The 54,743-nt window shown below is 49.8% G+C and carries 76 protein-coding genes and 1 tRNA gene (1 of these 77 running past the window's edge); 16 read left to right on the top strand and 61 right to left on the bottom strand.

Translation table 11 applies throughout. The features are described 5' to 3' along the window. Positions 1-845, bottom strand: partial view of a radical SAM family heme chaperone HemW gene (gene hemW / locus OEY64_03360; GenBank protein ID MDH5541984.1) — the 5' portion only. The gene continues 289 nt to the left of window position 1, outside the view; only the first 845 of its 1,134 coding nucleotides appear in the window; the start codon lies at positions 843-845; its stop codon lies off the left edge, out of view. A gap of 106 nt (positions 846-951) precedes the next feature. Here hemW and OEY64_03355 point away from each other — a divergent pair, with 106 nt between their 5' ends. The 4 genes from OEY64_03355 (at position 952) to OEY64_03340 (ending at position 3,846) form a co-directional block, all read left to right on the top strand. Then, positions 952-1,689, top strand: a complete 738-nt coding sequence (locus OEY64_03355) for a hypothetical protein (GenBank protein MDH5541983.1) — start codon at positions 952-954, stop codon at positions 1,687-1,689. Between the two features lie 81 nt (positions 1,690-1,770). Continuing rightward, positions 1,771-1,848 (top strand) — tRNA-Pro (locus OEY64_03350). A 460-nt stretch (positions 1,849-2,308) separates the two neighbouring features. Continuing rightward, on the top strand, positions 2,309-3,085 hold the full coding sequence (locus OEY64_03345) for a type I restriction enzyme HsdR N-terminal domain-containing protein (GenBank protein ID MDH5541982.1): 777 nt from the start codon (positions 2,309-2,311) through the stop codon (positions 3,083-3,085). 104 nt (positions 3,086-3,189) lie between these two features. After that, entirely contained in the window at positions 3,190-3,846 is a 657-nt protein-coding gene (locus OEY64_03340; protein ID MDH5541981.1) for a DUF1566 domain-containing protein, read from the top strand. Here the strand turns inward: OEY64_03340 and OEY64_03335 are convergent. From OEY64_03335 to OEY64_03050, 58 genes are all read right to left on the bottom strand, one after another. Next, positions 3,843-6,350, bottom strand: a complete 2,508-nt coding sequence (locus tag OEY64_03335; protein MDH5541980.1) for a phage tail protein — start codon at positions 6,348-6,350, stop codon at positions 3,843-3,845. The genes OEY64_03340 and OEY64_03335 overlap by 4 nt on opposite strands. Then, the gene (locus OEY64_03330) at positions 6,350-6,907 is read right to left on the bottom strand and encodes a hypothetical protein (protein ID MDH5541979.1); all 558 of its coding nucleotides are present in this window, start codon (positions 6,905-6,907) and stop codon (positions 6,350-6,352) included. Before OEY64_03330 ends, OEY64_03335 begins: the two co-directional genes overlap by 1 nt. Before the next feature lie 4 nt (positions 6,908-6,911). Then, positions 6,912-7,217, bottom strand: a complete 306-nt coding sequence (locus OEY64_03325) for a hypothetical protein (GenBank protein MDH5541978.1) — start codon at positions 7,215-7,217, stop codon at positions 6,912-6,914. Then, the gene (locus OEY64_03320; protein MDH5541977.1) at positions 7,218-7,802 is read right to left on the bottom strand and encodes a hypothetical protein; all 585 of its coding nucleotides are present in this window, start codon (positions 7,800-7,802) and stop codon (positions 7,218-7,220) included. It lies immediately after the preceding gene. 12 nt (positions 7,803-7,814) lie between these two features. After that, the gene (locus OEY64_03315) at positions 7,815-8,483 is read right to left on the bottom strand and encodes a hypothetical protein (protein MDH5541976.1); all 669 of its coding nucleotides are present in this window, start codon (positions 8,481-8,483) and stop codon (positions 7,815-7,817) included. Then, on the bottom strand, positions 8,483-10,162 hold the full coding sequence (locus OEY64_03310) for a hypothetical protein (GenBank protein ID MDH5541975.1): 1,680 nt from the start codon (positions 10,160-10,162) through the stop codon (positions 8,483-8,485). Before OEY64_03310 ends, OEY64_03315 begins: the two co-directional genes overlap by 1 nt. Continuing rightward, positions 10,144-10,410, bottom strand: coding sequence for a hypothetical protein (locus OEY64_03305; GenBank protein ID MDH5541974.1), 267 nt, complete (start codon positions 10,408-10,410; stop codon positions 10,144-10,146). Before OEY64_03305 ends, OEY64_03310 begins: the two co-directional genes overlap by 19 nt. A gap of 44 nt (positions 10,411-10,454) precedes the next feature. Continuing rightward, positions 10,455-10,808, bottom strand: a complete 354-nt coding sequence (locus tag OEY64_03300; protein ID MDH5541973.1) for a hypothetical protein — start codon at positions 10,806-10,808, stop codon at positions 10,455-10,457. 12 nt (positions 10,809-10,820) lie between these two features. Then, the gene (locus tag OEY64_03295) at positions 10,821-11,753 is read right to left on the bottom strand and encodes a phage tail tube protein (protein MDH5541972.1); all 933 of its coding nucleotides are present in this window, start codon (positions 11,751-11,753) and stop codon (positions 10,821-10,823) included. Further along, positions 11,737-11,862: a hypothetical protein gene (locus tag OEY64_03290; protein MDH5541971.1), complete on the bottom strand. Its 126-nt coding sequence runs from the start codon at positions 11,860-11,862 to the stop codon at positions 11,737-11,739. Before OEY64_03290 ends, OEY64_03295 begins: the two co-directional genes overlap by 17 nt. A gap of 11 nt (positions 11,863-11,873) precedes the next feature. Then, positions 11,874-12,308: a hypothetical protein gene (locus OEY64_03285; protein MDH5541970.1), complete on the bottom strand. Its 435-nt coding sequence runs from the start codon at positions 12,306-12,308 to the stop codon at positions 11,874-11,876. Next, positions 12,308-12,601 carry a hypothetical protein gene (locus OEY64_03280; protein ID MDH5541969.1) on the bottom strand — a complete coding sequence of 98 codons (294 nt, stop codon included), beginning with the start codon at positions 12,599-12,601 and terminating at the stop codon, positions 12,308-12,310. Before OEY64_03280 ends, OEY64_03285 begins: the two co-directional genes overlap by 1 nt. Next, on the bottom strand, positions 12,601-13,203 hold the full coding sequence (locus OEY64_03275) for a hypothetical protein (GenBank protein MDH5541968.1): 603 nt from the start codon (positions 13,201-13,203) through the stop codon (positions 12,601-12,603). Before OEY64_03275 ends, OEY64_03280 begins: the two co-directional genes overlap by 1 nt. A gap of 60 nt (positions 13,204-13,263) precedes the next feature. Beyond that, a complete protein-coding gene (locus OEY64_03270; protein MDH5541967.1) occupies positions 13,264-14,310 on the bottom strand; it encodes a Mu-like prophage major head subunit gpT family protein in 1,047 nt (348 codons plus the stop codon). A gap of 11 nt (positions 14,311-14,321) precedes the next feature. Continuing rightward, on the bottom strand, positions 14,322-14,873 hold the full coding sequence (locus OEY64_03265; protein MDH5541966.1) for a cytoplasmic protein: 552 nt from the start codon (positions 14,871-14,873) through the stop codon (positions 14,322-14,324). After that, complete coding sequence (locus tag OEY64_03260; protein ID MDH5541965.1) at positions 14,873-16,309, bottom strand: S49 family peptidase; 1,437 nt, start codon at positions 16,307-16,309, stop codon at positions 14,873-14,875. Before OEY64_03260 ends, OEY64_03265 begins: the two co-directional genes overlap by 1 nt. Continuing rightward, positions 16,306-17,937 (bottom strand): phage portal protein, encoded by a 1,632-nt coding sequence (locus tag OEY64_03255; GenBank protein ID MDH5541964.1) that lies wholly within the window; start codon positions 17,935-17,937, stop codon positions 16,306-16,308. The genes OEY64_03260 and OEY64_03255 overlap by 4 nt, the downstream gene beginning before the upstream one ends. Next, the gene (locus OEY64_03250; GenBank protein MDH5541963.1) at positions 17,934-18,155 is read right to left on the bottom strand and encodes a DUF6148 family protein; all 222 of its coding nucleotides are present in this window, start codon (positions 18,153-18,155) and stop codon (positions 17,934-17,936) included. The genes OEY64_03255 and OEY64_03250 overlap by 4 nt, the downstream gene beginning before the upstream one ends. A 65-nt stretch (positions 18,156-18,220) precedes the next feature. Continuing rightward, a complete protein-coding gene (locus OEY64_03245; protein MDH5541962.1) occupies positions 18,221-18,421 on the bottom strand; it encodes a hypothetical protein in 201 nt (66 codons plus the stop codon). Then, positions 18,418-20,319 carry a phage terminase large subunit family protein gene (locus tag OEY64_03240; GenBank protein ID MDH5541961.1) on the bottom strand — a complete coding sequence of 634 codons (1,902 nt, stop codon included), beginning with the start codon at positions 20,317-20,319 and terminating at the stop codon, positions 18,418-18,420. Before OEY64_03240 ends, OEY64_03245 begins: the two co-directional genes overlap by 4 nt. Continuing rightward, the gene (locus tag OEY64_03235) at positions 20,207-20,737 is read right to left on the bottom strand and encodes a hypothetical protein (GenBank protein MDH5541960.1); all 531 of its coding nucleotides are present in this window, start codon (positions 20,735-20,737) and stop codon (positions 20,207-20,209) included. Before OEY64_03235 ends, OEY64_03240 begins: the two co-directional genes overlap by 113 nt. A 170-nt stretch (positions 20,738-20,907) precedes the next feature. Next, complete coding sequence (locus OEY64_03230; protein ID MDH5541959.1) at positions 20,908-21,525, bottom strand: hypothetical protein; 618 nt, start codon at positions 21,523-21,525, stop codon at positions 20,908-20,910. A 5-nt stretch (positions 21,526-21,530) separates the two neighbouring features. After that, the gene (locus tag OEY64_03225) at positions 21,531-22,079 is read right to left on the bottom strand and encodes a hypothetical protein (protein MDH5541958.1); all 549 of its coding nucleotides are present in this window, start codon (positions 22,077-22,079) and stop codon (positions 21,531-21,533) included. A 3-nt stretch (positions 22,080-22,082) separates the two neighbouring features. Beyond that, complete coding sequence (locus OEY64_03220; GenBank protein MDH5541957.1) at positions 22,083-22,604, bottom strand: transglycosylase SLT domain-containing protein; 522 nt, start codon at positions 22,602-22,604, stop codon at positions 22,083-22,085. After that, positions 22,604-22,927, bottom strand: a complete 324-nt coding sequence (locus OEY64_03215) for a hypothetical protein (protein ID MDH5541956.1) — start codon at positions 22,925-22,927, stop codon at positions 22,604-22,606. Before OEY64_03215 ends, OEY64_03220 begins: the two co-directional genes overlap by 1 nt. A 39-nt stretch (positions 22,928-22,966) precedes the next feature. Then, on the bottom strand, positions 22,967-23,509 hold the full coding sequence (locus OEY64_03210; protein MDH5541955.1) for an N-acetylmuramoyl-L-alanine amidase: 543 nt from the start codon (positions 23,507-23,509) through the stop codon (positions 22,967-22,969). 10 nt (positions 23,510-23,519) lie between these two features. Next, positions 23,520-24,368 carry a DHHA1 domain-containing protein gene (locus OEY64_03205; GenBank protein ID MDH5541954.1) on the bottom strand — a complete coding sequence of 283 codons (849 nt, stop codon included), beginning with the start codon at positions 24,366-24,368 and terminating at the stop codon, positions 23,520-23,522. Further along, positions 24,368-24,613, bottom strand: coding sequence for a hypothetical protein (locus OEY64_03200; GenBank protein MDH5541953.1), 246 nt, complete (start codon positions 24,611-24,613; stop codon positions 24,368-24,370). The genes OEY64_03205 and OEY64_03200 overlap by 1 nt, the downstream gene beginning before the upstream one ends. Positions 24,614-24,778: 165 nt before the next feature. Then, on the bottom strand, positions 24,779-24,991 hold the full coding sequence (locus tag OEY64_03195) for an excisionase family DNA-binding protein (GenBank protein MDH5541952.1): 213 nt from the start codon (positions 24,989-24,991) through the stop codon (positions 24,779-24,781). Further along, positions 24,975-25,403 (bottom strand): hypothetical protein, encoded by a 429-nt coding sequence (locus OEY64_03190; GenBank protein ID MDH5541951.1) that lies wholly within the window; start codon positions 25,401-25,403, stop codon positions 24,975-24,977. Before OEY64_03190 ends, OEY64_03195 begins: the two co-directional genes overlap by 17 nt. After that, entirely contained in the window at positions 25,400-25,621 is a 222-nt protein-coding gene (locus OEY64_03185) for a hypothetical protein (GenBank protein MDH5541950.1), read from the bottom strand. Before OEY64_03185 ends, OEY64_03190 begins: the two co-directional genes overlap by 4 nt. Continuing rightward, on the bottom strand, positions 25,614-25,910 hold the full coding sequence (locus tag OEY64_03180) for a hypothetical protein (GenBank protein MDH5541949.1): 297 nt from the start codon (positions 25,908-25,910) through the stop codon (positions 25,614-25,616). The genes OEY64_03185 and OEY64_03180 overlap by 8 nt, the downstream gene beginning before the upstream one ends. 186 nt (positions 25,911-26,096) lie before the next feature. Beyond that, on the bottom strand, positions 26,097-26,663 hold the full coding sequence (locus OEY64_03175) for a hypothetical protein (protein MDH5541948.1): 567 nt from the start codon (positions 26,661-26,663) through the stop codon (positions 26,097-26,099). A 286-nt stretch (positions 26,664-26,949) separates the two neighbouring features. Continuing rightward, positions 26,950-27,615, bottom strand: a complete 666-nt coding sequence (locus OEY64_03170; protein ID MDH5541947.1) for a hypothetical protein — start codon at positions 27,613-27,615, stop codon at positions 26,950-26,952. Next, positions 27,615-28,412, bottom strand: a complete 798-nt coding sequence (locus OEY64_03165) for a hypothetical protein (GenBank protein ID MDH5541946.1) — start codon at positions 28,410-28,412, stop codon at positions 27,615-27,617. The genes OEY64_03170 and OEY64_03165 overlap by 1 nt, the downstream gene beginning before the upstream one ends. Further along, positions 28,409-29,233 (bottom strand): YdaU family protein, encoded by an 825-nt coding sequence (locus OEY64_03160; protein ID MDH5541945.1) that lies wholly within the window; start codon positions 29,231-29,233, stop codon positions 28,409-28,411. Before OEY64_03160 ends, OEY64_03165 begins: the two co-directional genes overlap by 4 nt. A 28-nt stretch (positions 29,234-29,261) precedes the next feature. Continuing rightward, positions 29,262-29,504 carry a hypothetical protein gene (locus OEY64_03155; GenBank protein ID MDH5541944.1) on the bottom strand — a complete coding sequence of 81 codons (243 nt, stop codon included), beginning with the start codon at positions 29,502-29,504 and terminating at the stop codon, positions 29,262-29,264. Between the two features lie 55 nt (positions 29,505-29,559). Further along, complete coding sequence (locus tag OEY64_03150; protein ID MDH5541943.1) at positions 29,560-29,769, bottom strand: hypothetical protein; 210 nt, start codon at positions 29,767-29,769, stop codon at positions 29,560-29,562. A gap of 51 nt (positions 29,770-29,820) precedes the next feature. Next, entirely contained in the window at positions 29,821-30,546 is a 726-nt protein-coding gene (locus OEY64_03145; GenBank protein ID MDH5541942.1) for a hypothetical protein, read from the bottom strand. Next, on the bottom strand, positions 30,539-30,904 hold the full coding sequence (locus OEY64_03140; GenBank protein MDH5541941.1) for a hypothetical protein: 366 nt from the start codon (positions 30,902-30,904) through the stop codon (positions 30,539-30,541). Before OEY64_03140 ends, OEY64_03145 begins: the two co-directional genes overlap by 8 nt. Positions 30,905-30,952: 48 nt before the next feature. Next, entirely contained in the window at positions 30,953-31,135 is a 183-nt protein-coding gene (locus tag OEY64_03135) for a hypothetical protein (protein MDH5541940.1), read from the bottom strand. Continuing rightward, on the bottom strand, positions 31,136-32,380 hold the full coding sequence (locus OEY64_03130) for a DNA cytosine methyltransferase (GenBank protein MDH5541939.1): 1,245 nt from the start codon (positions 32,378-32,380) through the stop codon (positions 31,136-31,138). After that, complete coding sequence (locus OEY64_03125) at positions 32,377-32,550, bottom strand: hypothetical protein (protein ID MDH5541938.1); 174 nt, start codon at positions 32,548-32,550, stop codon at positions 32,377-32,379. Before OEY64_03125 ends, OEY64_03130 begins: the two co-directional genes overlap by 4 nt. Then, positions 32,547-32,675, bottom strand: coding sequence for a hypothetical protein (locus OEY64_03120; protein MDH5541937.1), 129 nt, complete (start codon positions 32,673-32,675; stop codon positions 32,547-32,549). The genes OEY64_03125 and OEY64_03120 overlap by 4 nt, the downstream gene beginning before the upstream one ends. Then, complete coding sequence (locus tag OEY64_03115; protein ID MDH5541936.1) at positions 32,676-32,888, bottom strand: hypothetical protein; 213 nt, start codon at positions 32,886-32,888, stop codon at positions 32,676-32,678. Further along, positions 32,885-33,979, bottom strand: coding sequence for a phage Gp37/Gp68 family protein (locus OEY64_03110; GenBank protein ID MDH5541935.1), 1,095 nt, complete (start codon positions 33,977-33,979; stop codon positions 32,885-32,887). The genes OEY64_03115 and OEY64_03110 overlap by 4 nt, the downstream gene beginning before the upstream one ends. Continuing rightward, entirely contained in the window at positions 33,979-34,500 is a 522-nt protein-coding gene (locus OEY64_03105; GenBank protein MDH5541934.1) for a hypothetical protein, read from the bottom strand. Before OEY64_03105 ends, OEY64_03110 begins: the two co-directional genes overlap by 1 nt. A 10-nt stretch (positions 34,501-34,510) precedes the next feature. Beyond that, the gene (locus OEY64_03100) at positions 34,511-34,642 is read right to left on the bottom strand and encodes a hypothetical protein (protein MDH5541933.1); all 132 of its coding nucleotides are present in this window, start codon (positions 34,640-34,642) and stop codon (positions 34,511-34,513) included. 8 nt (positions 34,643-34,650) lie between these two features. Beyond that, positions 34,651-35,355 (bottom strand): FAD-dependent thymidylate synthase, encoded by a 705-nt coding sequence (thyX, locus tag OEY64_03095; protein ID MDH5541932.1) that lies wholly within the window; start codon positions 35,353-35,355, stop codon positions 34,651-34,653. After that, positions 35,352-35,576 carry a DUF3310 domain-containing protein gene (locus OEY64_03090; protein MDH5541931.1) on the bottom strand — a complete coding sequence of 75 codons (225 nt, stop codon included), beginning with the start codon at positions 35,574-35,576 and terminating at the stop codon, positions 35,352-35,354. The genes thyX and OEY64_03090 overlap by 4 nt, the downstream gene beginning before the upstream one ends. Continuing rightward, complete coding sequence (locus tag OEY64_03085) at positions 35,576-35,734, bottom strand: hypothetical protein (protein MDH5541930.1); 159 nt, start codon at positions 35,732-35,734, stop codon at positions 35,576-35,578. The genes OEY64_03090 and OEY64_03085 overlap by 1 nt, the downstream gene beginning before the upstream one ends. Before the next feature lie 91 nt (positions 35,735-35,825). Continuing rightward, the gene (locus OEY64_03080; GenBank protein ID MDH5541929.1) at positions 35,826-35,984 is read right to left on the bottom strand and encodes a hypothetical protein; all 159 of its coding nucleotides are present in this window, start codon (positions 35,982-35,984) and stop codon (positions 35,826-35,828) included. A 147-nt stretch (positions 35,985-36,131) separates the two neighbouring features. Then, the gene (locus OEY64_03075) at positions 36,132-36,443 is read right to left on the bottom strand and encodes a hypothetical protein (protein MDH5541928.1); all 312 of its coding nucleotides are present in this window, start codon (positions 36,441-36,443) and stop codon (positions 36,132-36,134) included. Continuing rightward, entirely contained in the window at positions 36,440-36,685 is a 246-nt protein-coding gene (locus OEY64_03070; GenBank protein ID MDH5541927.1) for a hypothetical protein, read from the bottom strand. Before OEY64_03070 ends, OEY64_03075 begins: the two co-directional genes overlap by 4 nt. Further along, entirely contained in the window at positions 36,682-37,014 is a 333-nt protein-coding gene (locus OEY64_03065; GenBank protein ID MDH5541926.1) for a hypothetical protein, read from the bottom strand. Before OEY64_03065 ends, OEY64_03070 begins: the two co-directional genes overlap by 4 nt. Next, the gene (locus OEY64_03060) at positions 37,011-37,397 is read right to left on the bottom strand and encodes a VRR-NUC domain-containing protein (GenBank protein ID MDH5541925.1); all 387 of its coding nucleotides are present in this window, start codon (positions 37,395-37,397) and stop codon (positions 37,011-37,013) included. The genes OEY64_03065 and OEY64_03060 overlap by 4 nt, the downstream gene beginning before the upstream one ends. Positions 37,398-37,791: 394 nt before the next feature. Next, positions 37,792-38,496 carry a pentapeptide repeat-containing protein gene (locus OEY64_03055; GenBank protein MDH5541924.1) on the bottom strand — a complete coding sequence of 235 codons (705 nt, stop codon included), beginning with the start codon at positions 38,494-38,496 and terminating at the stop codon, positions 37,792-37,794. Between the two features lie 2 nt (positions 38,497-38,498). Beyond that, a complete protein-coding gene (locus tag OEY64_03050; GenBank protein MDH5541923.1) occupies positions 38,499-39,182 on the bottom strand; it encodes a hypothetical protein in 684 nt (227 codons plus the stop codon). A gap of 375 nt (positions 39,183-39,557) precedes the next feature. Here OEY64_03050 and OEY64_03045 point away from each other — a divergent pair, with 375 nt between their 5' ends. Continuing rightward, entirely contained in the window at positions 39,558-39,884 is a 327-nt protein-coding gene (locus tag OEY64_03045) for a helix-turn-helix transcriptional regulator (GenBank protein ID MDH5541922.1), read from the top strand. Between the two features lie 306 nt (positions 39,885-40,190). Here the strand turns inward: OEY64_03045 and OEY64_03040 are convergent, their stop codons facing one another. Continuing rightward, positions 40,191-40,532 carry a hypothetical protein gene (locus OEY64_03040; GenBank protein ID MDH5541921.1) on the bottom strand — a complete coding sequence of 114 codons (342 nt, stop codon included), beginning with the start codon at positions 40,530-40,532 and terminating at the stop codon, positions 40,191-40,193. Positions 40,533-41,122: 590 nt separating this feature from the next. On the opposite strand from OEY64_03040, the gene OEY64_03035 reads away from it, so the two are divergent. Genes OEY64_03035 through OEY64_03025 form a run of 3 tightly spaced genes read left to right on the top strand, consistent with a single transcriptional unit; the run spans position 41,123 to position 42,027 of the window. Further along, positions 41,123-41,464, top strand: a complete 342-nt coding sequence (locus tag OEY64_03035) for a hypothetical protein (GenBank protein MDH5541920.1) — start codon at positions 41,123-41,125, stop codon at positions 41,462-41,464. A gap of 33 nt (positions 41,465-41,497) precedes the next feature. Further along, entirely contained in the window at positions 41,498-41,779 is a 282-nt protein-coding gene (locus OEY64_03030; GenBank protein MDH5541919.1) for a hypothetical protein, read from the top strand. Positions 41,780-41,817: 38 nt separating this feature from the next. After that, positions 41,818-42,027 (top strand): helix-turn-helix transcriptional regulator, encoded by a 210-nt coding sequence (locus tag OEY64_03025; GenBank protein ID MDH5541918.1) that lies wholly within the window; start codon positions 41,818-41,820, stop codon positions 42,025-42,027. Here the strand turns inward: OEY64_03025 and OEY64_03020 are convergent. Then, positions 42,020-42,589, bottom strand: a complete 570-nt coding sequence (locus tag OEY64_03020) for a response regulator (protein MDH5541917.1) — start codon at positions 42,587-42,589, stop codon at positions 42,020-42,022. The genes OEY64_03025 and OEY64_03020 overlap by 8 nt on opposite strands. Positions 42,590-42,735: 146 nt before the next feature. On the opposite strand from OEY64_03020, the gene OEY64_03015 reads away from it, so the two are divergent. The 8 genes from OEY64_03015 to OEY64_02980 all read left to right on the top strand — a co-directional run. Beyond that, positions 42,736-43,695 carry a hypothetical protein gene (locus OEY64_03015; GenBank protein MDH5541916.1) on the top strand — a complete coding sequence of 320 codons (960 nt, stop codon included), beginning with the start codon at positions 42,736-42,738 and terminating at the stop codon, positions 43,693-43,695. A gap of 3 nt (positions 43,696-43,698) precedes the next feature. Further along, complete coding sequence (locus OEY64_03010) at positions 43,699-44,916, top strand: site-specific integrase (GenBank protein ID MDH5541915.1); 1,218 nt, start codon at positions 43,699-43,701, stop codon at positions 44,914-44,916. Between the two features lie 372 nt (positions 44,917-45,288). Further along, positions 45,289-47,049 carry a tetratricopeptide repeat protein gene (locus tag OEY64_03005; protein ID MDH5541914.1) on the top strand — a complete coding sequence of 587 codons (1,761 nt, stop codon included), beginning with the start codon at positions 45,289-45,291 and terminating at the stop codon, positions 47,047-47,049. Between the two features lie 406 nt (positions 47,050-47,455). After that, entirely contained in the window at positions 47,456-49,216 is a 1,761-nt protein-coding gene (bamD, locus tag OEY64_03000) for an outer membrane protein assembly factor BamD (GenBank protein MDH5541913.1), read from the top strand. A 133-nt stretch (positions 49,217-49,349) separates the two neighbouring features. Continuing rightward, a complete protein-coding gene (locus tag OEY64_02995; GenBank protein ID MDH5541912.1) occupies positions 49,350-50,933 on the top strand; it encodes a UUP1 family membrane protein in 1,584 nt (527 codons plus the stop codon). Continuing rightward, positions 50,930-51,808, top strand: a complete 879-nt coding sequence (locus OEY64_02990; GenBank protein ID MDH5541911.1) for an alpha-L-glutamate ligase-like protein — start codon at positions 50,930-50,932, stop codon at positions 51,806-51,808. The genes OEY64_02995 and OEY64_02990 overlap by 4 nt, the downstream gene beginning before the upstream one ends. Continuing rightward, positions 51,805-54,012, top strand: a complete 2,208-nt coding sequence (locus OEY64_02985; protein ID MDH5541910.1) for a tetratricopeptide repeat protein — start codon at positions 51,805-51,807, stop codon at positions 54,010-54,012. The genes OEY64_02990 and OEY64_02985 overlap by 4 nt, the downstream gene beginning before the upstream one ends. Before the next feature lie 26 nt (positions 54,013-54,038). After that, on the top strand, positions 54,039-54,743 hold a 705-nt coding region (locus OEY64_02980; protein ID MDH5541909.1), incomplete at its 3' end, for a hypothetical protein.

Below are 54,743 nucleotides of genomic sequence, written 5' to 3'. Positions count from 1 at the left end.
TAGGTTTCAGGCTTTGCGATATTCTCGAATCTCTCACCTCCTATAAAGGAGTGTGCCGAGCTTCCAAATCCGCGGTAGTCATCCCCCATCCAGTATCCGGTGTTGTGTAAAGATTCCATCCCGGCCTTCGAGTAATTTGATATCTCATAATGCCGGTAACCTTTGGATATCAGTAACCGGGAAACCTCACCATAGATATCGGCTTCTCCCTCTTCATCGATTGGTGAAATCTCCCCTCTCCTTTTCGCTTCGTAGATTGGCGTCCCCTCTGTATAAGTGAGCTGATAGGCGGAAATATGTTCGGGATTCAACTCAACAACTTTTTCGATGTCGGACAAGACTTCCCCCATCCCCTCCCCTGGCGCTCCGTAGATGATATCCGCTGAAATATTTTCAAATCCGGCGCTTCTTGCGTTATCAAAAGAAGTGTATGCGTCTGACGGGTCGGCATCCCTACCAATTTTTTTCAACTTTTCGCTACTGAAACTCTGCACCCCTATGCTCAGCCTGTTTATACCGAGCCTTCGCAACTCCTTCAGATACTCTGCGCTCCCGCCTGCCGGATTCATTTCGAGGGTGATCTCCATTTCCGGGGCGATGCTGTACTTTTTTTGCAGTGAATTGAATATTCTTTCCAGTAGATTTGCAGGAAGAAAAGATGGGGTACCTCCCCCTATATAGATCGTCGAAGGGGTGAAATCTTGTGCTGCGGAGATCTCCTTTATAACCGAGTCCGCATACGGTTCCATAAGCGGCTCCTTTTGCGCGAAAGATGAAAAGTCGCAGTAGGCGCACTTCGAACGGCAGAATGGAACGTGAAGATAAATTCCTGGAAAACCTTTCATGCTAGAATTCTATTGAACGCCAGAGGAGAAAGGGGATTATTTTTATATTTCCAAATATTGGCGAAATAACAGGTAGTAACGTATTGGGATCTTAATGGAAGATATATTGAAGATATTGGGAAACATCGGGATAATCCTCGACCGGACGCGCCACTCTGGGAATATCGGCTCCGCAGGACGTCTGATGAAGAACCTGGGATTTACCCGGTTGCATCTGGTAAATCCGACGGAGTACATGCACATTTCGGCCATCAGGATGGCCCACGGCACTGAAGAGATGATTGAATCGGCAGATATCCATGAATCTATAACCGATGCGATATCCTCATATCACCTGACATTCGCCACTTCCCACCGCATGAAGCAGGAAACAGCATTAAGCCTGGTTGAAGGGGCGAGGAGAATCGTCTCGACTGCAAAAACCAACAGGGTAGCTATACTCTTCGGTTCCGAAAAATACGGGCTCTCAAGGGATGAAACCGACAAAGCGAATGGCGTTATCCGGCTCCCTGTCGAACCGGAGTTCCCATCAGTCAATCTCGCTCAATCGGTCTGCATGGTTGCATTGCAAATAAAAATTGAAGCGATGGCACAAGCCGGGGAGACAGCGAGAGAAGGAGTGGGCGATACTATTCATCTTCCAAAAGAGAAAAGCGGGATGTTTATAGAGGAATTCTTGTCGGTAGCAGAGGCGATCGGATTTGAGATGCCCTCTATCGAACTGAAGATGAGAGACGTTTTTGAAAGGGCCAATATGACTGAAAGCGAATTCAACCTCTTTTATGGACTTATCAGGATGCTGAATAAAAGGATATCAGGACGCGTCGACGGCAGGAAATACTAGAGCTGAGCTGAAACTATTAACAATCACTTTGTTATTGATTAGGGTCGCTGGCAAGGGTAGTATCAATAGCTTCGTTAAGTTCGGGGCGTAGCGCAGTCTGGCTAGCGTACCTGGTTTGGGACCAGGGGGCCGCAGGTTCGAATCCTGCCGCCCCGACCATTTTAATCCCCTTAACTCCTTATATATCAATGATTCCCTTTCTTTTATTCGGTGATTTTTCGTTGGCTGGGTGTTGGCTGGGAGCATATTTTCTCCCCTGAAAAGCAGGGCAAAAAGGGGCAAACTCGTTGCCCATTCAGCCGCCCCGGATATGTATTTGCGGAGGAAGCTGACAGTTCATTTGTTTTTCCTGATGCGGTATAGATGGAAGCAGAGGAGGCGGTTAAAAAGTTTGCAATTTTTCTCCCTTTCGGTATATTGGAGTTAACCAGTTTTTTTGAGGGGGTTTATCGTGGATGATCCTGACAGTGGCAGCGGTCGCGAAGAGGTGGCTCATGAGCATGGCTGACGCTCTTCTATACCTGGTCGGGTTCGTTGTATTACAACTTCTCGCGGTCATCCTGTTCACCAGGTGAATAAGTGGAGATGAATTAATCAGAGTTAGAGAGGGTGTGTTGTCATGGCTGTTCCGAAAAGGGTCGTCGAGCGTATCAGTAAAAAGTTAAAAAATTATCAGTCTATTCTTGCGTCTGCAAAGGAGCGAGACATAAACGAAGCTGATACCGTAACCATCATCAAAGACCTGCTAGAGGATCTGTTCGGCTACGACAAATACAGCGACATCACATCCGAATATGCCATCAGGGGAACGTACTGCGATCTTGCCATCAAGGTAAAGAACAGGCTTCTCCTGCTCATAGAAGTAAAAGCCATCGGCCTCGACCTCAAAGACAAGCATACAAAACAGTCGGTCGATTACGCTGCCAACGAAGGTTGCGAGTGGGTGGCTCTTACAAACGGAATCGAATGGCTTATATATAAAATCAAATTCGCCCAGCCTATCGACAAGGAGATCGTGCTCTCCTTCAATCTCCTTGAGATGAACCACAGAAAAACGGACGATATAGAAAGCCTTTACCTCCTTTCGAAAGAGGGGCGGGGTAACTCATCTCTAAAAGAGTTCCATGCCCAAAGGCAGGCTGTGAGCCGATACCTGATTGCGGCCGCGATCATGGGTGACTCCGTGCTGAAAGAGATCAGAAAGGAACTCAAGAAGCTCAATCCCAAAGTGAGGCTAGAGATAGGGGACATCGCGCCGGTCGTGAAACAGGAGGTCTTGAAGCGCGACCTTGTAGACGGGGATAAGGCGATGGATGCGGTAAAGAAACTGAACCGCGCAAGCGCAAGGACTACCAGGAAGGCCGAGCCTCCCCCACCCCCGGAGGTGCAGGGATGAGAGTGAAGAATATATACAAGTAGACCTTTTTTCCAGTTCCTGTAGTGCCTACTCTATGGTATATTTTCACTACAAATCAGAAAGGAACATTCGAGGTGAACTGAATGAAATGGCTTCTTTTAATCTCCCTGTTTCTGGTGTCGTGCGGGGTCCCGTCGGGTAACGATAATCAGGCGGCTCCGGGAACAACAGATGTGATATGTGAGCCCCCAACAGACATCCGCTACAAAAGCATAACAGTACGCGGGAAAGAGAATGTCAACGACCAGCAGTTCCCAGACTCAAGATTTGTAAAGCTTGATGTATCTGGAAAACCTCTTTCCGACCAGACGGCTAAATACAGCACCCAAGCGTGGCAATGCGTAGAAGATAAAGAATTAAATGTCATATGGGAAGTAAAAACGCTTGGGACTGATCACAGGGGATTAAGAGATTACCGCAACACTTTCACTTACCCCCCAGATGGAGATTCTCCTTATACTTGCACTATGCCCTTCTATATAAATGCAGTCAACGATATCGCTTTTTGCGGACGGACGAACTGGACACTACCAACAGCCGAGAGCCTACTTTCATTGGCTGGCAAATATGACATGTTCCCTGATACGGTTTTTGCATGGCATGCTACGTCTGATTTCCTCGTGCAAGGCGCGACCAAAGGTCAGGCTGTGTATTTCGAGTTCGACAAAACTTTGCTCGACATCGCCGACCTGCAACACAGCAACTACTACGCTGTGCGGCTAATGTCTAAAAATTATTAGAAAGGGATCTCTTCCCCCCACACCTCGAAAAATATTTCCGACAATTCCAATGTTGCTCCAACGGTTGTTGTGTAAGCCTTTATATTATGATAACTGTTCCACATGTAAGGGGATCTGTTATTCACATAGCCATATTTATGATCTTCAGTTAATGCCGCGACTGTAAAATTATAAGTTTTTACCGCCCAATATGTCCATGAGCCACCGATAAGTGAACGTGTTTCTATAACTATATTGTAATTTACCGCTGAGGTAGATGTGTTTTTCACCTTGCATTGCCACTCATATTTTGTTGGAACAGCGGGAAGTTGTATCTGGTTTAACAACATACCGGGGGCTGAATATGCGATCGTTACCGGCCCAGCATTGTAGCTTTTAATTTTCTTCTGTATATCATCACTTACACATGTAACCCCGTTAAGCGCAGGATGAAATGCACTGGCGGAATCGCTTGTATTAATAGCGACAATCCAGTAATAATATGTGTTACCGGGATTGGCATATTTATCTATAAATACATTACCCCGCACATCTGCAATCATGGTCGCGCTAGAAAGGGAATCACTGGTGTGCCTATATATTTTGATATAGCTAAAATCTATTTCCGTAGGATTAATCCACTTCAATCTTATTCCGCCAAATACTGCTGCGGCAGATAAACTGCTTGGCGCGCTTGGCGTGGTGGTTTTCTTATTTACTGGCCAGTTCGTCTTGGTGACGTATGGAGAGACAACGCCTATCGAGTTGACGGCGCGAACCCTGACATCATAATTCTGCTCCCCCTTCACCCCTTTGATATAGTGTTCAGTCGTTTTCGGTATCCGTGTCCGCGTCCAGTCCTCCGCCCCTCCGCTCACCTTGTATTCAAAATCGTAATCGACCACGAACGCGTCCGCCGGGGCGGTCCATGTCGCCTTTATGCGGTGAATGACCGTACCATCAGGCCCGGTCTGATGTACCGAATTATCGGCAAGAAGCGTCAGACCGGTCGGCGCCGGAACAGAGAACATGCTGTGGATCGTCGTGTCTGGCGGTGTGGTTATCTCGACCGGGACGGTGTGGTCATATACCGTCGGCTCGTGCTCCTTCAGCACGACCGCGACCAGGCCGAGCGAGTCGGCCGGGTGCATCATCTTGTGGATGCGGAACTTCTTTTTCTCCCAGCCAAGCGAATCTTTTGTATATGTCACCACGTCACCAGGCGTGCAGACGATAGCCTCCGGGCTGGCAACGAACGACGCGGCAAGGGGCTGACGGCTCCGCTTGAGAACTGTTTCGCCCCGGTAGTGCGCGCGGTATGGCGAGATCTCGAACGGCATCTCGATCTCGCTTTCGAGCACCACTCCGTTATCATCCGCGCGGAAAACAGAGCTGTCCTCCACGGCTAGGCCCGGCTGCCAGCTTATCGCGCCTGTGCCGGAATCGGTTATCCGGTTTGAGAACTTCACTTTCACGCGGTTGAGCATATCCTCCTTCGACCCTCCGCTAACGGTGAGGGTTCCTTCCATCACGTTCGAGCTGTCGAAGTCGAACACCGGCTCTTCGTCCTTTTCTATGATGAGGCGGTACTCCCCCTGGATGAACGGCAGCCAGCCTCGACAGGCTGTAAGGAGATCCTGAATATTTTGGAACATCGTTTTCGACGTGTCGACCAGACCGTTTGCCTCGAACTTCGCGATGGTCGTGCCGGAACCCTGGAACTCCTCGACCTGCTGGTCGCAGACATCGGCGGCCGATTTTATATAGTCCGCGTTCACCATCGACGACGGCAGTCCCTTGCCACCCCGGGGAAACTGGAGGTAATCGTTTATCGCCAGCGCGGCGTTCGCGCTGTAGGCGGTCGTGCCGTTGCGCGGGTCGTAAACCTTCCGCCCCCGGATATTCGCCGTTATGTGCGGAACGCGGGTATAGATGTTCTGGTCGTACTGTAGTTTAAGATATATATAGGCGGTACCTGTGAACCGGCGCGTTGACGGATAGTCCGTTCCGAACTCCGCCATCAGACCGGCGTCGGCCGTCTGCGGGACCGTGCCATAATGCTTCGTCACCCATGCGTAGGGATTGCTGGCGTCGTCCTTGAATCTTGCCTGCAGGGTGCCTGCCGCGTTGAACGCGAGCTCTTCGTCGAAATATATCTCGTCTATTCCGCCGACCTCCCCTTCGCCGAACTCTATGCAGAGATGGAGGTATTCGTCCTTTGTGCCGGAGTAGTTCCTGTATTTCACGCGCCCTTCCGCGCGGGTTACGCCGTACGGTATCGGTATCTTGGAAATATCCGAATAGACAGAAGCCTTTGCGAGTTTTGCCAGATGCGTCAATCTATCGAGTTCCGCGCCGATACCATCCATCGTGCGATTGATCGCATTTTCGCTCTGTTCTATCGTGGGGATACCTGCGCCTGTGAGCTGGTTCGCCGCCCATATGCCGGCGTTCGCTATCTTGTTCCCGATATTTACCTTCGGGATGGTTATTTTCGGTGTGGGGATATTAATTGAAAAACCCATTATCCTCGCCCCCACGGTATGGCGACCTGATGATCCGCGTCCTTGTATCCCTCATCCCCCGGGTCTACTATCTGCTGATCCTCATGATTACCCCGTCGACCGCCGACCTGCTCGAAGTTGGCGAGTGCGGACGCGAGATCAAGGCTCAAGAGGCTGGATCCGCTGGATGAATCTTCCGCCAGGCTCCATGTGGATATACGCCCCTTGAAGTGGATCCACGGATCGGCAATGACCGCGTTGTTTGAATCGAGCAGGAAACGGTATATCACCGCTTCCCTGTCGAGAAACTTCTCCGACAGCATCAGCCCGATGTTATCGGTATTCACGCCGGAGAGTACGAGCTCGCACGAGCCGACGCGGAGCTCCAGCTCTTCCGTAATATCGGGCAGTCTCAGAATATTGCCGGACGCTACCCATGTCACGCCGTTCCATGAAATGCTGAACGGGGCGGTAGTGTAATAGATAGTCGTGGAGAAGGCGAGCGAGACGAAGTGGAACAGATTGATGTTCCCGCTCGCAAGCGCCGTCTTTACCGCCGTCGTGAGGGTTCGGGGCATGGGGCTACACCACCACCGGACTTGGAGCGAGCCAGACGTTTACATCTGTATCGGTCGGCACGCCTATCTCCGTAAAATAGATAGACCGTTCACTTGCGGAAAGCTCCAAAATAGCTGTTTTCAAGTTCGCTTTTCTTTGCTCATATTCAGCGTCCGCCTCGGCAAACAAAACCGCCTGCTTCACCTTGTCCGCATCGCACCACGGAGATAATTCGTTATCGAATGTAAGTTCTTCGATCTTATGGGCGCGATGCCTTTTTAGTTGCGCCTTGCTTTCAAGTTCCGTTGTTTCTGATTCCCACTTCGACATTTAGACACCCCCCACTATATACTCTAATCTTGCTTCAATGAATTTATTGACCGCTATCGCATTGAAATCTACCGCCGCATACAGATTATCTCTGAATGATAAAACCAAAGTGGACCCGGCCTGGTCTATTTTGGGATAAAAATCCAATCCGGTACTGGATGCCGAATATACCGCCGTAGTTAAATTCGTTATCGTTTCGCCGTTATCAAAAGTAAGCGTCAATGTGTTGCCCCCGGCATTGATAGCGAAAGTAACTTTATCCACTCCGGCGGTACCAACCGAAGCGTTGCCGCCGTTTGCGATAGATGCGCTTAGGGTCGTATTTAATTTCCCCCCATGATTGAACCCGGCACCTCCCCCGGATGGCGTGAAAATCTGCGCTTTCGATGTGGCCCCCGCCGAATCCCTTGTTAATCGCACGGTAAACGATCTTGTAAGGTTTCCATTCGTGGAACCTTCCAGGGCTTTTAATGACAGATTGGATACGTCGACCTGCTTTGATACCCCGGACTGCACTATCGCCGCTTTATCAGTTTTTGCTAACGGCAGAGTTGCCGCAGGTAGTTCCGAATATTTTTTTGCCATATTGTTGCTCCTTTAGAAATCCTCTTCCATGTCGAGTTCAGTTGCGTATATATTTGGGGCCGATATCGAATAGATCGGCGTTGTCATTACCACTGTGAAGGGAACGCCGTTGACCGTCACCGTGTCATTGTCCGGCACGTCCTGGACGAGCGGGGGCCAGATGGTGAGCATTGCCTGATTGCTACTTTCAAGGAGAATAACCTCGCTTGCTTCAGTGATGAGGTCCTCGCCGGTTTCAGTCTGAAGCGCTTCGTCTGCCGCGCTGGTGACGTTATAGAGATTCGTATAGACTTTTGAATGTGAGCCGAACTTGATGATGTCCCCTTCCATCATGATGGATGTAATGCCGGGGGTAAAGCCGTCTACATAAACGACAGTCGCGCCTGCCTTCGCCCCGCCGTTTACCAGCGGCGTTCCTGTCGCCACCCCGCGCGCGAGCTTTCGATGCGGAAGGACTATCTGGAACGGCTCCGCCCCTCCGTTCTGACGGAGCGTGAACGCCTCGAACGCGGCAAACTCATCCGCCTTGAGCGGAGGCATTTTTATCGTGAAGCTCCAGAACTGCCCCCCCGTACGGCGCGTGAAGAGTTTCTGCGATTCTGAGCGGGACTTGAGCGTGAGAACATTGTTGCGAACGTCTCCGACCATCGAAATAGGGATAGTCGAGGGGAAGGTTTCCATTACAGCCTCCCCCCCTTCTCTTTCATCGCGCGGAGCAGGATATTAACGAGCGTGGAACTCTGCGACGTGAGCAACTGCTCCACCCCCTGCGCGTCGATCGCGTGGATGGTCACGTTCACATTCGTCGGCTGGCCGGAACTTTCCTGACGATCGAGGAAGTTTGAAAGTTTTTTATTGTCGGAAGGCTTAACCACACGCTCCCCCCCATCGAGCATCCATGTACCCGCTCGCGGAATGTTCGATATCCCGTCATGCGCCTGCCCTATCACGGCGGCGGCGGCCATAACTGCCGCGATGCCGGACGCGGCTGGAACTGCGTTTCCGCCTGCCGTGGCAAGCGAAACCCCCGCGGCAGGAGCGACCGAGCTGGCGGCGATAGCCGCGTTCATGGCAACCACTTCCGTCGTGGTCTTGGCACGTTCCGCCGATTCCCACGCGGAGAGAACCGCCTTTTTTATTCCTATCTCTACCATTGTCGAGATAATTTGTTTTGCGACCCCCTGGAACACCTGCTCCATAGCGCGTCCGACATCTGAAAACTTTTCCATGTGAACGACCGCTTCGGCAACCGAGTCTCCCACTCCGGCGGCAAAACGGTTGCCCGCGCTCGACCAGATATCATCCCACTCCTGCGCTATCTCGGCGCTCCGCCGGTTATACTCCTTCTCGAGAGCCAGCTTCCGCTCCTGAGCTTCCGAGAAACCTTTTCCCTCTTCATCTATCTCCGGCGTAATTTTTACTATTGGGTCGATGCTCTTCATCTTCACCGATGCCATCGACTGCATGATGCTCATATGTCTGTTTTCGAAATTTACGACCTCTTTAAGGTATTCGAGGCGCTGGAGCTCCGATTCACTCAAATGTCCATAGATCGATTCCTTGATCTTCAGCGCGTCGTACTCGCTCCGCCACGCTTGAGCCTGTTCACGCTCCCCTTCACGGACGGCAACCGTCATCTCGGTTATAATGCCGGCGATTTTCTCTATCGCGGGGGCGTATTTCACCACGAGAACCTGCACCAGACCTTCAAAAGCTTTGCCAGCATCCTGGAGCGCGTCGTTTGCCTCTACCACCTTCTGCGCGTCGACACCCGAAAGGGTAAGTCCGAGATATTCAGCGCGTGAAGATAGAGCCTCTATCCCCGCCGCGCCTTCATCAAGGAGAGGCAGAAGAGAGCGGGATTCATCGCCCATGAGAGCCGAGATAGCCGCCATCTGTTCGCCCCGTGTATTGAGCGATGATATAGCGTCGGCATAACGGAGAAAGAGCTGGTCGGGACTTAGATCCTGAAGCTCCCCGATATTAAAATTGAAATGTTTGAGCCATATGGCAGCGGCTCCCCCGCCGTTTGAGGCAAACTCTCCCAGACGTTTTTCCGCTTTTACCAGCGCTTCGTCGAGCCCCTTTACGCTCCCTCCGCTCTGTTCGGCGGCGTAGCGAAGCCCCGCAAGTGTCTCTGTGGCTACACCTATCTTCTGCGACGCTTTTGCAAGAGCATCCACGGAATCCAATGATGATTTTACGAGCGCGCCGAAACCGACGGTCGCGAGAGATACTACCGCCGTATGAACGTTGAATATCGCCCCTTTCAGCCGGTTGAGGCCGTTCATGGCGGATGTCCATGCGGCCTTCGTAACGTCGGTCGCCGAGATCAGATATTCTACTTTCGGTTTCGCCATAGCTTATCCAGCAGTCTCATTATTTGAAGATAGTAGTTCGGCTGTTCCAACAGTCCGCGGGACGGAAACATCAACCGACCCTGCCGATAATGTTCGTACAGTTCGAAGAGGAGATTCGCCTCCGGCGGAATGAGGCCGAGGGGGCATACTCTGCTTTCCAGAATGACCTCTCCCCTTGGATCCTTTATCGTCCATTTTTTAACCGGGCACGGGTTTTTTTCGTCACAGTACCGCTCCTTGCAATTCACGCAGTCGAAGTCTTTCGGATTGGACGCGACATCGACCGCGATGATTAGTTTTTTTCGTCTTGCCTCGACACGGTTGAGCAGTCGAAGATCTTTACAGCCAGCTCGGTCAATACATCCAGCGGGAGCCTGTTCAGGTTGTCGGTCATGTTCTTCGAGAACGGGACATCCGCGCCGTCAGCCCCCTTCATTTTGCTCCACCCTGCCAGACCGTAGCCGAGGGTTACCGACATGGCGCGATGATCGAGGACTATATGCTCCCCTCTCATCTTCGTAAGCATGCTCACTTCCATATATTCCAGGCTGGTGAGACCGCGCAGGCGGAAGATGGTCGCGTCCGGCTTCCCCTCTTCGTCCTTCAGCGTGTAATCGAACGGGGCTACTATTTCGAGTGCTTTCATATTCTCTACCTCTTATGTAAAGGCGATTGACAGTTCGTCGTCGCCGGAATCCTTTTTCAACTGCGCGGTGATGTCCATCGTGACAACCCCTTCGCGGTCCCCTTCGGCTATCGCCGTAAAGACCAGCTTCGGAGCTGTTATCGTCACCCGGTTGCCTGCCGCTCCCACGGGACCGAGATTGAGAGCGAGGAGATTTCCGCCGCGCCAATCCTGGAACCAGTCCTTTGTCGCTATCAGCTTGTCTTCAGGGTCTAGTGTGCAGGTCGGCTCCCTGTCTGACAGCAGTATCTCCGCGTAGCCGTTCTCGGAATTCATATCGTCGCGTATGCTCATCACGTTGCCGTAATCGATATCGACCTTCGAAACGGTAGCAGAAAAGCCGCCGACCGTGAGCGCAACGCTCTTCATCACCGGCGGGACAGTCGCTTCGACCGTCGGTGACGGAAGGGCTACGTCCGTTACCCCGCCCGTGAGGGCGAGATGTCCGGTGAATGTGAATGTGACTACGCCGGGGTTTCCTGCCGCGTTTGCCATCTTCCACGTCCCTCTGCATCCAAGGAGTTTGTACAACTTCCCGTCGCGGTAGACGTAAATGGTGGCCGACTTCTGCCCACTGCTTGCGGGGTCGTAGGTTACGGATGTCGCGGGGACAACCGTTTCCGCCATACCGCATGCCTGCAGGAGGCGGCCTATCTTCGGGGCTGTTCCTGCCGTCCCGGAGCCTTTCAGCTCGTGATTGAACTCGACCTGCATCAACGAGCCTCCGTAGAGGGTTTGAAGCGGTCCGTGGGTGGAATCTATGCCGGAGCGTTTGACCATCCGCTCGTTTGCCGGTTTAATAGAGAGATCCTGAACGACCAGCGCGTCTGTGGCGGCCGTCGGAACCGGATCGGTCTTGTAGGTTACTTCGGTCTTGAACAGTAGGACGCTATTTTTTGACAACATTGCCGGTCCCTCCTTTTTTTTCGTCGGTCGACTGTTCCGTCGCTGGCGGCTTTACCTCTTCCGCTCCCCCCGACCTCCGTTTCATCGTCACTTCTTTTTTTTCTGCCATTGCTTTATCTCCTATGTTGATGGGTCGGTTCGTGACCGCCTGTAATGCACATGCCAAGCTATATCCTGCCGGGCAACACCTTTTTCCGCGTCGGTCAAAAGCTCCGGCGCCGAGACATCACCCTCGTTTGAATCGAGAACCCACGCGAGGCCGAGGGTGTAATCAGCGGATAGAGCGATAGCTATCTCTTTTCTTATCTGATTGAGCGTGGTTGTGAGCGCGCTGTTCGCCTTCAGGTATGCCGTGATTATCACCGTGAGCGACGAATCTATAAATTCGAAAGAGCTCTCCATCTTTGTATCCTCCCCCTGCGCGACGGAGAGGAACGGAAGCTCCGTATCTTCCAGCGGATCCAGCACGTCGCGCCCGACGTTCGCGCCGGTTGTCGCCAGACCGGTCACGAGGGTGAGGATCTTTGCCGTTATCTGTTCCGCCCTGTGATCCATTACTTCTCTCTCAATACCAGATCAACAAGACCGACTGTGCCGGTCGTGCCGTCCGGTTCGGGGAACGATACCGTGTAGACAACCGATTCGATTGTTATCTCATCCCCTTTTTTAACCGTGGGAAACTGTGAGCGCTTCACAGTGAAGACAGGATGATAGCCTTCAATATTGCCGACCTCGACAAACCTTTTATTCAAGATGCCCTTGACAGGGTTGCCGTTATACAGCCCCGTCACTCCAAACCCGGATGTTGAGAGGAATGTGTCGAGGTCGGCTTCGGTCTCTATTCCCATTATTCAGTCTCTTCCTCTTTATCCGCTTCACGCTTCGCAAGCTCGTCATCAATCGCCTTGATGATCGTTTCGCGGTTCGCGCCTTCCAGCTCTTCTTCCTTGACCGCTTGCAGATCTTCGTCGGTGTAATCCGGGATGAGGGCTAGAAGTTCCGCCTCTTCCTCTTTATCCGCGCGCTTCGCAAGCTCGTCATCGATCGCCTTGATGACGGATTTACGGGTTTTCCCTGCCTCCTCTGCCGCCTTGAGGTTCGCCAGCTCTTCGCCTGTGCAGTCTCCCAGTGCGTCAATCACCTGGCTGACGTTGCCGTCAAGGATAGCGAGAACAGGATCCGGTGGCGTGTCGGCGGTATTGTCGCCGTCTGAACCCGGGGTATCATCAGCGGGGGAAATATCGGCCAGCAGAGACTTGGAGACGGCTCCGTCATATCCAATCTCTTCTCCCCTTTTGAATTGAACAGGTGAAAGGATTTCACATGTTCCGCCAGCTTCATCTGTGAGTTTTTTCAGTGCGTGGCTCCTTGCCTTGAACTGTTCCTCGGTCACCTGCAATTTCCCGGAATGGAAATTTGCTGATGCGCCTATCACTTTATACTTTTTCATTAATCCTCCGTTTAAGCGGGGCGGGTTTCCCCGCCCCATTTATTCCGTTAATAGCTATCGCTATACCAGTGTCACCAGACAAGCGTGCTGCCAGTATCCGTATCCAACATTTCGGATTGCCGAAACTCCGTATTCATGTTTTTTATGCTTGAATTCGAGTTCAGATCCTTCTGCCACGGCAGACAACACTACGTCTTCCTCCTGCTGGCGGATGAACGGTTTTACGTTGCCATCGGCGCGGAATATCGAAAACCTGTCGGTCCAGGAAAGGCGCGCATTGACATCAAGAGCGATGTTAAATCCTCCGATGTTCGTTATGGTGTTCGTTCTGGAACCGGAACCATCCACGATAACCGGATTCTTTATGGCGGCGGCAGCCGATGCCATGAATGGGACGGGAACCATCACCCTGAAAGATGTTGCTTCCTCGTTCATCGGTTCGCCCTGGTCGTCCTTGAAACCGAGTATTTGTGCAACACCAGCAAGGATAGCCTTCTCCATCTCCGCCGCGGTCGGCGCTGTGGTTGTGGCTACATCCGACGTAATGTCGTTCGACTGCGTACCACTATCACCCTCGGAATGGTCGGTATCAAAGAAATACTGACCGTCATAGCAGAGAGAAGATTCGCCATTAATTACAAGAGCGGAAAGAAGTTTCGCCCAGTGAGCGTTAGTTCTGTCCGCAAGGTCCCTTATCCGGGTGAGCACTTGACCGGTTTTATCCCTGCGTAACTCTGACACAAGAACTTCCAGCGTGGCTTCGTATTCCTTGTTCTCAATCGTTATTCCATTTTCACGGAAACCTTTCGCCTGTCGACCGCCGACCCACTCCCTCATGGCAGGAGCCATACCCAGCCACTTGTAATTCTCGGAAGCCTGATCGGAAGTGAACAGCATCGAAATTGGATCTATCCAGCTCGTGCCGATGTTCTGCGATAGCCGGGCATAGAACTCGCCGATTATCGCGCGGCTTGACAGCCCTGCTGTTCCCATACCTATGATTGGAAGGGCATACAATGCGCCGTCAGCCGACATAACGGGCTCATACGGCGTGGAGGTCAACCACCCCGCAAACAGTGCAAGAAACAAGATTATTATTTTTTTCATTTCATACCCCCTTACTGACCGATGCGGCGCAGAAGGTAATTCACCTTCGCGATGATATCGGCAAAATTGTTGTTAAGCGTCGCCTGGCTGAACGCTCCGCCAACGTCCGCAACCGTTCCATCAGCCGTGCCTGTGGTACTATCTGTCAGTTCTGCTTCTACTCCACTGTTTGCGGAAAAGGCGACAATGCCGACGCCGGAAGAAACGAACCTGTATACATACCCGATGCGTGTGTTGCTCCCTTGCGTCAAGGTGAAGGTGTCGTCATCGGAAGCATACACATCCTTACCTACATCCGTGATTGCCAGCGAGCCGATAGATAGCTGTACCAGACCACGGGTGAGGACACGGATGTTCTTGTCCCCTGCCGCGCCGGTGGAATTGTCCACCTTCCTTTCAGCGAAACCACGGAAAGGATCACCCGCTACGAGGGGGCGAGCATATCCTGAGCCGTTATCGCCTACAGCCGACCCTTCGTATATGATGTCAGTAGCGAGAACGGGAAGTTCGTTGATATCCCCCAACTCGAAGGGGCGAGCGAGATCGCTTGCTCTTGTAGCCATTATTTACCTCCTTTGAAAATCTTGGACTGTCCGCCTTTATCCGCCTTTACATAGGCGAGATAGGACTCGAATGACGAAAATTCTGCATGAAGTTTTTCGTCCTTGTCCCAAGCCGCTTTTGCCTGCTCTTCCGTTGTTCCTCCCACCTTCGCGGTCTCCGCGTCGGAAGCAGGTTGTGGAAGCGCGGATGGCGAGTTCTGCTGAAGGTCGGCCAGTACATCCGACCTTGATTTCGCTTCCGCTTTCAGTATCAGTGAGGCGCATTCGTCCGCGCTCTTGCCGTCCTTCAGGCAGGAGGCGACGATATCGCCATGACCGAGAGCGGGAACCGCCATAATTGCCGTGACGCGATCGCGCTCGGCTTTCATCCCCGCTTCGCTCAACTCCTTGGCTATCGCGGGATAGTCTTCCGCTACCCCCTTCGCCGATATGGCGGTAGATTCCAAAGTCATTGGTAGATGTTCCGCCTTTGCCTGCTCCTTCCCCTCCGCCAACACTGCGGCGTAGAGTTCGGGATGGTCGGCTTTCAATTTGTCTTTATCCATCATCCTTTCCTTTCCTTTTGTTTGAGCATCGGTACCACTTACCTTTGCATTCGGTTTTGCGGCAGAAGCACTCCCTGCCAATTCTTCCATTAACCGGTCGAACGAAGACACACTGTCCACGAGACCGGCTTCTATTGCCTGTTTCCCGATGAAGCCACGTCCATCGGCCATATTTTCCAAGACAACATCGGTACTAACTCCACGGTTTTGCGCGATATTTTCTACAAATACGGAATAGAGGTAATCGACCGCATCCTGAAGCTCCTGCTTTCCTTCCGCACTTAAAGGTTTATAGTAAGAATTGATGCGCTTGTATTTACCGGCATATATCTCGGTGGTTTTCACTCCCAGTTTCTTTTCGAATTCAGAAATATCCATGTGTGCTGTAACCACGCCTATCCCGCCGATATCGCAGGTTTCGTTTGAAATCACAACTCGGTCGGCGGATGTACCTACCCATGTTGCCGCCGAATGCATCATTCCATCTACAAACGAAACAATCGGCTTGATGCCGCGAGAATCATAAATAAGCTTTGCCAGATCCTGCGTTCCGTCGACAGTCCCGCCGGGGCTATCTATTTTCAGGACGATTTTATTCACATCCTTGTTCGCCAATGCATGTTTGAATTGTTCACGCACTATTTCCGTGGATGTCCCGCCGAAGATGCCCATGAACACGGAATATTTCTTAAGAAGAACATCTTCAAGAGCGATAACGGCGATGCCGTTTTCGATTGAATAATCTGATGGCAGGGGCTGTTTCAATACACCGAACAGACCATCAAGGGCTATTTTCGGGCCAGCCATGATACCGGAATAGGTTTTGATTATCTCCTCGTACTTTTCTCTTTTTATCCCCCATGGCGTACCCAGGATTTTTAGAAGTTTCATTTACCGTCCTCCCTGTCAGAATCCGAGCCGGAAGAGTTATCCGGTTCGCGGTTAGTGTTTATGTCTGTCGGTGGTATCTTTTCCGATATCAAACCGCCTTCGAGCCTCTTTTTTCTCTCCTTTACCTGTTGCGGATGGTTCAGGTCCCAATCCCCTCCGTTGTAGGAAGCTGTTTCCTGCGACAAGGTCGTCATGCCTATATCGAGCCTCTTCTCGGCGGCATTGACCTCTTTCAGCGGATCTATCTGCCCCATTGCCGGACCTATCCATTCGGTGCCGAGATACGCCTGTCGGATGAGCGGATCATTGAAAAAACCGGGGGCTATGATTCGCCCATTAGCTACCGCTTCATAAAAGAACGCTTCGTATGTCGGCTGGCAGAAGGAGGTTACAAGGAAGTGCCTCATTTTTTTATAGAACGTCCACGCCTCAAGAAGCGCGCCGCGCGAAGCTGAGTATGAGGCGGTAAAGTGTTTTATCAGGACTTCATACGGCTGGTGGAGACCGGCTCCTATCTGGCGCGCCATCGACATGACGAACTGATCGAATGCCGTGTTCGGTCGACCCGGATTGACAACATCGACACCCTGCCCTTCGCCAACGGAGAGGATGGCACCGGGGGCGAGCTTGAAATCCTCATCGGTCCCCTTTGCTTTTGTTTCCGTTTCCGGTTTCATCGGATCCATTTCGTTGCCGTCCTTGTCCCTTAGAATGACCGTGAAGTATGACGATATGACGGCGGCCATCAGCTCGCCGTCGGTGTACTTCCCGAGCATCTTCAACGTCTCCATTACCGGCGTGAGATACGGAATACCGCGCGACTGCGCTATACGCTCCATCTGGTAGAGGTGAAGCATGTTGCGGCGACCTGTATTCGTGAACGCGTCTACCTTCACCCATTCGCCCTTCGTCGAACCGTAGGCTTTGCCAGGATGGTTCTTGGAAACGTAATAGGCGACAGGTGCGCCGGTTGTATCCTTCTCTACCCCGCCGACCAGCGTGTCGGTGTCTCTCTGCCTGTTCGGATTTGATACTCGGTCGGCTTCTATCAGCTGAAGTTTCAGACCGTAGGTATCGCCCGGGCGTTTGATATATGGCATGTTGACGAATGAATCGCCGTTCTCAAGAACGGAACGGAAAGCAAGGAACTGCAATGCGCCGTGATTGAGGGCGCGACCGTAATCGCACTGCGAGGAGAAGAGTTTCCATTCGCGCTCGACGTTCCGCTCAAAAGCGTCGGCATCTTCTTCGGTCATGCCTAGATAGTCGCGGTCTATCCTTGACTGTGGTTTCAAGCCCGGCCCGACCGCGTTTGTGCAGACCGTGCCGACCGCGCCGGTGGCAAGAGGTATATTGCGGATCATATCGCGGGATCTCTCACGAAGGGTCGGCAACTCACCCATGAGGTCGGTGTCGGCATCCCCTCCAAGGGGTTTCCACGAGCTAAGCTGTCTTCGTGTGCGCGACGCGCCGACATAGGCGGTCGTTGACGACTCGGCAGCCGCCATCTGCATCCGGGCCTGCATCCGGGCCTTGCCTCTTACCGGGTCAAACGCCTTTATCGCGCGGTCGAGGAGGTTACCCTTTGCCGCTTCGCTCAGCCTCTTTTCCATTTCAGCGGGGCTCATAGCGGAGTGCCTCCCCGTATGCGGATGCCACCGCTACCTTTTGAAAGTTTATTGACTTGTGCGTTCCAATAGGTGATGTTTTCACGGATCTGCGCAGCGTCGGCGCGATTAAGCGAACGACCGGCGACCGAGTACGCCTGTCCGCTTGCGACAGCCGTGTCGGCGGCCATCCATTCGGCCAATTTTGCTTCTGCCTGTTCGAGCGTTATTCCTGCCATGGTTTACATTTTGTCAAGAATAAATAGAGGCGTGTTTCCGGTATTTCCGCTTTTTTTAATTATTTTCATATTCCGGCCTGTTTTGTTTCCAGCCATGAATGAAAACTGTCCGAAAAGACCCGGTACCAGCCGTTCCCTACGCGCGGGGCGGCTTCCAGATTCCCTTTGCTCACCTCTTCGGTCACTATCTGGCGCGCCCGTCGATCGGTGACGCAGAGCGTTCGCGCTATCACGCCGGTCGAGATCACGCGTCGCTTTCGCTTCATCCCGATATCCCCCGGCTGATGACGCGACGACCGCCACGACGAGGAGGGAGCGGATCGGTAGACTGCCCGAGATAAACGGCAAGGGCGCGATAATCGGGATTGAGGATCCGCAATACGGCGAGATTGTAGACGCGGATATCAAGGGCTTCGTTGCGAGACCGGATCTGTACCCATTCCTTGTGGGCAAATCCTTTCTTGTACCTAGTAACCATCTTCTCAGCGGTCACTTGAGCAAAATATTCCTCATCATACCACATCGGGAAGTGACAATATCCAGCGCCGGGGTTGGTTACTTTCAATCGCGAATAGATAAGCCCTTTCGCCTGGAACGTGCCGACGAGCCATATCGGAACGGGACGGCGGTTGCGACCGGTTTTCTTCTGCTGTGGGCTTCCTGCTATCGGATAACCTGGGCGACCTACCCCCATCAGCGCGTAAATACGACGGGACATACGAGGGCGGACAAACGAATATACATAATCCGTTTGGTATCTGGTGTCTATTCCTACCGCCGAGATAGTCAGATCCGTTCCAGATTCATGACGGTATGTCCTCAGCAACTCCTTGTCGAGTTCTTCCCAAACCTGTTGTTGCGTAGGATCTCCATAGATGACCTTCCGCGCGATGCCCCACGATTCTTCGTACATCCCCCACCCGACAACCTCCATTTCCAGACGGTCGCCCTGAACGTCAACAGCGGCCGTCAATACCAGAGCTCCGGCGGGAACTTCCGCTGCATACTCCTCGCGGCGGGACAGGAGAACATGCTCGCTCACCTTCTCACCTTGCTCTTCCCACACTTCGCCGAGAACTGTATTGACGAACGTCTGCAACTCCTCTGGGTTGTTTTTGCAGTCGAGGAACTCCGAGACAAGCTGGGCCCATGTCGCATTCGGCGAGACCGAATACGCCGCCCATATATGAAAACCAGCGTGACCTGTGAAAGGCTTGGTCGCTCGCCATTCACCTCGATCCAGCATCCACCGTTTATCCTTCTCTTCAATGACGCATCCGCAATGACAACATGTGAAATGGGCCGTCTCCGGCAGTGGTTTCCCGTCCGCGTCCTTATCCCACGACATGAAAGCGTATTTGATGGAGCTCGATATCTCCCCGCTGTATTGCGTGTCGGAGAATTTCAGCACCTGAAACTTCTCGCAATGCGGACAGGGTACGAAGTAATAACGCTGGTCGGATTTCGCAAAGAGTTTCTCGATCTTCGAATTACCCTTTTCGGTCGGCGTTGAACCGGCGATGATTTTCCTGTCTGGAAACCATAAAGTGCGCTGTTCACCCAGCTTTATCTGGTCACCCTCAGACCCCGCTGTCGGCGGGTAGCCGTCTGTCTCGTCGAAGATAAGTACCCGGATGGATATTCGGCGGAAGCCCGTCGCGCTGTTCGCTCCGATGAGGCGAAGTGACCCGCCGGGGAAAACCTTCTTTTCAATCGTGTTGCCGGAATCTTTCGCCTTGGGCGATGGGAACAGTTCGCGAAGTATCGGCGTGTCGGCGATCATGGAGGCAATCTCTTCCTTGCTGTAATCCTGCGCGTCGTTCACGGTCGGCTGTACTACCAGTATCGGGCAGGGATCTTCGGCAACGTAATAGGCGATCGTGTTATTGATGATTTTCGTATAGCCGACGCGCGCCGCTTTCATCACCGTCACACGCTCGACAGACGGATCTGTAATAGCGTCCATTATCCCCTTCTGATATGGCAGGGTTCGCCACTTGCCGACGCTGGCGCTATCGCCGGAAAGGAACGCGTAGTTATCTGCCCATTCGCTAAGATTTCGCCGAGGCGGAATCCTTAGAACTTCGTTTGCTATTTCGGCGAGGAACCTTTCGACCTCTTTCAGGGGCGATAGCAAGTTCTCGGAGTTCGTCGGTGCAGTCACGGATGCCAAATTCCAGCTCCTTCTTTATCTCAGTTTTTGGCAATCCGTCGAGGCGGATTGCCATCTTGGTTGGCAAGGCGCGCATGTGGGCGATGAATGTTGATAGCATGTTCGATACAGCAAGTCGGACATCCTCTTTGTAAAAGTAATTTCCTTTATCAACCTCTAGTTTGAATTCAGTCTCTTCCGCCTTCGCGGTTTTGTATCTGATCTCCGCTTCAGTTAAGGTCTCCTTGTCTCCTGCCTTAGCCTGCATCTCTATATGACGGAACAGTCCCGTCAGAGATTCAGCAAGCAGGTACTTACCGCGCCCTTCTCTCCTGACAACCCCTTCGTCCACAAGTTGCTGAATGCGCCGGTCCGTGTACCCGGTCCACTCCATCAGATCCTTTAACGTGCAATGCTTTGCCAAACCCATTCTTCAATTACTGTTACCCTTTCCTTCTTTCATCTGTTTTCCCAAACGAAACGAAATGACTTTTCAAATGCTTACACCTAGCCACTTTCCGCGCCTCTGCGCACCCGCTTTGCAGGAGGCGCTGGGAGTACCTTGAGTGCTATTATTATCACTGTATATCCTCACCTTGACTACTTGTTGAATGAGGAGGAGACGGTATCTACAACGTTCGAGGTTCCTCTCAATATCCAACCATCCTTTTGCAAGCGCCATTTCATCTGACGAAAAAACTCCGGGGCAAACTTACGAGCCGCTATCTCAAAGCCCCGCCTCACGGCATCCGTATCAAACGCCTCATCTACAGCTGTGCTGTATAGCTTCCAGATCGGCATCCGCCCCACTCTCTTCCCGTGTTCGTCGGCCTTTCGCGTATACACTCCTTTATTCCCGCCTATCGTAGTGATGAAGGCATGCTTAATAACCTTGCGGGTTCCTGTTACGTTGATTGATACACCTGTCCTTGTTTGCCGAGCCCCGTAATAAATGAGCGAGACGGGACTTCTCCTTGAGAACAATTTGCCTAACAACTTCGCTCCGGTAGCGGTGAGGATCAATATGTTATCTTTCAGCTTCTTTGTTTTGATCTTCCGCTTTTGCCTTATGACTCCGTCTGATTTGGTTATCTTCGTCTTTGCGTGGCGGAGCGTTGTATTGATCGCCAGGCGTGCCGATGTCTTGGCAGTCTTTGGGAAAGACTTCAGCATCTTCCTTACAGCCGCATCGTCTACTTTGACAAAGGTTCCTGCCATGCTCTTCAGATGCTCCCATCGCCGGAGGGGGCGTGTTGCATCGGGCAGTTGTGCTCCATATGCTTATCGAGGACGAGCTGGCGACGCTCTATCTGAATTTCATCGCGCAATGCCGTCCTGCTCCCCACCTCGTTAAGTAGCCGGTTCGTAAGTCTCACGAGGTGCCATACGGTCTCCTTTATCTCGTTCGGCAGACCGTCCGAGAGTTCCATGTTCACGTCTTCATCTATCACCAGATACGCCTTCAGCCCCTTCTTCGGGTTCGTGAAGAGGTGAAACAGCTCCTTCCCTCGAAACTTCCCCGTTCGGTGATCGTTCAGGTCTGGATAATTTTTAGGTGATGTGACGACCAGGTACGGCGCGACGACCCATGCCTTCTCAAGCTCCGGCCCTTCCACCCCCTCGACCTCGACATACTCCTGCACGGGCGCGGCAGACCCCTCCGCAAACGCAGGGCTTCCGCAATGTCCGAGCATCATGGCGAGCACGAAAAAGAATGCCAATATGATCTGCCTTATCTCTTCTCCCAATTTCTTTCCGACGTAATGATCCATGATTCAGCCTCCTTGTAGAATGCCGTAATTCCTATAGACCCGAAGCGCGTATCTCATTGCCGCGCGCTCTTTCCCCTTGGTTGTGATATATCCGACGTTGTAGCACCCGGTCCCGCGCGGGGTGCGCCCATACTTCTCAAGGCACTCGCTCAATATCTTCGTGCCGAAGAGGACGTTATCGCACGGGGATGACATCGCCTGTTCATATTCATCCGGAGCGAGATCTGCCCACTGGTCGTTTATCTGCATGAGAGACCGGTCGCAGTTGAATCCGTCCTCGTCGCACCTCACGGCATTCGGATCGAGCGACGATTCTGTAACGGCGATAGCTTTCAGGAACGCCGGGTCGATGTCGTACATCTCCCCCGCCTTCTTGAAGCAGAACGCGGATGCAGACGAAGGGGATGTTATGGAGAGCACGATAACGAGCAGAAGGAAATGCTTCAGTTTCTTTATCAGGTATATGGAGACGTTGAACACCTCCAGCGTGACCGACACCAGCACCGCGAGGATGAGCCGTTTCATCAGAGTATCGCCTTACCTGATTTCCATCGGTCGTAAATGCGTACGCCGAATTCCCAGACCGATTGCGCCATCATTACCGCAAGAGCGTTTGCCGCGAGATAGCTGTCGTAGTTTGCCATTGTCAGGTCGTACCCCTGCGCATAGGCGAGAACGCCGAGGAGCATACCGACCGCACCGGTAGAGAAGAGCTTCGCCAGGTTGAACCTTTCCGGCCTGTCCTCCTTCACAAGTTTTTTCATGCTGATTATGAACCCCGCTCCCATACCTGAAAGCGCAGATGCTATAATCGGCTTTAAAATAGAAACAATCACTGCTATATCCATGTCGTTACCTCCCTTTCTCCTTTGATTTGAAGTTATGTTTCACTCTTCACCCCTGTTTAGCGGCATCGCGGCGATTATCGCCGAGGCGAAGACGGAGTCCTTCTCTTTCAAGACCTGCTCCATTTCAGGATTTGAAATGAATTCGAGCTCTACCAGAACGGCTGGCATACGCGTATGCTTGAGAACGTAGAAATTCTCTTCCGACAAACCCTTACCCGCAAAATCCTTGTGACCCGGGAAGTGCTCCATAAGCGAGGCTTTAATCAATTCCGCCCAGCGATCCGATTCGGTCTCCCCTTTGGTGGTATAACACTCGATACCCGTGACGGTTCTATCTTCATTCGCGTTGCAGTGGATGGATAGAAAGAGGTCAGCCGAAAAGTCATTGGCAATCGCGCAACGCTCCTGTAGAGAGACGGTGGAATCGTCCGACCGAGTGAGCTCCACAGTGTGCCCGAATGCGCGTAGACCCATAGAGAGGTAGAGAGCAACCGATAGATTGATGTCCTTCTCGAATGTTCCCCCGGGACCAACTGCCCCTAAAGCAGAACCGCCGTGACCTGGATCAATACATATCTTCATCGCTTCTCCCCTAGTTGTATTGAATTTGGAATTTTTTAAACGGCAACTCGGCACAGATGAACCCTGCCGCCCCTCGATGTCCCCCGCCGCCATACTTCGCCGCTATCTCGGAAACGTCTATATCAGGATCGGTCGTGTAGAGAGAGACTGAGTATTTCTCCCCGTCATAAGCGTACGCGATCATCACCGGATACTTGTTGCGTACCCCCGCGAACAGATCATTCACGGGCCGCCCCATGTTGCAGGCTATCGAAATGTGGTTTTCAAATACCGTCTCATACCCCCACCTGCCGAGATACTCACTCCCCGCCATCACGGAGGCGCGGTTTATGATCTTCCCGTTGTGAATGATCTTCTTGAACAGGTAATCGTCATTCATCAGCTTCCCCCACAGCGGCGAATCGGCGGCGGTATCTTCGGCAGAGATACCGGCAATAAAATGCGTCGTTGCCTCCCCGTAGGCGAATTTGAAAAGGTCAAAATCGTTTATCAACTGCACGAATTGCGGAGCTTCCGCATCGGGGTATAGATGCTCCCATGTGAGCAGGGCGGCGCTCTTGCTGGTGTCGCGCGACACGGCACGACGCTGAAGCACATGAAAGCCTGGAAGTTTTTTCAGGTGAGCGGTGTTGTGATGGTCTATCCATGTCACGTTGTATGTTTTGGCTAGGAGGAAATCGAGCTCCAGCGCCCCTTGCGGACAATAATCAAGGAGCCATACCTCTTCCTTGTCGGCTATGGACTGTATCGGGAAGTTGTCCTTGTAGTCGATGGCGTGAAGCCTCGCTCCTGGATGTTTCAGCTTCACCAGCGCGGCAGAGCATCGCCCGTCATAGTCGTCGTGATGGATGATTATCATCAGTTCCCCGTCAGGATGTGCCAGACCTCGCGTGGCGATTTGAGGAGCAGTACCACTCCGGCGGCGGCGGCAATGACCATGTACCAGAGGATTCGTTTCACACCGATGAGGATGTTGTCTTTAGGAGTGTAGAAAAAGCAGTTGGGGATTCCTGTAGAAGCGCTGACGTAGGCGCGAGAAGCGCCGCGCTCTTCGAACTTTTTATATAGTGCTTCGGCTATCGCATCGACTTGTTCCGCATCCAACCTCGTAACCCCTGTTGTTTGATCATTTCATTTTGCAGTTCCCGGTCTCTGGTTAATGTCTGTTGCTATAATTGGCTATAGGATATGACGAATTTGAATTAATTAGCGGTCGTTGTGACGCTTGCGGGGCTATAGATGCTAAAGAAGGAACAGAGGAGGGGCAAACTAGCAGTTCATGTTGTTCTTTTCGTATTCGTGAACCGATGACAGCAGTATTTTATAGAGCCGCCCCACCTTGAGCGCGCGAAGATACCCTTCTTCCAGGCGACGGCGAACAGTGCTTTCGGAGACATCCCAGCGCTTTGCCACGGCGGTCACGCCGATAAATCTCCGCCCTTCCGCCGCCCCCCCCTGCACCTGCTCATTCTCCCCGTTCATCGTTATCCCCCTCTTTGTCATCCTCGCGAACGCGGGGATCCAGTTGCTTTGTCGTCTCCTCTAAACACTCCCTGATTTTGAGCGGACGGCGACCGAATGTTTTTTCATGCTCAATCGCCAAATACTTCCCGTCACGCGGTTTGCCGCAAAATATTTCATCTCTATGGGTGCTGTACAGATACCTCTCGCATATCTCCCTCCGGTCTATCGTGTCACGGATGCAATACCGCCCTTCCGGCGGTGGAGTCGTTTTTACTTTTACCTCCACAGCTTTTTTCGGACAGCCGCTCGCAGGAATAACCTCTCCGGCTTCTTCTCTCTTCAGATAGTCATCCACGCCGTGACAGTATGGATCCGTCGGATCACATGCCAAAGGCTCTATGTCGTACTCGTCGCAGTTCTCACATCTCATCCCCCTTCCCCCTTTATTTCAACTGTCTTCTCTTTCACTATCCGGCAAAACTCCGGCGGGAACTCTGCATCCAGGTCAAAAAGGTCGTCAACCGTCAATGTGAGCGTCTTGGTTCTGGGAGTCATTTCAATCACCGCTTTGGTAATATGCTTCACGGGTTTTCCACCGTATGTTATGTTCGTCCTCTGCCCATCAGTTTCGATTTTTATTTTATCCATCCTGCATCCCTTCCGCCCTGTCATCCCCGCTTCCCGTTTTGGTAGCATAGACTTCAGTCTGTGGTGCGCCATCAGGCGCGTTCAATGCCTCACCCTTCTTGTCATCCTCGCGAACGCGGGGAGCCAGTGCCTGTTTAAGTGATTGAACGATCATATTTGCGAGAAAATAGAGATAGACCATGAACATCATCATAGCCATTAGAAATTCCCCCGAGCCTAGCAACGCACCTACCATACCAGTATATAAAAACACCTCGAACGCCCCGCCCCCCGGTGCCTTACCTTTCATATCTTTCTCCCCACCTCAAACGGGCCGAAACTCAAATAATCAATATCTGATATCATTGTTTCACCGGCGTCACACTTGGGACAGCTCACACTATAGTCTCCCGTATCGGCGATACCGTGATTAAAATTCTCATTAAAATCTTCATGCTTACACGCTAAGCAGACGCTGGACTCGTGACGGTTTGACCTATACATCTTTCAATGCCTCCGTTATTGTCTGGGCAATGCCCATTGACAAAGAATAAGAATCGTCGCCCTTAATTATTGAGTGAGGTTCTACACGCCTAAGAACATTTTTTAACACCTCTTCCATCTTATCCACTACACTAATCAAAGCACGATTGCGATCTGCCATAGTTGTTATCTCGTCTTTTAGCCGCCGATACTCTTCCATGTATTCGATAGCAGTTTTAGGCAATTCGTTAATTTTGCGGTTATATATCAGATAGTCGCTATTTATCTCATTTTCTTCTACCTTTTCCAGCAGGCTAGAGGCTATATCATGCAACACTGCCACCTGTGCTTTCAGTTGGTCGGTCTCTTCCTTGTTCGCTATTCGCATCTTTGATAGTTGCATTCTTAGTGATACAATTTCTTCACTGCTACTATTAGTTTCGCTCTCGCTGGTATCATCGGGAAGGGGGCAATCAGGATGAATCCTGCCAACTTTAAATCCTGTCTGACACCTAAGATGCCGACAACGGACAAAATCAGGACACCTATTGCATTCGCTTACTTTATATATTTTACTCATCACTCCCCCCCCAAATGAATTACCAACCACAGAAACAACATAACCACGATGCAATAATAGACGTAATAGCCCACCTTCTCGGCTCGACTAGGGATTTTTTCCAGCAAAGCAAAATACGTCGGCACAAAATGGGGGATATCAAGTTCTGGATGTAGTTGAGATAACCCTTCTCGGAAATCTGCCACCCTGAGAATAGGGTTTTCAGCGGTCAACTCGGCGCATCGGTAAACTATGTCGGAGCCGTCTACCCGGGGGCACTGAAACGAAATCATATACCGGTACTTCATCACTCCCCCCTCTTTCTGGATATCTCATGCCCCAGCAGCTTACTTGTCGTTTGCATACCGGAAGCATCATTTGCTTTTTTGTAGAACTCAACATGAACATGGCATAGGTGGATATCCACCCCGATTTCAATCGAATGATCTTCGCAAACAATAAAATCACAGCTCTTATCATCTGATACCGGATAATCACAGAGACGGTCTCCGGGTAATTCGCATCCCTCGACGGAGCATTTGTCTACGGCCCAGAGGTACATTGGCATATATAATTTCGCAATTTTTGAGAGATCCATTCCCCCAAGCTCCATCTTGTGCAATTCCTTGGCCGGTATATCATGATATTCGGCCGTTTCACCTACTGTCAGATTTCGCCGTTCATAACCATCGCCGCCATCACCGGATAAACACCAACGCCCATTCTCAGAACCGACAAAGTATTTTATGCTTTCTCGAATTTCTCTCATGTTAGCACCTGCTATCTTCCACCCATCCCGACCGGAAGGCAGTTTCTTCCTCCCCTTGCACATTGGGCAAAAATGCCAAACAAGATTGCATCCAAGATCGACATTTTCCCATTCTGAACTTTGCCCACAAGCAAACATATGACCGGTACTGCCTTTGCCATCACAAGCAGGGCATTCAATATATTTCATGTCTTCAATTACCATCACTCCCCCCCCTTTCCTGCAACCTCTACAAATACGCCCCAGCCACCCCGGCGTTTCGACAGGCGCGACAATATCACCTCCGGCAGGCTCGCCTTGAAATCCTCCATGTTCTTGTTCGTCGTCACTATCGTCGCCAACTTGCCGGCATGGCGATGATGAAAGACCGTTTTCAGCGCCTCGTTGAAATGCGGATCGCTCCCCGCTCCGTTGTAATCGTCGAGCACCAGAAACGGCGCTTTGCTCATCCATTCCAGAAACCCCTGCTCGTGTCGCAGTTTGGGCGAGATATCGGAACAGAAAATATACCTCTGCCCCTTGCGGATCTGCGCCGCCCCCCACACTGCCGCGAATGTCTTCCCCGCGTCGGGCGGTCCGGCGAGTATCAGACAATCACCCGTCCCGTAACTCCGCCCCTCGTACCCCCCCCGCATGTATTTATCAACAGCCTGCCAGGCGGGATAGAGTGTATTCAGCGGCGAGAAAAGGACAGCTCTGATGTCCCGCTCCGAGAACCCCTGCGCCTTCAGATACGCCGCCATCCGGGTATTTTTCAGATAGCGAAGCCGTTTCTCTATCTCAGCGACAGCGGCCTCGACTCCGGCACAGCTTCCCTTGTGCGAGAACCTGATATCCTCGATCGCGGTTTTCAAAATCTCAGGCTCTTCGCTCTTGAGGGTCTCGCTCGGCACGGTAACCCTGCATGAAAGGTTGCACTTCGCCAGCTCCGCCTCGTGGCGCGCCTGCACCTCCTCGAACCGTTTGAGGAACGGGTTTACGTAATCTGCCACATGTTTCATAAATCGTACGCTCCGGCCTTATCTCGCTCTTTGGCAGGTTCCGGCCTCACCTGGCGATGCCCCGCCCCGTTTGTTCCGTTTACGCCGGGCTTCTTCCCGCCAGAATTGGATTTATTCGTAACCTCGTCCTCCCACCGCTCGCCGTTCAGCCACGTTGCAGGCAAGGGGATAAATTCCGACGCGGTACCGGTGGCTCTCCAGCGGTTCACTTGGAGTTCCAGACGTGTGAGTATCACGCCGAGCAACTTTTCATCCGGCTTTAACTGCTCGAATGCTTTTAGCGCCCGGGCTTTTGCCTCCTTGCGCGGATACAGCTCGTAAAACTTCTCAAAATCCGGGTTAATGCTTTTTTCCTTTTTTATATTTTTCTTTTTATGACTGAAGTCTGAAGATGAAGAAGAAGATGAAGAAGAAGGGTTCAACGCCCCTTCAACCTGCCCGGTTGAAGTACCCTTGAGAGCCAATCCCCTTGATTTAACGGAGTTTTTCCCCCCGCGTATGCTCGCCTCCCTGTGTCGTCTCTGCTTTTCGCGCTCGTCGCGAAGCCAAGTTGAAAAGATTTTCGTCTTGTCGTTCGGGTCCACTTCAAACATTTTCATAATCGCGGTTGAACACCCCTTCAACCACCCTTCACCCAGACCGGACAGTCGCGCCAATAGCGTCTCGTCGTTCGGCAACGAACACTCCCCGTCCTGCCATGCGTAGCAGATCAGGTTTATATATCCCCCGCGCTCTTCCGGTGTCATCAGCGTTATCTGCGGATTTGATAAAAAATCACCCGGATAAAACTGAAACGCCGGTGCCTGTCCTTCCTTTTTCAATCTCTCATCTCTCCCTGTTGCTCATTGTCTATGAGGATACGATCTCGATATCCTTTTCAAGCGATTCGATATCTACCTTCTCAGGTATCCCGTGGCTGGACCGAATTTTGTTTTTGACGATCGTCGCGACGGCATCCATAATCGTATCCCTGCATTCCCTGCATATATCAGAAAACCTGATATCCTTGCGATCCCCCCCTGTGTTTATTACAAGATGAGAACCTTCCTCGTATTCGGTATCGCACACGTCACAAAAATACTTTCTAGCCATTAATCCTCCCTTCCTGTCATCCCCGTGCAGACGGGGATCCAGTAGCTTTTCCCTTTCAATCCAGTGTTAAGGTGCTTAGCAAGGTTCCTGAACAGCAACACCCTTGCCGCCCTTTTTTAAGGTGGTGACCACTGGAACACTTCTCCTCTGTCCCGTGCCGCCCTCTTTCGCATTCGATACAATCGATCACGGCGACCCCTCTGTTATCTCGCATACTGAACTTGGCTTTTTCTGTCGGCCTCTTCCGGTTTTCTACGACTTCCATATTTCTCTCCTTTTTTCGAGGGGGCAACATGCCCCCCCTGGCTTAACATTTTTACGAGTAAACCTTGAATTCCGAGTTCGCCGTTATCCATGCCGCCGTCCGCTTGGTCGCCTCGACTCCCCATGCGGTATCGTCCGTCTCGTAAAGCACCCACTTCAGGCCGGCCTTAACTCGCATGACATACGGTTTCGCTGGCGGATCTATCTCCGGGAACGTCGAGAACGGTTTCAGCATCAGCGGATTCGGCAGGGTCACATTCTCCCTTGTCGCGACGCTCTTCTTGGCGGTGACCGTCTGCGAAATGCCATTATCCTCGGCACCGATGATTGTTTTGTCCTCAACACGGCTGGCAAGGCTCAGCAAGGTTCTCAAGTTGTCGTCCATGATGAACTTCGCCTGAAGGGCGATTATAAATTCCTCCGTATCGTGCTCCCGCCCAAAGGGGAACGGTTTGTGGACGTGGTCGGCTCCGGCTATCAATGGACGTTGCTTGAACGCCCCGCAAACCGGCCCATAAAAAGAGACCCGCCAGAAACTATCAACTACAAAATAAGGCGGGGTTTTCTCCCTCTTCCCCTCTTTTTCAATCTCGATCACCTGCTCTTTCGCCCAGGCTACCAGACCGGACAACGTAGAAAACCCCATCACCCCGGGAAAAGGTTCAAGGATTGGTTTCAGCGATCCGCCGCTGTTGTTGTATTTTCGCCCGTCCACCTCCTCGACCGGCGTTACCTCCTGCACCAGATTTCTAAAATAGGTCATCGCTTCTTCAAGCATGTTTCGCCTCCTTCTTTTCGTTTATTGCTGATACGCCTTCCGGCATGAAGTTGAACGTCGTCTGATTTGGGTTGTAGCCTATAACCACAGGCCGCCCTGTCTGGTCCTTCCCGAAATACGCCATCGCTGAATGCGCCCGTCTCCCTGCGAGTTTCGACGATACGGATATATCCACCGGCGATGTCTTCCGCTGTTTGTCCGGCTTGAAGCGGACTTTCAGGGTAATCTCCCTCACCCCTTCCGCCTCGATGTTCGGGTCAGCGATGTTGGCCACTACCTTTTCCAGTTCGATAGCGAACAGCTCCGCCGCTACCCCCCCGCCAACATTCTCCAACGTTATTTCCTGTTCATTTGCCATAGATCCTCCTTTTTTTAAAAACATTCATCGCCCTGAACGCCTCCAACATTAAGTCCCGTATAGCTTCTCCGGCGATTTATTCCGCCTCTTCACGACGGATGAAACATGCTCCCCCCGTTCGGCAATAACAGGCGGATGCGGCTTGAACCCTTTGCACTTGTCGCAAACCTCCTTCGGATGCTCCATCATGAATACTTTTTCACACAGCGGGCATGTCCCCGGCAATCCCATCTATCTCCCCTCCCTCATCCGACCGTACAAAACTGTCCACGCTCTCGCTGCCGTTGCCGGTACGACCCCGTTTCCGAGCATCCGCAGTTCATCCTGTCGGCTGTCGGCCTGCACCATCCAATCGGCAAACCCATCAGCGTCTCCACCCATCGAGGATTCAGCTTCCTGTTGTTCCGCTTCTCTTGCTTCGTCGATAAAGCCTCCATGTCGGTTTGCGATACGGACGAATGGTTTGGTGGTTCGCGGCGGCTCCCATCCGTACTGCTCTTCTCCCGGTCCTGCTGGCCAACGGTCACAAACGCATTCAGCGGGAGCGAGTTCCTTTCGAATTGAGAAGGGCCGGCATTGTTCTTCGCATCCTGCTCCGTAGGTGTCGGGTACATCTGCCTCGGATAATTTGCAGGGTTCATCTGTTCCCGAAGATTTGCCGGAGATGTCCGCCCAATCCTTGTTGTATTGAATTGCCGCCGCAACGCCTCCGGGCTTCTCTCCGGTAAATGATCCAGTGTGTTTGGTGTCGCCCACATCTCTCGCTTCACCGCCGTCGTCCACAGATTCTTCCGCCCTGCTGGTATCTCCTCCGGGGATGTCATTTCCTTTGGCAATATCCCTTCGGCAAGCTCTACCACCTGCTCCAATCCCAGCGCCGAACCGTGATCTTGGTGCGCTGTCCCCTTGAGAATTATTGCCCCTCGACTGTTCCGATTCTGAGCGGCGCATATCGTCGGCCAGTTCCCCAAGAATGAAGACCCGTTTCCGTCCGTGAGGTGCGCCGACTTCAGACGCGCTGAATAGTCCCCACGTTGTTCGATAACCCAACTCTCCCAGGTCGCTGACAACTGTGGAGAGTCCAAGCGTAACGTGTCCCTCGACGTTTTCAAGGAACACCCAAACAGGCCGAACTGTCTTGATGAGTCGTGCAATGTGAGGCCATAAATGTCGCGGATCGTCCTCCCCTTTCCGCTTTCCGGCAGCGGAGAACGGCTGGCACGGATATCCGCCAGTGATGAGGTGTACCTTGTCACGAAACTCTTCGCCCGGGAACTCTTTAAGATCCGTGAAGACAGGAGCCGGATCCAGCCACCCGCGTTCCATCTTTTCTCCCAGATTGACGCAGGCGAAACCTTCGATCTCGCTGTAAGCGACGACGCGCAGACCCGGGATAACTCGTTCAAGTCCGAGGGAAATTCCAGAGTATCCAGCGCAAAGCTCGATACAAGTGATCTCGGCACTATTACCATTCACTTAATCCTCATCCTTATTTTTGAAATGAGCACTTTAATTTTTCTTTCGTTCCCCCAGTACACGATCAGCGCCACGAAAACCAAAAACAAACCGGCGAACACACCACCGACAACCCTGAACGCCTCCAACATCTCATTCAGGAACGCGTAGAATTTCTCCTGCTCACTCATCCTTCCATCTCCCCGTCATCATCGCTATCAAGACAGTGGGTGCACTCCTCATCGTATTCCGGTCCGAGGTCGGACTTAAAACCGGCGCAGCGACACGCCTGACCGCATTCAGGACAGCTGTGCACCTATCTCCCCTCCCCTTTGTCGTTTGACAAAAACACACGCTTAAACCAAGGACGGTGTTTCTCGCCGAATTGCTGGGCATGTTCTACCGGCGTCTTACCGCTGTAGCCCTTCACAAAGCCTATGAACATGTCACTTTCAACAAAACCGAACATGCCTCGAAGCACCCACAAATACACCATTCCGTAAAGCAAAAACCGCTCAAGAGATGTCATCTCCCCGCCCCCTCTTTGTCATCCTCGCGAAGGCGGGGATCCAGTGGAAACTCCTTATGCTCAACTCCATCAAGCAGACAACCGGCCTTCTTCTTGCCGACCCGGGTTAATGTTTCATAGCTATTGCCAACAAGGGGAAATACGTTATACGTTGTTTTTCCTATTTCCGTCCGGTTCGAATGGTCAACAATGGTGAATGCTCGCATCGTTCCGCGATACTCTTCAAGAGCGGGAAACATCCCGTTTGTCCATTCATTTAGCCCCCACTCCCCCCACTGCTTAAAGAAAAAAGGAACCCCGGCTTCCTTGCACTGGTCACGAACGGAACGAGCCCATTCAGGATTCATCGGCCTGGCATTTTGCCCCGTCTCCCCGCCGCATATCACCCAGTCGAGAACCGGACCTTCTTCTGCTCTATATCCACACTCAAGGCAGATTAAATTTTCCTTACCCCTAGAGAGACCGCGCGGAACAAGATCCATTTCGTCAGAGTGGTATCCACACTTACATTTCAATGAACGCAACCCGATATACGGCTTTATGTCTATCTCCCCCAGCATCGGCTCTATACTCACGAACCTTTTTGCCGCTGGGATATCCAATAGAATCGGGATCCTTTTATCCGCCTGCTCCTGATTCTCAGCGGTCACACCAAGCCAGACGTTCGGCAAAACTCGCAAGCCTTCATCATTTTCAAACATTCTGGCGTAACAAGCTTCTACCCATTTCAAAAACTCGGCCATACGCTCTGGTCGTTTTGTCAAAATCTGAAATATATGCCGTTCATTCAAGGCCATTACTGAAAAGATTCTGGCTATAAACTCAAACGGCACATCTTCATGAAAGATATCCCCCATTGAGCAGACGAAAACCATCTTTGGTTTCATCCACTTCAACGGCTCATTCAACCTTTCAGAATGCAACGTCACGGCAAACGGATCCTCCGGGCTGTATCCGCTCGACGGCATTTTCGATAACCGGGTCGTCGCCATCCGCTCCGCATAACAGTTCTTGCAACCCTCCGAGATCTTCGTACACCCCGTCACCGGGTTCCATGTAGCATCCGTCCATTCAATTTTTGTGTTTCCCATTACGCCAGCCTTTCTTTATCTATCTGATAGCAGTTGTCTACCTTCTGCTGTGACGCTCTCTTCAATTCCTCGTACCATTCTTCATCACTCGCTTCGAATCTCGCTACCTGACGGGCATGTCCAAGCTCTCGATAATGTTTCATCTCCCCGGTAGGTACAGACAGCCACCGATAAAACCAAAACGGCGTGAAACAGTGCCAGTATTTATCAGGTGCCAGCAACTTCGACCTTTTGATATGGTGTCGAACAATATAAAAAGATGAATGACCCAGAATGAAATCCGACCACTCCGGCCCGAACAGCTTCCCGGCGATTTTTGCTCCCAGTTCAGGATGTCGATCGCCGTCCTCGCACTTGAGAGACGCTTTACCCCAGTATCCCCAGTCGTGAATGATGATGCAGACAAGCTCCTTGAACGAAGGAAACGATTTATACAGCTTGCACCAGGCGATAGTCACCAACAGCGGATGAATGACCACCTGGTGGACACCGAATAATAGCGTCTTGGTTCCGAGCTTCACACGTCCCCCATCAATTCACCCCGCTGAAGATAATCAGATACCTGCTCGACAAACTGAACATCCCGACATCCGGGTACCAGTAACCGTGCGTGAGCATCCGTTCCAGCTCCGCAACCGTCACACGATTCATTTCAATCGTCATTTCAAACCTCATTCACCTTCAAAAGGTTCAATATCGTCAAAAATAATCGGTATTAAATTCTGGAATTCCTTTAACAGTGGAACGGCGATTTCCCGCATTTGAGGATGCGCCGCTTTTGCTGTGCGAAGGTTGAAAAAATGGCGCCACTCGCGCAAGTTACATGACATGACGATTTCGGTTTTCAAGCTGTTTGGCAAAACTGAACGCGCATACTGGGGACTCATACCCAGTGCCAGCATATTGTTATATGTCTTTTCAGCTTGTGCCATTGCCACAAACCATTCAATCGACACATCATCTTTTTGGTCAACGGCGCTTTCTTTAAAGACCTGGATGATGTCATCAAGTTTGTAATTCACCCCCGGCTCTATTATTTCCAACTGCCTCAAAAAAGGCGGGATCACAAACGTAACACCATCGGCCTTGCCATAATTGCAGTATCTAGTAGATTCCTGTGAGTACGAGGCAAGCCTGTGCCGGACAATTTCATGGGTTACACCTCGGTCACATATTATTCGGACACTTACGGATTCATGTTCAATAACCGACTCATGCCCCCTGTCGAGGATCGATTTAACAAACTTGGGCGATGATTCTTCGGTTATACGGTCTTCGCTCTTGTAGCAGGTGCGCCCTGCACGCTCCAATTTATTTAATATCTTTGACCCGTCTATTTCATCTTCGATAAGAAAATATGGCTTTGTGAATTTCATTTCCCCGTCCTTTCATGCTTTTTAATCTCGCGATCCAGGTACCCCGCCGCTTTTTTTAAATCTTCACGAGGTGGCGAACCCTCTTTCCTCCCTGCGCGTGAAATATACTTGATCGCATTTCCCAAGTTGAAACCGAGGCTCCATGCCTCGATCACTTTTATCGCCTCATATGGATTGTCTTTGCCCCCGTAATGAGAGGGATGATCTACTTTTTCTCCCATCACTCCTCCTCCTTCTTTGCGGGGACGAACAAACAATCATCTTTATCCAGTTGGCCGAGCCGTTGCGAAAACTCCCGCCCATCAACCGCTACATATACGCCGTTTATAATCGCCCTGATCTTCACCCGCTCCCCCGCTCCGTCTGTTTTATCTTTCATCTGAAACCTCTCGCATTTTTCCGCCCACGACCCGCAAAACGTGCATCGCAAATAAACATCTATCCACCCGGTATCGTTGCAACTCGCGCACTTATGCCCGTTCCCGTCGCTCAATTTCGCCAACTACCCTCCGCCTGGCCTTCTCTATCCCGAAGAGCGCATACCCCTGCACTATCTCCGGCAAGTTCCAGACCGCTTTCCATTTTTTCTTCAGCACTTCCAGTTTCCTTTTCTGCTCCGCCGTCACCATGCCAGCACCACCAGCTCCAATATGAGAAACAACCATGAAACCAAAACCATCAAATCTATTTCGTCCATGCCTCTACCTCCCTATGAAACTGTCAGCCGCCCCGCATCCGCCTGTTCGCCACGTCATCCCCGCAGTTGAAATTCATCGTTAAACCTCTAACCGTGAAGCGAGACCTTTAAGCCTCTCTAGTATTGTGTGAACACCTCTCCTTGAGGATCTTATTTGGTCGGTGAATAAAGAGTATTTTCTTTCAACATCTTTGTTTTCTGTTTGAGGTGGCGGAAGTGGTATACCTTTGCGTGGGGACAGTACCGAGAATAATTTTTTTTCCAACTCCTCCACCATTTTTAATCCGGTATCAACAACTTCACGCAGTTGGACCAGTTCAGACTCGATTATACTGGACCCCTTCTCTTCCATTTCGCCTGCCATACCGGGATACTGCTGTTCACCATTCATATCTCTTTCCTTTCTTCAAAAATATTCGACCGGGAAGGGCTGGGCCTCCCCGCCCCCCTGTCATCCTCGCGTACGCGGGGATCCAGTGCCTCTTTCATTATTCCTATGATCTTCCGCTTCGTCTTTTCGCCGAGCTTAGGTATCGCCCTCCCAAGAGTGACCACGCGCGAAGAGGTAGCAACCTCCGCAATATCCAATCTGCCCGGCATACCTGTTTCCAGCATCCACATATCTGCTATCATCCTTTTGCCCCCGCGTGGTTCGCCAAGAACCTCTTCTTTGCCGACCGGGCCGACGCATGACGGCGAGCATGAGTGCAGAGATGGCAGTCGTCCTGGGATTTCATCCCCATGAACGGCCTCCGGCATTTCCCGCACCTCTTCCGCTCCGGCTTCTTCTTCCCGTACAGGCAGTCGGCGCATAAGCCCGACCTGTTTGTCGCCTTCACCTGTTTACCTTTTCGCGCGCATGTGACGCAGTGCGCGATATCTATCAGCTCCTCGTCCATGTAATACGGCTCCCAAGAGGATGGCGGGTCCCCAAAGCCGACACTATCCCTGCTGTGCCTCATCTCCCCGCCCCCTTGTAATAATCAATGATCGCCTGGGATGCCTCTATCCACCCGTAACAGACGACAACCGCGTTGCCGAAAGACCGGAGTTCTTCAATCACCGTGCTCTGCGCCTTGCTGATGCTCCCCTTTCCGCTCGATCGCGTGACAGGTTTTTTCATTTCTATATAGAGCGAGTGATATTCCCCGCGCGGTACCGGGAGCAGAAGATCAGGAAACCCTGCTTTCACACCTTCCGCTTTCAGCTTTCCGGCGGTCGCCTTATTCCTGTGCCCCCCGTTCGGTATCGCGTGGAGCAGATGCAAACCCGGATATTTATTCTCGTGCGCCGACGCCCAATTAATGAGGGCTACCTGATGCTGATGTTCAAGGTCATTTCTCATCCGTCACCCCGTTGCCTCTGCGACTGGATCCCCGCATCCGCGAGGATGACAGGCAAGCCGATGGTAAAAAGCTGGCCGGGTCGGTGCATGGGGGCAACCTTCCCGGCCAGTTGCATAGGGGGGATTTCCCTGAAACACGTTATAAACAATGGCCGGAGAGCCGTAAGAAAATGAAAACAAATCTGAACCAAAACACCACGAATTATTGAGAGTTTACCAGCCGACGTCTCCGGCCCTTTGGAGGGCGTTATTAATACTCTGTTATCAATGACAGACGGTCGCTTCACCACCCCACTCAATGGCAGGGTTAATATATTAGGGATCGTCGACCGTCCGTCGTCCATTGCGTTACCTGCCCGGCCTAGCCGGACACTCCGTTACGATGAGACATCATTCATTCCTCCAATGCTGTCACGTTACTGCCCACGCCGGACCGCTCAACCGCCCCGGCAACTTCAATTACTTGTACTTGCAGTTTCTTTTTGTATAGATACAGCCATTCGCCGAACCCTTTTTCTGCCAGCTTTTCAAATACAGGATAGAGATCATTATCGAAATATAGTGGTAGATCAGGAATACGATTAATGCTGAAACTGTGCACGGCGATGATCCCTATCGCGCGCCATTCCGGTTCGCTGAATGTCGTTACCGGGAACTGGCGGATGAGTTCCATCAGCACATCGAGCGAATCCGAATATCCCGTCGCCCCCTCGAAATTCGCCCCCCGAAGGTAGACTCTCGCAAGAGTAACTCCATTAAGTTTTGCTCTCACAAGATTCGCCCCGCCAAGATATGCGCCGAACAGGTGCGCGTAACGAAGATCGACATCCGCAAGATTCGCCTGTTCTAGAGAAGCTTTCCGAAGGTCCGCTTTCCATAGCTTCGCCCCCTTAAGGTTCGCTATCGACAGGTTTGCTTCCGCAAGGTTTGCGTAACTTAGCTCTGCTCCCTCTAGGTTAGCGGCTTTCAGATCCGCGCCAGCTAGATTTACCCCCCTTGCCACCCCCTCTTCGACCGCCTCCTTGATAGTCCGGGCGTTATCGCTTGCTTCGTATATCACTCCACCCCTGAAACGATCGTATATCTTTATCCGCTCCATGATTACTCCTCCCCCTTCTGCACTCGCGCCGCTTCGGTCTTTTCGGCGATCAGCTTTACGCTCTCCAAAACCTCGAGGAGATGGCGGATTATCACGCATCCCTCCGCATACAGTTCTCTCTTCTCCGCGTCGGTGATCTTTCCATCCTCAAGAGCGTCCGACATCTTTTGAAGGAGCACTCCCGACTCCCCGACGTATTTCCCCATGCGGAACATCAGCCCCTCTTTCGTCTCGTCCGATGGTGACGGCAGTTTGTGTATTCCATATCCGCACCTCATGGCGATACCTTCAAGCAGGGTTGTGTCTTTAAAGAAGAGCGTGAGGGGAACTATCCATGACGCTTGCATCTGCATTGCCTGAGTGAAACGGCTCATGCTCCCCAAGACAAGAGTTTTGGATTTCCCTATCAGGTCGGCGAATGCCGTGCAGAGACCAGGCGAACGGTTGACTATCCGCTCCGCGTCCTCCTTGATCCTCGCTCTCTCCGCCTCGACAGCGCTTTTCAACTCGCTATTCTTTGTTGTCATCAGTCGGCGCATGAGGGACTGTATATCCCCCGTCAGGCTCAGCACCTCCTCCGCCAGCTCCGGCGATTCCGATATGGCATTGCGCCCGAGCGACTGCCGCTCTCCTGCGCCGTTCCCGTTCCCGTTACTTCCTTTGGCTTTTCCTTCACCAGTTTTCATACACACCCCCATGCGATAGATTGATAATCAGACGCGGGGCCGAAATCGAAGCCGAGCCCCGCGCCCTTCACACACCATCCCGCTGATGAAAATCGAGGAGCAAATCTTACGGGAAAGAACACATAAAAATTGATATGATGAAAGACGTGCGTCTGTATGACTTTTAATGTGGCAAAAATAAGAATTGAAAGAAAAAGGAGGGGATCTACTTTGTGCTTACCGGAGTTGTGCAAACCAAGGATGTCCACGCAGTTTCTCCCCCCCGAAACTTTCCCAGAGAACGTTTGCACAACCTTCATGGATATATACTCACACATGCGTATGAGTTTGTCAATATTTTTTATCTATTTTTGTTTCCTTTGTTTGTGGATATAAATGACTGATATTAAAGACCGATTGAAAGAGGCGCGAGAAAAAGCCGGATTTAACCAGTCCGATATCGCCTATAAAACAGGTGTGCATTTCAACACGGTTTTAAACTACGAGAAAGGGCGGCGCCAACCCGATGCTGACTATCTCTACAAACTTGTGAAGATTACAAACTGCGACCCGACATGGCTCCTCACCGGCGAGGAACCGGAACGGCTCGCCGTCACCCCGGAGGAGAAGATTATTTTTGAGTCATTCAAGGGGCTAATTGAAAAAGATAAAAAGATGGTTGCGGATATTATCAAGGTCTATTCAGAACGACCGAAACCTTAACTCTGCCGACCAGAGCCGTTTTGTTAATTATTAACACTTAAACTGTGTTTCGGATCCCTTCCAAGGTGCCTTTATTTCCAGAAATCCTTCGGGTTTATCTCAAAGCGCCTTAAGCAGGCACTTATAGTACCTTCTCCTATTACAGTTCCGGGACCGTGGTTTTTAATTGGGTATTGGGCTCCTTTGTTGGAGCCGGGGATTTCAGGTTTTAAAAGAATCATCTCTGACCCTTTTCCTCGATTTTGCATCATTCTCACCCCATACTCTTGCAGGCGGGTTTTGAGTTCTCGAAGTCTTAGAGGCCTGCTACCCGACACAACAAGCGTTCGCCGTAATTTCAGGCGGTACAAACCTGCCTTGATTCGGGTCTGTGAAGTTATGACCAACCAAAACTTTGCGCGAGTCTACCTTTGGGCCCTTACACTTATAGAACTTTTCCCACATCTCTGGCGGAGCTGGATGGTAAAGGTTTTCCAAGTTGTCATTTGCAAAGGCGTAGCTTACCGCCGTCGATATTAAATCTCCCATCTCCTCCATAGAGGATTCAAAATCTTCCCTGGAAGAAACTATATCCAACTCCAGACAGTGACCCACCCAAGCATTGCCATCCTTTTCGAAAAGGACATTGAACGTCATTGGTGTGTTCATTGGCGTAGAACCTCCTTCAGAATAGTTAAAATAGTTATCGCCTTGACATCTCTTTACATCGACATATTAACACTATTTCTTGACAAGGTGGAAACTTTTGAGGGCGGACAGAATATAGGAAGATTTGCACCTTCTCCCCGTCGCTCACCCACAAAAAACCGCAAGGTGGCTCGAAACGATACGCTAAGTTTTTACAGTTCGGTCAATTTTCAATACGGTAAGAACTGCCTTTCGGTCGTACTCGTCCAGACACGCCATAAAGCGCCAGCCGATCCGAATGGCCATGATCAGCCTGCAATTCAGCATTCGTTTCAGCAACTCGCTCCTCCCCCGGTTATGCCCTATTATACCACACGGTACCGAAAATTACACGAAAAATCTATTTCCCCCTGCTTCCCACTGACTATATCGTACATGCAATTATGGGGGTGTCAATGCGCAGGGAAATTCCATATTTATGATATTTATGGGATTATTAGGGGCGTAATGTGTGCAGGGAATTGCGCATCTGTTCACTGTCACCCAAGTGGATACGGGAAAGCAGACACACAATCCAGAGAGTTACCCCGCACCTTTAAGTGTGAAAATATATGCGCAGTATTTTAAAAAAAATAATTATTTTTTTATTTTTCCCCCTTGACATGATAGCCATATTAGGCTATCATGTAACCAAGAGACAAAGAGAAACATTTAATAAGGAGGATATGAAAATGGAGATATTCGGTCGAATAAACGAGGATGGGAATGTTGCCGTATTGCACTGTTCAGATGGTTCGGTGGTCACTCGGTTGGATGCTACAATCTACCCGGTAGGCTCTAAATTGTCTGCGAGATATGAACATCCGCAGGGGATTGTTATCACGTTAGAGGATGCCGCAAGGCTTGAATTGACAGATGATAACGGGGATTTATTAAAACCTTCTGGATATTAAGGAAACAATAACTTTAAAAAGGGGGATAAAAAAATGAACGATATACAAAAAATATGCGATTTAATTGGTCATGGAAAAATTACAGAAACAGACGCATGGGAAATACTAACCAAAAACGGGCTGATTGAATATAACCGGGTATTGCTCATAACTGAAACTGATACTATTGATTTCCCGGATTATCCACAAGCACAAGATTTCATCGACGAAGATAATATTCTCGGGGCGGTTATTTTGCCGGACGTATTCGACGGACAAGGGAATCTACACAATTTTTCAGACCGTTTTTCCGCAATAATAAAGGGGGTACAATAGCAGACTTTTCGACGAAAACGAGGAATGGAACACATGATATGAAAAAAAGAAAAAAACTTGTCGACATCGACGCGGAAAACCGCCATCTCCTCGGCGAAGAGATCAACTCTCGACGGCAGGAAGCGGGCCTCACATGGGATCAACTGGCCGAGAAGTGCCGGGTTCATCCGGTCACGGCGAAAAAATGGGGCTCGGCCATGCGCTCGCCAAACATGGAGCATCTCCGTATCCTCGATCAGATCATTTAAGCAGGCCGGCTATACGATCAAGGCCCCGCTGAATCTCATCGCGAAGTGGTAGCGGCTCTATCCGCTCGACCGCCGGGCTCATCGACTGGAGAATGTCCTTTATCCTCCCCCCGACCTTCATGCGGATAAGTTCATAGCACTGCCGGTTTCGCCACTCCATCTCTCGTCCGCTCCGCTGTATTGAATCCTCAACCAGCGCTTTCAGCACCTCCGGGCGAACAGGCTTTTCGGCAAACGCTATTCCAGAGTAGTTATGCGAGAACTCGGCCGCCAGGTTCGTCGTCGGATAGGCCGTCATCATGATCACCGGCGGAAGCATCGGGCAATCCTTCACCCATCCCCGAAACAGATCGAGCCCTGTCTCTGTCAGCCGCCCCTTGTCGGACAGGAGATAGTCCAGAATTATGAGGCGGATGTCCCCTGCTCCGTGGCGTACTATCCTGTTTGCCTCCTCCGCCGTCGCCGCCTCGATGATGTCGTACTCGGCGGAAAATATCCGCTTCACCTGGTGGCGGACAGTTTCGTCATCGTCGACTATAAGTATCGTTCCCTTCTTTTCCATCACTCCTCCTCAATCGGCATTTTACCCGATTACCCCCCTGATACGGATATGCGAATACTCCCCATTTTTCCACTTGCTTTTTCCCGGCGGACAGGGTATTTTTAAAACCACATTGCGATATCTGTCCGGCTAAGCCGGCCTCACCTATGCGCGACATTATCGCGCCGACTCCCCGTGAGGAAACTCCATGCGGTTCTGCGTCTCCCCGCGCCTCCTCCCTCCCCCCTGTTTGTCATCCTCGCGAAAGCGGGGATCCAGTGGGTTGCGCGCCAAACACTGAACCCGCAGCGGAATTTAAAGTCCCCCTTAACCCTGCAAAATACAAGCTCCCCGTTACGTACGACATTCCTGCTACAAGAAAGCCGTCTGAGGCATTGCGGAAGCCACACTTGGAGCTACTAGACATAAAACATAAAGTCCACAAAAGAGGGGCTGTTCACTATTTAAAGCTAACTAAAGAGGCTGTCGCAGATATCCCATGCAGGAAAGACACAAACGAAACGTATTTTGACACAGAAATAGATGGATTCGGAGTAAGAGTAGAAGGCATAGAAAAGCTGTATATACAAATTCTTAAAGTGTCGCGCGATGGGAGCCGATGCAACCTGCTCAATATTGATGAAGTATGCATTGGCTCCTGTTCCAAAATTTCCTTCTGGGAAGCACGGCTAACAGCATTACTCATAACCTTTCGATATACATATAATTCTATTAGTGAACGCCCTTCGCTTGGGGAGCCTGCGCTTATTGCCAACTACTATGAAGCCTTGCATGCAGGAGCTTACGTTTTATCTGACATTAGCTATCACACTCTGAATAATTTAACAGTAGAGACTATTCTTAAGAACAAAATTTTAAATTCGCCCGTCATATCCGGCGTATATTTTCTGCTGGATAAGGATGAGATCGTCTATATCGGGATGAGCATCAATATTTTGTACCGTATATCGGGCCATTCTAGAGAACAAACAAAACTCTTCGATTCGTTCTCATATATTCCTGTCTCCCCAGAGTATCTGGGGGCTGCAGAAACCTACCTCATAAAGAGGTTTCAGCCAAAATACAATGTCACAGACAATCCCGGGAAAGCCAATGGAAAAGAGTAAACGATGAATCCCACCCCCGGCTTGCAAAATGTTGTAGACAGACCGTACACTGACAACATGAGGGGCGATGTCTATCCGCGAAAGAATGGCTGTAGAGGGGAAGCGCGGTACAGGATAATCTACCGGTACAAGAAAAAAAGATATGAAATAACGTCAGATGAGCATGGAGTCGTTCTGGCCAACAGACGGCAAGCAAAGGACCTGCAAGAGAAGATCAGCCGTGAAATCGAGGTTGAAGAAAAAGGAGGCCCCGAACACAATCCCCAGAAGTATCTCCCTGGCAGAAAGAACGAGTGGAGCTTTACAAATCTGGCGGAAAAATATTTGGTCGCCACCAAAGAACGTGTTTCCCCTGCATGGTATCCCGACATAAAGAGATATTTTGAAAAAGGTTTTATCCCCTACTTTAAAAACATCGATATCAGAAGCATCAAGGCGCACAGCCTTAACGATCTGCTGATATATTTAAAAGACGAACCCCTGAAATGGAAAGATAAAAACCTGAAGAACGCTGTGGACTCCCTCCGCACATTCTTTATCTGGGCAGTCGATGGAGAATACATAAGCACTTGCCCGAAGTTTCCGGCGGTTAAGGTTCCCAAGAAGGCGGTGAAGTGGGCCGATTATGAAACGCAGAATATAATCATCGCCGCCATTACGCCGGAATATCATCGCCCTATAGTCTGGTTCGGGGCAAGGCACGGGATGAGAATTAACGAGCTGAGAGCGCTGAAGGTTATGGATCTGGATTTCTCCAAGAGGCAGAACTTCCCCTGCGGATCGGTGACGGTTCAGCGCGCGTTCAGCGGGGATGGATACATGGAAGAGAAGGGAACCAAGACCGGCGGTGTCGTGATACTCCCCATTCATCCCGAGCTTTTGTCAACACTGCAGGAACTCTGCAAAAATAAACTTAAAAACAGCTATGTATTTACATTGCCTTCAGGAACTCCATACACGCAGACCCGGCTATACAAGATAGTCCGAAAGGCGGCAAAAGTGGCAGAGATAGACATCGCTCCATACGCCCTCTTCCGCCACAGTGTGCTTACTCAAGCCGCCGCAAGAGGGGTCGGGGGAATTATCTTGCAGAAGTATGCAGGGCATACATCGCTCTCTACTACGCAGAGATATATAGACAGCGCCGCGCTTGGGGTTGAAGGTGTGCAGTCTGTTACCCCCTCTGACAATGGCAATATTATCAATATCAAAAAGGGTTGAAGTGTTGGCTGGGTGTTGGCTGGGAATATAACCGGCCTTTTATGCCCCCGTAACTGCTTTATATTCTGCTAGTTACCATCACTTAATACAGGGGTACGCAGGTTCGAATCCTGCCGCCCCGACCATTTTACTCACCAATTATAGGCATGTTTTCTACATTTATCCGCTACTAATACGTTTCTCGAATGTTCCTTGAAAAAGTCTATACGAGATAAAAAGAATATTTTGGTAATATTATAAAATTGTTTATCTTAGAATAACTTTTTTGTATGATAACGTGACGTATTAATGGATAAGTAACTATATCAGTTGCACCATTATTACGAATAATTTGGCAATAAAGTCTTTCATGAAAAAGGAGATAATTTGGGAATGAGGAATGCTGTTCTAGTCTCTGCCTTTATTTCCCATATTGCGTTTCTCCCCATGCTGTATGGATGTACAGCCAATGGAGGGAATTTCGCATTCACTGACGCAAACTCTGCATCCAGCACTGCAACTGATCCCACCACGGATACTGACACTACGCCGAACAGCAATAGTCTCGAAGACCTCTCCGGTAATACAACTGATGATAATAATCTCGATAGCGGGAGTGCTGTTATTGATGGCGACTTAAACACCGTTACCTCAACTACTACAGCCACCCAAACCGCTACTGCAATCGGCCCGGATGAAACAATGTTTCAGGATGGATTGGCGCTCTACAAAACAGCAGATTATAACGGCGCGATAACGCAGTTCTTACTTCAAATTTCAACATACCCTGGCGATCTTCGAGCGGATGACGCTCAGCTTCACATTGGAAAGTCGTACCTGAAACTGCTTGATTACGGCACCGCCCGAGCAGAGTTGAAGAAAGTTAAAACTGCATATCCATTCAGCGATACTGCCGACAACGCACAATATTGGATTGGTGCCAGCTATTTCGATGAAATGCTTTACGATACGGCAATAGTGGAGTTCCAAAAACTGCTCGATACATATCCGAATTCCAATGACCGTTCCGATTCGCAACTTGGTATCGCCAAATCCTATTACCAGAAGAGTGAATATACAACTGCCAAAGCTGAATTTCAAAAGGTTCTGACCTACTATCCGACATCAAACGATGCCGATTCAGCCCAGTACTATATCGGCAGGTGCGAACACAGGCTTGGCAACTACGACTTGGCCCGCGCGGCATATACTGCGACCATTACAAATTATGTTTCCAGCACCCTCGCCGACAATGCCCAGTATCAAATCGGCAATACCTACTACGACGAGGGGAACTACAACATGGCGAAGATGAAGTTTCAGGAAACTATCACTAACTATCCATACCCATTATACGATAGCGGCGACGGCGCGCAGTATTATATTGGGCGAAGTGTTCATCAAGAGTTGCTTGCGAGTGCGGCCACAGATCTCGCCCCGGCGCGCTTGGAGTATGCAAAGGTAAACGCAACAACCTACCCCGCAAGCTCAATGATAGACAATGCTGAATATCAGATTGCCAAAACATATTATGATGAAGCTAATTATGATATAGCTAAATACGCTCAAGCAAAATTAGCTTTTCAAGCTGTGATCGACACCTACCCTTTTCCTCAGTATGACAGCGGTGATGGAGCGCAATACTATTTAGGACGAAGCGTTCAACGTGAATTGCAGGCAGCCGCGGCTACCGATTTCAACTCTGCGCGTTTGGAATATGCAAAGATTAACGCAACAAACTACCCTGCAAGCGGCTGGATCGATAATGCGCAGTTTCGAATCGGGCAAACATACTACATCGAGGGGAACTGGGCAAGTGCACTTGCCGAATTTACCGCCATCCTTGCAACCTATGTTGGGTCTGACAGTATTGACGATGCGCGGTACTACTCGGGCCGTGCAAAGCATAAACAGTTACAGTATCCCGAGGCAAGAAGCGATTACAGCTTAATACTTGCGTCATGTCCCGGCACAAGCATCTACTGCGACAACGCACAGTACTATACCGGAATGGCATTGCATGCTGAAAACTTCTGCGCTGACGAAAAAATTGCTTGGGAAACGTTCTTAACATATTATCCGGCTTCCATTTATATTGGCACTGCTCAAACGCATTTTGACAGCCTCAACGCAGGAACGCATACTTGCATTTGAAATTCAATTGCTCGAATATTTAGATGTATTGATTCTACCGGTTGATTTAAAGTTCTGACTGAACTGTACCAAAGCCAACCGCAACGGATTCCGGCTACGAATCTTTATCCAATCTTTATGCATTCTTTATCTTATCTTTCTATCCCCTTCATCTTTGAATGATAAACTAATAACTTGTGGGTTTTTATATTACTTCTTTTACTTATTTTTGTTACTTTTATTCATACACAGATTTATCCTATTGTTCATTATCGGCGTATTACAGATTCATACTCTAATCATAGATACTTTCATGCCACTGTAATTAAGGCTCTTATTTTACATGCGCGTATTGGCTTGATTCTTGTACATCCATACTTCAGTGTTTAGGCATTTTTTTAATCCTTATCTATTAAAGGAGTCATTTATGAGATTTAAACAATTTATCAAAGCAGGACGCTTCACCCTTCTCCTCTCATTTGCCATTACATTTCTTATCGGCTGCACAGCTGGCGGGGGGCAAGGCAATAATGCGCTTACGGCATCCGATACTTCAGAGAGCGGGATTTATCAGACCGCAAAAACGATGTATTCAAACGGGGACTTCGTTCGTGCCATTGCAAAATTCAACGAGCAGCTTACACAATATCCAAACGGTACCCTGGCAGACGATGCGCAATTACAGATAGGAAAAGCATACTTCAGGATTAATAACTATCCTAAAGCAATCACGGAACTAAATAAAGTGGTAACAAGTTACCCCGGAACGGATACGGTGGATGACGCACATCTGTATATCGGGAGATCCTATTTTGAAAGCCTAAGTTATTTGAATGCCAGAGCCGAGCTGACCAAAGTCATCACCGACTTTCCGACAAGTGATACGGCAGACAACGCGCAGTATTGGATTGGGCGCACATACATGGATGAACTCAATTATTCGCAGGCACTTTTGGAGTTTCAAAAACTGCTTGATACATATCCAAATTCCAATGATCGTTCAGACGCGCAATATGCCATAGCCAAAACCCATCATCTATTAGGGGATGATAAAAAAGCCGCTTTTGACAATACCGGGGCGACATCGGAATATACAACTGCAATTGCGGAGTACCAGAAAATCCTGGATTTTTATTCAACGTCAAACGACGCGGATTCTTCCCAATACAATATTGGCCGATGCATACACAAGAAGCTTAGTATTGCCAACGCAACCGATTTCACCACGGCGCGCACAGCTTATCAGGCCGTAATCAACAACTATCCGGCAAGCTCGCTTCTTGATAACGCCCAACACCAGGTCGGCAACACATACTATGATGAAAATAATTATACGAAGGCGGAAACGGAATTTCAAAAAGTTGTTACGCTATATCCGCTTTCCGACAAGGCCGATACCGCGCAATACTATATAGGTCGAAGCCGTCACCAGCAACTTCAGGTAGATGTCGCGACAGATTTCACCACCGCGCGTACCGAATATCAGGCGGTATTGACCAATTATCCAGCGAGTACGCTTCTTGATAACGCTCAATACCAGATCGGAAAGACCTACTATGACGAACTGGGGAACAATGCCGCCTCGGATTACACTCCGGCGATAACGGAATTCAACAAGGTAATTACCGCTTATCCAAACTCCGATAGCGCCGACGGAGCACAATATTACATTGGAAGATCCACCCATGCCGCATTAAAAGCCAATGCCGCGACCGATTTCAGCACCGCAAGGGTGGAATACGCGAAGGTCGCGACAAATTTCCCTTCAAGCAGTATGGTTGACAATGCCGCGCATCAAATAGGGAAAACATATTATGACGAGGCGAACTATGCCCAAGCGATCATTGACTTTAATAACGTCATCTCCACATATCCATACCCCCTTTACGACAGCGCAGATGGGGCCAGGTACTATATAGGTAGATCAGAGCATAAGCAGACGAATTACGCACAGGCTAGAACGGAATATAACCTTGTTCTCAGCACATATATTGGGAGCAGTCTGCTTGACAACACCCAATACCAGATTGGCATGACTTGGCATGGAGAGCAAAATTGCGCTAATGAACTTGCGGCTATGCGTCTTGTTACATCCCAGTATCCAAATGGGACAAGTGCGCCGCTGGCTCAAACGCATATCGACAGCATTACAACGAACGATGGCAAGCATACTTATAGTTGCAACTAGGAATATATTCGGCCCGTTTATTACTATTTAAACGGGCCTCATATATCTAGTATATTAAAGCGACTAAACCGGATAAACAGGGAGAGATATGATTTCAGAAAAGCTCAAGTTAACAGGAGAGGCTCGTTTTTAGATGCAGAACAGGAAGAGCGATTTCAGTCTGCACGTGACGATGGTTGTTCTCTGCGTAACAGCTGTAGGGATGATCGCCTACAAAATGCTGTTTCTTGGATACAGCTTCATGAGCATAATACCCCAATTGAAATACGAAGTGGACATCAGCATGAGTTTCGATGGCTATGGCGATTCGGTAAAAGTTTCCACATATCTTCCTGTATCCGATGAACGCCAGACCATCTCGGATGAAATTAATAACTCTGGCTTAATGTCGCTTGAGATTAGCAGTGAAAATAGTGGCAGGATCTCCAGATGGTATGGTGAAAACATTACAGGTCCCCAACAGATTCTCTACTCCTTTTCCGTCCATTCAGACAGGATTTTGTATGAACTGGATGATGACCTCCAAATTCCCGGTATTTACCCTGAAGATTTCAAGGAATATCTGGTGGCTACCGATGGTATTCAAGTAGAACACCCCGTAATTGAAAAAGTATATAACGAAAATGTACCTAGAACGAAAAATACGGCGAAAGTTTTAAAGGGTATTTTCGATTACGCATACTCACTTAAATCGATGCCTTTTAAAGGCTACACAGACGCGGTCACTGCCGCTAGTCTTGGAGAGGGTTCGTGCAATGGCAAGAGCAGGGTTTTTGTCGCTCTTGCCAGGAAAGCAAAGATTCCGTCACGCTTGGTTGGCGGTCTTATCCTGAAGAATACCACTAAGCGGATAAGCCATCAGTGGGTAGAAGCGTATGTAAATGGGTACTGGATCCCCTTTGACCCTTTAAACAACCATTACATGGAAATCCCTGAGAACTATCTTGTGCTTTATCGTGGCGATGAAGCGCTTTTCAAACACAGTGCGAACATAAACTTCGATTACTTTTTCAAGATCAGGGAACGACTTGCCACGCGCACGGACTTCATCACCCAGCTTGGAGAACATCCGCTGAATATTTATAACGTATGGGCAACTTTCAATCAGATAGGTATCCCTGTCAGTCTTCTCAAGATAATTATCATGCTGCCTCTTGGCGCGTTCATTGTGGTTATATTCAGAAATGTTATCGGTCTCGAAACATTCGGAACATTCCTTCCGGCCCTGATTGCCGCCGCAAGCAGAGAGACCGGTTTTTTCTGGGGCATTGTAGGATTTTATATCGTTATCGGCGTTGTTAGCCTTTTACGCTACCCTCTGGACAAATGGGGGGTACTGCACACACCTAAAATGAGCATCCTTCTCATTTTCGTCGTTGGAGTAATGCTTAGTTTGACTGTCGCAGGGGTGGAAATGAAACTGTTCGAGCTTTCACATATAAGCCTTTTCCCGATAGCGGTACTGACTCTCACGGCGGAAAGGTTTGCCATTCTGCAAATTGAGGAAGGAACCGCACGCTCCCTGAAAGTTGTAATGATGACAACCTTGGTCGTTTGGTTCTGTTATATGGCAATGAACTCACTTGCGATGGAAGCGCTTTTTCTGGCTTTCCCGGAGCTCCTTCTCCTGTTGATCATTTTAAACCTATGGCTAGGAAGATGGATTGGTATTCGCGTTATGGAATTGAACAGGTTTAGGTGGTTGATCCAAAAATGAAACTAACAATAAGATCAATCACCGATTTTTATGAAAATGTGCTGGGAATAAACCAGAGGAACCTTGATTTCATATATCCTATGAATCCAAGAGAACACTTTCCTATTGCAAACGACAAGATAATAACCAAGGAGCACCTAGCCTTATGCAACATTGCGACACCTGAGACCTATTGCATTCTTTCACGAATGGGAGAGATAAACTCGCTTTGGGAAAAGATAGACATGCTGAAAGAATTTGTTATTAAACCTGCGAAAGGAAAACAAGGGGGCGGTATTCTGGTTCTTGAAAAGTCAGATGACGGCTGGATCACCCCTTCCTTGAGGGAATACGGTATCTCCGAGATCCGCAAACATATTGCGGATATCATTTTCGGAGTCTATTCATTCGGCCTTTGGGACAGAGCGCTGATAGAGTACCGCGTTCATTCACATCAGGTATTTCTCAACATATTCCCGCATGGTGTTGCGGATATAAGGATCATACTCTGTAATAACTCTCCAATTATAGGCATGGTACGTATACCAACAGTGAAATCCAACGGAAAGGCAAACCTGCATCAGGGAGCAATCGGAATCGGCATCGATATGAAATCAGGGGTACTGACTGAGGGCTATAACAAGGATGGCTATTATGAAAAACATCCCGATTCATCTATTGCCCTGAGAGGGATCCAACTTCCATTCTGGGATGAGATACTGAAAATGAGCGTGGATTCAAGCCTAGCGGTTCCGCTTAAGTATCTGGGCGTTGATATTGTAATCGACAGTGAAAGAGGGGTACAGGTAATGGAAATAAATGCTCGCCCAGGCCTCGAAATACAAAATGTCAACCGAAAGGGCTTGCGAGGCCTGATGAAGGAATACCTGTCATGAACAAACTGTTAAAAGATAGTTTTGTGCCGATTTTGGCAATACTTCTGTTCATTTTGGGAGTGGTACTTTATTTACAAAGCATCGCCATTGATATGAGTTCCAAACCTACAATTATCAAGGTCTCATCAAACTTCAACCCAGGATCGGATGATCCATTAAAACTGGATGAACCATCAATTTCCAATTTGAATACCGAATACGATGATGCCCTTGACAGCAACATAAATTTCCAAAATGGAAAAACCTTATATTCTGAAGGGAAATACGAAGAGGCAAAGCAGGCATTTGCCCAGGCGCTTGCGGAAGATAAAGACAATCCATACATCCTGAATTATACAGGCGTAATAGAGATGAAACTCGACAACCTCGAAGTGGCGAAAATATATTTTCTAAATTCCCTAAAATCTAAAAAGAATTTCGCTCCGGCGCATCTGAATCTCGGAATGGCCTACAGATTGCAGGGTGATTTGGACAAGGCGGAAGAGAGCTATGGAAACGCGATTTCCGTCAGACCAAATTTTGCAATGGCCTATTATTATCTTGGTTTGTTACAGTTGAAAAAAGATCATTATAAAGAAGCCATCAAATATTTCAATGATGCTGTAGGCTTGAGTAGCGGAGATTTGAAAGCCTCACTTTTTTTCAGCTTGGGCCTTGCATATTCAAGAATTGATGACACCAATAGGGCTGAGGAATTTTATACAAAAGCGATCAACCTTAAACCTGACTATATAGAACCGCGAATGAATCTGGCTATATTGCAACCTAACAGCGAGGAGGGGCGAAAGAAAAAAGAGGAACTCTATAATAAAGTTATTGGTTTGCGCCCAAACTATGCTCCAGCCTATTTCAATCTGGGGGTGCTATACAAATCCAAAGGAGAAGAAAAACTAGCCGAAGAGAGCTATAAGACAGCCATAAAGTATTTCCCTCCCTATCGCGAACCAAAATATAACCTAGGATTGCTTTATTACAAACAGAATAAATTAATTCAGGCAGAGGAAATTTTCAGCCAGCTCATAAAAGCCGCTTCTGCCCAGGCAGAAGATTATTTCAATATGGCAAGAATTTTGTACAGCAAAAAAGAATACAATAAAGCGCTCACATACTACAACCAGGCCATAGATAAAGCAGGTGGCAAATATCCGGAGGCATTGCTCAATAGAGGATTAGTATACGCTAGGACAGGGAACTTGAAAGAGGCAACAGACTCCTATACCAAAGCCATCAGGCTCAAACCTGATTATGAGTCAGCGTATTACAACCTTGGACTTGTATCAATGGATCAAAACGACTGGAAAAAAGCGCAAGACTATTTTTCGAAAGCGACTGATATAAATCCTGGTTACGCCAAGGCCTGGTTCAATCAGGGTGTTGTTTTTACCAAAATGGAGATGAAGGAAAAAGCGATACTATCCTATTCAAAGGCCATTGAGGAAAAGCCAGGATATATACAGGCCCGATTGAACCTCGCGACGTTATATTCGGATGAACACGATGTAGCCAAAGCAATAGCTGAATATAAAAAGATCGTCGAAATTAATCCTAAATACGCGCCTGCCTGGTATAACCTCGGCCTCATGTACAGGAAATCCAAACAGTACGGCAAGGCTATGGATGCCTACAAGAAAAACCTGGAACTCGAACCTGATAACAACAAGGCAAGGAAAAATCTTGGCGTTTTGTATGCTATCAGAAAAGATTACAGGAAAGCCCAGGAACTTTTCAGCGAAGCGCTATTGATAAATCCTGATGACTATAAGGCACGGTTTAACCTGGCAATTCAGTTGGCAAGGTTAAAAAGGAATAATGAGGCTCTAAGCGAATATGAAAAAATCACGGCATTAGCCCCGAAATTTGCGAATGGATGGTTGGGAAGAGCTGCGTTGCTGAATGAACTGGGGAAAAAGGAGGAAGCAATAACCGTTCTGCTCTCTGGCACAAAGAGCACAAATGAAAATCCAGAAATAAGCTATGAACTAGCCAGAGCATACCACCGGAAGAACGATTGGGAGGATTCGATAAAATATTACAAAATGTCCATCTCCAAAAAGTCCGATGTCGCGGAATCATATTATTGGTATGGCGTTGCCCTTTCTGCGCAAGGCAACAAATCCGAAGCAGAGATACAGTTCAAAAAGGCTCTTAAAGTAGACTCTAACTACAAACTTGCAATGGATTCTTTAAAGGAGATAAAACAATAAAATTCAGATTAATCGCCTGGGCAGTTATGTTCAGCCTGCTGAGTGTCTCCGTTACATTCGAATCCGCGCTTGCAAGGGAAGATGAGGATGGAACAAACGAAACGCTCAAGAAAACAAAAAAGAAGAAACGGCGCTCGGTCCGGAAACTGGAGTTTTCACCTTACGGGGAAGTATTCTACGGCAAGGAATCAAATGTTTTTAAAAGCCCTGACAGCATTGTAAATCATCCGATATACGGAACTCATACGGATATTGTAAAAGATGACAGTTTTGTGGAAACCGCTGTTGGGCTTGATGTGAAGGGTAGGCTCAGGAAAAACAAGGAACTGACTTTCGAATACAATTATGAAGAAACTAAATATGCAAAATATTCCATCCTTGATGAAATCTCGACTGACATTGGATTTGATTACCTGCAGAGAATGTCAAAACGGTCCAAAATTAAACTTAAAACCGGTTACAAGCAATCTGACAAAATATCGGTAGACGTATTTGGATTGGAGTATCCCTACAAAATCTCATACGAGTCCCTTACCCTTAACCCAATTTTATATCACAAATACCGGCCCGGGATATTCGGTAAACATTCTGGCAATACGCTCATGAAACTTTCTTACGAGATGAAATCGAAGAACTATGCGGAACCTCTGCCACCTAATCTGTCATATGACTACGTTCAAGACAAGATTACGCTGGATGTAACTCAGGAAATAGATAAAACTCTTGACATT

The organism is Nitrospinota bacterium (assembly GCA_029881495.1).
Classification (GTDB): Bacteria; Nitrospinota_A; UBA7883; order JACRGQ01; family JACRGQ01; genus JAOUMJ01.
This window is presented reverse-complemented; position numbering and strand designations above follow the sequence as displayed.

Coding starts and splice junctions, on each gene's coding strand:
- OEY64_03020 (MDH5541917.1), bottom strand. CDS start 42,589: ATGGAAAAGAAGGGAACGATACTTATAGTCGACGATGACGAAACTGTC.
- OEY64_03125 (MDH5541938.1), bottom strand. CDS start 32,550: ATGAGTGAGCAGGAGAAATTCTACGCGTTCCTGAATGAGATGTTGGAG.
- OEY64_03190 (MDH5541951.1), bottom strand. CDS start 25,403: ATGAGATGTGAGAACTGCGACGAGTACGACATAGAGCCTTTGGCATGT.
- OEY64_02985 (MDH5541910.1), top strand. CDS start 51,805: ATGAACAAACTGTTAAAAGATAGTTTTGTGCCGATTTTGGCAATACTT.
- OEY64_03045 (MDH5541922.1), top strand. CDS start 39,558: ATGACTGATATTAAAGACCGATTGAAAGAGGCGCGAGAAAAAGCCGGA.
- OEY64_03185 (MDH5541950.1), bottom strand. CDS start 25,621: ATGGATAAAATAAAAATCGAAACTGATGGGCAGAGGACGAACATAACA.
- OEY64_03115 (MDH5541936.1), bottom strand. CDS start 32,888: ATGACATCTCTTGAGCGGTTTTTGCTTTACGGAATGGTGTATTTGTGG.
- OEY64_03300 (MDH5541973.1), bottom strand. CDS start 10,808: ATGAAAGCACTCGAAATAGTAGCCCCGTTCGATTACACGCTGAAGGAC.
- OEY64_03170 (MDH5541947.1), bottom strand. CDS start 27,615: ATGGTAATTGAAGACATGAAATATATTGAATGCCCTGCTTGTGATGGC.
- OEY64_03225 (MDH5541958.1), bottom strand. CDS start 22,079: ATGGATCATTACGTCGGAAAGAAATTGGGAGAAGAGATAAGGCAGATC.
- OEY64_03180 (MDH5541949.1), bottom strand. CDS start 25,910: ATGAAAGGTAAGGCACCGGGGGGCGGGGCGTTCGAGGTGTTTTTATAT.
- OEY64_03205 (MDH5541954.1), bottom strand. CDS start 24,368: ATGATAATCATCCATCACGACGACTATGACGGGCGATGCTCTGCCGCG.
- OEY64_03140 (MDH5541941.1), bottom strand. CDS start 30,904: ATGGCAAATGAACAGGAAATAACGTTGGAGAATGTTGGCGGGGGGGTA.
- OEY64_03315 (MDH5541976.1), bottom strand. CDS start 8,483: ATGGAAACCTTCCCCTCGACTATCCCTATTTCGATGGTCGGAGACGTT.
- OEY64_03100 (MDH5541933.1), bottom strand. CDS start 34,642: ATGACGATTGAAATGAATCGTGTGACGGTTGCGGAGCTGGAACGGATG.
- thyX (MDH5541932.1), bottom strand. CDS start 35,355: ATGAAATTCACAAAGCCATATTTTCTTATCGAAGATGAAATAGACGGG.
- OEY64_03040 (MDH5541921.1), bottom strand. CDS start 40,532: ATGAACACACCAATGACGTTCAATGTCCTTTTCGAAAAGGATGGCAAT.
- OEY64_03010 (MDH5541915.1), top strand. CDS start 43,699: ATGAATCCCACCCCCGGCTTGCAAAATGTTGTAGACAGACCGTACACT.
- OEY64_03165 (MDH5541946.1), bottom strand. CDS start 28,412: ATGAAACATGTGGCAGATTACGTAAACCCGTTCCTCAAACGGTTCGAG.
- OEY64_03075 (MDH5541928.1), bottom strand. CDS start 36,443: ATGAATGGTGAACAGCAGTATCCCGGTATGGCAGGCGAAATGGAAGAG.
- OEY64_03055 (MDH5541924.1), bottom strand. CDS start 38,496: ATGGAGCGGATAAAGATATACGATCGTTTCAGGGGTGGAGTGATATAC.
- OEY64_03275 (MDH5541968.1), bottom strand. CDS start 13,203: ATGAAAAAGTATAAAGTGATAGGCGCATCAGCAAATTTCCATTCCGGG.
- OEY64_03245 (MDH5541962.1), bottom strand. CDS start 18,421: ATGAAGCGAAAGCGACGCGTGATCTCGACCGGCGTGATAGCGCGAACG.
- OEY64_03330 (MDH5541979.1), bottom strand. CDS start 6,907: ATGCCCCGAACCCTCACGACGGCGGTAAAGACGGCGCTTGCGAGCGGG.
- OEY64_03325 (MDH5541978.1), bottom strand. CDS start 7,217: ATGTCGAAGTGGGAATCAGAAACAACGGAACTTGAAAGCAAGGCGCAA.
- OEY64_03260 (MDH5541965.1), bottom strand. CDS start 16,309: ATGAAACTTCTAAAAATCCTGGGTACGCCATGGGGGATAAAAAGAGAA.
- OEY64_03070 (MDH5541927.1), bottom strand. CDS start 36,685: ATGATAGCAGATATGTGGATGCTGGAAACAGGTATGCCGGGCAGATTG.
- OEY64_03195 (MDH5541952.1), bottom strand. CDS start 24,991: ATGAACGGGGAGAATGAGCAGGTGCAGGGGGGGGCGGCGGAAGGGCGG.
- OEY64_03220 (MDH5541957.1), bottom strand. CDS start 22,604: ATGAAACGGCTCATCCTCGCGGTGCTGGTGTCGGTCACGCTGGAGGTG.
- OEY64_03145 (MDH5541942.1), bottom strand. CDS start 30,546: ATGCTTGAAGAAGCGATGACCTATTTTAGAAATCTGGTGCAGGAGGTA.
- OEY64_03345 (MDH5541982.1), top strand. CDS start 2,309: ATGGCTGTTCCGAAAAGGGTCGTCGAGCGTATCAGTAAAAAGTTAAAA.
- OEY64_03250 (MDH5541963.1), bottom strand. CDS start 18,155: ATGGCAGGAATAACGCTCGAACAGGCAGAAGCAAAATTGGCCGAATGG.
- OEY64_03060 (MDH5541925.1), bottom strand. CDS start 37,397: ATGAGAAATGACCTTGAACATCAGCATCAGGTAGCCCTCATTAATTGG.
- OEY64_03015 (MDH5541916.1), top strand. CDS start 42,736: ATGCGCGACATTATCGCGCCGACTCCCCGTGAGGAAACTCCATGCGGT.
- OEY64_03085 (MDH5541930.1), bottom strand. CDS start 35,734: ATGAAAGATAAAACAGACGGAGCGGGGGAGCGGGTGAAGATCAGGGCG.
- OEY64_03030 (MDH5541919.1), top strand. CDS start 41,498: ATGAACGATATACAAAAAATATGCGATTTAATTGGTCATGGAAAAATT.
- OEY64_03285 (MDH5541970.1), bottom strand. CDS start 12,308: ATGGATCACAGGGCGGAACAGATAACGGCAAAGATCCTCACCCTCGTG.
- OEY64_03150 (MDH5541943.1), bottom strand. CDS start 29,769: ATGGAAGTCGTAGAAAACCGGAAGAGGCCGACAGAAAAAGCCAAGTTC.
- OEY64_03080 (MDH5541929.1), bottom strand. CDS start 35,984: ATGGTGACGGCGGAGCAGAAAAGGAAACTGGAAGTGCTGAAGAAAAAA.
- OEY64_03065 (MDH5541926.1), bottom strand. CDS start 37,014: ATGAGGCACAGCAGGGATAGTGTCGGCTTTGGGGACCCGCCATCCTCT.
- OEY64_03210 (MDH5541955.1), bottom strand. CDS start 23,509: ATGAAGATATGTATTGATCCAGGTCACGGCGGTTCTGCTTTAGGGGCA.
- OEY64_03290 (MDH5541971.1), bottom strand. CDS start 11,862: ATGGCAGAAAAAAAAGAAGTGACGATGAAACGGAGGTCGGGGGGAGCG.
- OEY64_03035 (MDH5541920.1), top strand. CDS start 41,123: ATGCGCAGTATTTTAAAAAAAATAATTATTTTTTTATTTTTCCCCCTT.
- OEY64_03025 (MDH5541918.1), top strand. CDS start 41,818: ATGAAAAAAAGAAAAAAACTTGTCGACATCGACGCGGAAAACCGCCAT.
- OEY64_03280 (MDH5541969.1), bottom strand. CDS start 12,601: ATGGGAATAGAGACCGAAGCCGACCTCGACACATTCCTCTCAACATCC.
- OEY64_03175 (MDH5541948.1), bottom strand. CDS start 26,663: ATGAGTAAAATATATAAAGTAAGCGAATGCAATAGGTGTCCTGATTTT.
- OEY64_03295 (MDH5541972.1), bottom strand. CDS start 11,753: ATGTTGTCAAAAAATAGCGTCCTACTGTTCAAGACCGAAGTAACCTAC.
- OEY64_03340 (MDH5541981.1), top strand. CDS start 3,190: ATGAAATGGCTTCTTTTAATCTCCCTGTTTCTGGTGTCGTGCGGGGTC.
- OEY64_03265 (MDH5541966.1), bottom strand. CDS start 14,873: ATGGCTACAAGAGCAAGCGATCTCGCTCGCCCCTTCGAGTTGGGGGAT.
- OEY64_03235 (MDH5541960.1), bottom strand. CDS start 20,737: ATGGGTTTGGCAAAGCATTGCACGTTAAAGGATCTGATGGAGTGGACC.
- bamD (MDH5541913.1), top strand. CDS start 47,456: ATGAGATTTAAACAATTTATCAAAGCAGGACGCTTCACCCTTCTCCTC.
- OEY64_03320 (MDH5541977.1), bottom strand. CDS start 7,802: ATGGCAAAAAAATATTCGGAACTACCTGCGGCAACTCTGCCGTTAGCA.
- OEY64_03135 (MDH5541940.1), bottom strand. CDS start 31,135: ATGGGATTGCCGGGGACATGCCCGCTGTGTGAAAAAGTATTCATGATG.
- OEY64_03255 (MDH5541964.1), bottom strand. CDS start 17,937: ATGAGCCCCGCTGAAATGGAAAAGAGGCTGAGCGAAGCGGCAAAGGGT.
- OEY64_03335 (MDH5541980.1), bottom strand. CDS start 6,350: ATGGGTTTTTCAATTAATATCCCCACACCGAAAATAACCATCCCGAAG.
- OEY64_03215 (MDH5541956.1), bottom strand. CDS start 22,927: ATGGATATAGCAGTGATTGTTTCTATTTTAAAGCCGATTATAGCATCT.
- OEY64_03050 (MDH5541923.1), bottom strand. CDS start 39,182: ATGAAAACTGGTGAAGGAAAAGCCAAAGGAAGTAACGGGAACGGGAAC.
- OEY64_02990 (MDH5541911.1), top strand. CDS start 50,930: ATGAAACTAACAATAAGATCAATCACCGATTTTTATGAAAATGTGCTG.
- OEY64_03270 (MDH5541967.1), bottom strand. CDS start 14,310: ATGAAAAAAATAATAATCTTGTTTCTTGCACTGTTTGCGGGGTGGTTG.
- OEY64_03155 (MDH5541944.1), bottom strand. CDS start 29,504: ATGGCTAGAAAGTATTTTTGTGACGTGTGCGATACCGAATACGAGGAA.
- OEY64_02995 (MDH5541912.1), top strand. CDS start 49,350: ATGCAGAACAGGAAGAGCGATTTCAGTCTGCACGTGACGATGGTTGTT.
- OEY64_03005 (MDH5541914.1), top strand. CDS start 45,289: ATGAGGAATGCTGTTCTAGTCTCTGCCTTTATTTCCCATATTGCGTTT.
- OEY64_03110 (MDH5541935.1), bottom strand. CDS start 33,979: ATGGGAAACACAAAAATTGAATGGACGGATGCTACATGGAACCCGGTG.
- OEY64_03230 (MDH5541959.1), bottom strand. CDS start 21,525: ATGGCAGGAACCTTTGTCAAAGTAGACGATGCGGCTGTAAGGAAGATG.
- OEY64_03310 (MDH5541975.1), bottom strand. CDS start 10,162: ATGGCGAAACCGAAAGTAGAATATCTGATCTCGGCGACCGACGTTACG.
- OEY64_03090 (MDH5541931.1), bottom strand. CDS start 35,576: ATGGGAGAAAAAGTAGATCATCCCTCTCATTACGGGGGCAAAGACAAT.